53 protein-coding genes (2 of these 53 only partly in view) are annotated in these 57,671 nt (G+C 48.7%); 32 read left to right on the forward strand and 21 right to left on the reverse strand.

The genetic code is table 11. From position 1 onward, the window contains the following. Positions 1 to 369 carry the 5' portion of a penicillin-binding protein 1B gene (gene mrcB, locus AC0VXX_RS14805; protein WP_475514876.1) on the reverse strand. It extends 1,854 nt beyond the left edge of the window, so only the first 369 of its 2,223 coding nucleotides appear in the window; the start codon lies at positions 367 to 369; its stop codon lies beyond the left edge, outside the window. A 1-nt stretch (position 370) separates the two neighbouring features. Between mrcB and AC0VXX_RS14810 the strand changes: the two genes are divergently transcribed. Next, complete coding sequence (locus tag AC0VXX_RS14810) at positions 371 to 529, forward strand: hypothetical protein (RefSeq protein ID WP_475514877.1); 159 nt, start codon at positions 371 to 373, stop codon at positions 527 to 529. Between the two features lie 21 nt (positions 530 to 550). Here the strand turns inward: AC0VXX_RS14810 and hrpB are convergent, their stop codons facing one another. Then, on the reverse strand, positions 551 to 3,055 hold the full coding sequence (hrpB, locus tag AC0VXX_RS14815) for an ATP-dependent helicase HrpB (protein WP_475514878.1): 2,505 nt from the start codon (positions 3,053 to 3,055) through the stop codon (positions 551 to 553). A 76-nt stretch (positions 3,056 to 3,131) separates the two neighbouring features. Further along, positions 3,132 to 5,348, reverse strand: coding sequence for a putative bifunctional diguanylate cyclase/phosphodiesterase (locus AC0VXX_RS14820; RefSeq protein ID WP_475514879.1), 2,217 nt, complete (start codon positions 5,346 to 5,348; stop codon positions 3,132 to 3,134). A 360-nt stretch (positions 5,349 to 5,708) separates the two neighbouring features. Here AC0VXX_RS14820 and thpR point away from each other — a divergent pair, with 360 nt between their 5' ends. Then, positions 5,709 to 6,248, forward strand: coding sequence for an RNA 2',3'-cyclic phosphodiesterase (thpR, locus tag AC0VXX_RS14825; RefSeq protein ID WP_475514880.1), 540 nt, complete (start codon positions 5,709 to 5,711; stop codon positions 6,246 to 6,248). Between the two features lie 60 nt (positions 6,249 to 6,308). On the opposite strand, the gene pepB is transcribed toward thpR, so the two are convergent. Next, positions 6,309 to 7,586, reverse strand: a complete 1,278-nt coding sequence (pepB, locus tag AC0VXX_RS14830; protein ID WP_475514881.1) for an aminopeptidase PepB — start codon at positions 7,584 to 7,586, stop codon at positions 6,309 to 6,311. A 245-nt stretch (positions 7,587 to 7,831) separates the two neighbouring features. Here pepB and sfsA point away from each other — a divergent pair, with 245 nt between their 5' ends. From sfsA to AC0VXX_RS14885, 11 genes are all read left to right on the forward strand, one after another. Beyond that, positions 7,832 to 8,536 (forward strand): DNA/RNA nuclease SfsA, encoded by a 705-nt coding sequence (sfsA, locus tag AC0VXX_RS14835; RefSeq protein WP_475514882.1) that lies wholly within the window; start codon positions 7,832 to 7,834, stop codon positions 8,534 to 8,536. A gap of 161 nt (positions 8,537 to 8,697) precedes the next feature. Beyond that, complete coding sequence (dksA, locus tag AC0VXX_RS14840; protein WP_110455887.1) at positions 8,698 to 9,141, forward strand: RNA polymerase-binding protein DksA; 444 nt, start codon at positions 8,698 to 8,700, stop codon at positions 9,139 to 9,141. A 78-nt stretch (positions 9,142 to 9,219) separates the two neighbouring features. Beyond that, on the forward strand, positions 9,220 to 10,107 hold the full coding sequence (gluQRS, locus tag AC0VXX_RS14845; protein WP_475517047.1) for a tRNA glutamyl-Q(34) synthetase GluQRS: 888 nt from the start codon (positions 9,220 to 9,222) through the stop codon (positions 10,105 to 10,107). A gap of 111 nt (positions 10,108 to 10,218) precedes the next feature. Continuing rightward, positions 10,219 to 11,622 carry a polynucleotide adenylyltransferase PcnB gene (pcnB, locus tag AC0VXX_RS14850; protein WP_475514883.1) on the forward strand — a complete coding sequence of 468 codons (1,404 nt, stop codon included), beginning with the start codon at positions 10,219 to 10,221 and terminating at the stop codon, positions 11,620 to 11,622. Beyond that, the gene (gene folK / locus AC0VXX_RS14855) at positions 11,622 to 12,110 is read left to right on the forward strand and encodes a 2-amino-4-hydroxy-6-hydroxymethyldihydropteridine diphosphokinase (RefSeq protein WP_475514884.1); all 489 of its coding nucleotides are present in this window, start codon (positions 11,622 to 11,624) and stop codon (positions 12,108 to 12,110) included. The genes pcnB and folK overlap by 1 nt, the downstream gene beginning before the upstream one ends. Positions 12,111 to 12,189: 79 nt before the next feature. After that, positions 12,190 to 12,984 (forward strand): 3-methyl-2-oxobutanoate hydroxymethyltransferase, encoded by a 795-nt coding sequence (panB, locus tag AC0VXX_RS14860; RefSeq protein WP_475514885.1) that lies wholly within the window; start codon positions 12,190 to 12,192, stop codon positions 12,982 to 12,984. A gap of 31 nt (positions 12,985 to 13,015) precedes the next feature. After that, positions 13,016 to 13,864, forward strand: coding sequence for a pantoate--beta-alanine ligase (panC, locus tag AC0VXX_RS14865; protein WP_475514886.1), 849 nt, complete (start codon positions 13,016 to 13,018; stop codon positions 13,862 to 13,864). An 801-nt stretch (positions 13,865 to 14,665) separates the two neighbouring features. Continuing rightward, positions 14,666 to 16,309 (forward strand): L-lactate permease, encoded by a 1,644-nt coding sequence (locus tag AC0VXX_RS14870; RefSeq protein ID WP_475514887.1) that lies wholly within the window; start codon positions 14,666 to 14,668, stop codon positions 16,307 to 16,309. 69 nt (positions 16,310 to 16,378) lie between these two features. Further along, positions 16,379 to 19,183 (forward strand): FAD-binding and (Fe-S)-binding domain-containing protein, encoded by a 2,805-nt coding sequence (locus AC0VXX_RS14875; RefSeq protein ID WP_475514888.1) that lies wholly within the window; start codon positions 16,379 to 16,381, stop codon positions 19,181 to 19,183. Positions 19,184 to 19,505: 322 nt separating this feature from the next. After that, a complete protein-coding gene (locus AC0VXX_RS14880; RefSeq protein ID WP_475514889.1) occupies positions 19,506 to 20,051 on the forward strand; it encodes a DUF4124 domain-containing protein in 546 nt (181 codons plus the stop codon). An 83-nt stretch (positions 20,052 to 20,134) separates the two neighbouring features. Beyond that, positions 20,135 to 20,461: a DUF4144 family protein gene (locus AC0VXX_RS14885; RefSeq protein WP_475514890.1), complete on the forward strand. Its 327-nt coding sequence runs from the start codon at positions 20,135 to 20,137 to the stop codon at positions 20,459 to 20,461. Positions 20,462 to 20,499: 38 nt separating this feature from the next. Here AC0VXX_RS14885 and AC0VXX_RS14890 read toward each other — a convergent pair whose 3' ends face one another. From AC0VXX_RS14890 to mpl, 5 genes are all read right to left on the reverse strand, one after another. Then, the gene (locus tag AC0VXX_RS14890) at positions 20,500 to 21,270 is read right to left on the reverse strand and encodes an ABC transporter permease (protein WP_475517048.1); all 771 of its coding nucleotides are present in this window, start codon (positions 21,268 to 21,270) and stop codon (positions 20,500 to 20,502) included. 14 nt (positions 21,271 to 21,284) lie between these two features. Further along, positions 21,285 to 22,223 carry an ABC transporter ATP-binding protein gene (locus tag AC0VXX_RS14895; protein ID WP_475514891.1) on the reverse strand — a complete coding sequence of 313 codons (939 nt, stop codon included), beginning with the start codon at positions 22,221 to 22,223 and terminating at the stop codon, positions 21,285 to 21,287. Between the two features lie 84 nt (positions 22,224 to 22,307). Beyond that, positions 22,308 to 22,838: a hypoxanthine phosphoribosyltransferase gene (hpt, locus tag AC0VXX_RS14900; protein ID WP_475514892.1), complete on the reverse strand. Its 531-nt coding sequence runs from the start codon at positions 22,836 to 22,838 to the stop codon at positions 22,308 to 22,310. An 18-nt stretch (positions 22,839 to 22,856) separates the two neighbouring features. After that, complete coding sequence (locus AC0VXX_RS14905) at positions 22,857 to 23,516, reverse strand: flavin prenyltransferase UbiX (RefSeq protein WP_475514893.1); 660 nt, start codon at positions 23,514 to 23,516, stop codon at positions 22,857 to 22,859. Between the two features lie 141 nt (positions 23,517 to 23,657). Then, positions 23,658 to 25,028 (reverse strand): UDP-N-acetylmuramate:L-alanyl-gamma-D-glutamyl-meso-diaminopimelate ligase, encoded by a 1,371-nt coding sequence (mpl, locus tag AC0VXX_RS14910; protein ID WP_475514894.1) that lies wholly within the window; start codon positions 25,026 to 25,028, stop codon positions 23,658 to 23,660. A 422-nt stretch (positions 25,029 to 25,450) separates the two neighbouring features. Between mpl and katG the strand changes: the two genes are divergently transcribed. The 3 genes from katG to AC0VXX_RS14925 all read left to right on the forward strand — a co-directional run bounded on the left by katG (position 25,451) and on the right by AC0VXX_RS14925 (position 29,958). Then, complete coding sequence (gene katG / locus AC0VXX_RS14915; RefSeq protein ID WP_475514895.1) at positions 25,451 to 27,607, forward strand: catalase/peroxidase HPI; 2,157 nt, start codon at positions 25,451 to 25,453, stop codon at positions 27,605 to 27,607. A gap of 475 nt (positions 27,608 to 28,082) precedes the next feature. Further along, complete coding sequence (locus AC0VXX_RS14920; RefSeq protein WP_475514896.1) at positions 28,083 to 28,556, forward strand: Dps family protein; 474 nt, start codon at positions 28,083 to 28,085, stop codon at positions 28,554 to 28,556. 367 nt (positions 28,557 to 28,923) lie between these two features. Beyond that, a complete protein-coding gene (locus tag AC0VXX_RS14925; protein WP_475514897.1) occupies positions 28,924 to 29,958 on the forward strand; it encodes a diguanylate cyclase domain-containing protein in 1,035 nt (344 codons plus the stop codon). A 10-nt stretch (positions 29,959 to 29,968) separates the two neighbouring features. On the opposite strand, the gene AC0VXX_RS14930 is transcribed toward AC0VXX_RS14925, so the two are convergent. After that, entirely contained in the window at positions 29,969 to 30,946 is a 978-nt protein-coding gene (locus AC0VXX_RS14930) for a LysR substrate-binding domain-containing protein (protein WP_475514898.1), read from the reverse strand. Positions 30,947 to 31,328: 382 nt separating this feature from the next. Between AC0VXX_RS14930 and AC0VXX_RS14935 the strand changes: the two genes are divergently transcribed. From AC0VXX_RS14935 to AC0VXX_RS14960, 6 genes are all read left to right on the forward strand, one after another. Further along, on the forward strand, positions 31,329 to 31,838 hold the full coding sequence (locus tag AC0VXX_RS14935; RefSeq protein ID WP_110455870.1) for a DUF2726 domain-containing protein: 510 nt from the start codon (positions 31,329 to 31,331) through the stop codon (positions 31,836 to 31,838). A 108-nt stretch (positions 31,839 to 31,946) separates the two neighbouring features. Continuing rightward, on the forward strand, positions 31,947 to 32,435 hold the full coding sequence (locus AC0VXX_RS14940) for a nitrite reductase (protein ID WP_475514899.1): 489 nt from the start codon (positions 31,947 to 31,949) through the stop codon (positions 32,433 to 32,435). A 10-nt stretch (positions 32,436 to 32,445) separates the two neighbouring features. Then, a complete protein-coding gene (locus tag AC0VXX_RS14945; protein WP_119977332.1) occupies positions 32,446 to 33,135 on the forward strand; it encodes a 4Fe-4S dicluster domain-containing protein in 690 nt (229 codons plus the stop codon). Continuing rightward, positions 33,132 to 34,073 carry a cytochrome c nitrite reductase subunit NrfD gene (gene nrfD, locus AC0VXX_RS14950; RefSeq protein ID WP_475514900.1) on the forward strand — a complete coding sequence of 314 codons (942 nt, stop codon included), beginning with the start codon at positions 33,132 to 33,134 and terminating at the stop codon, positions 34,071 to 34,073. Before AC0VXX_RS14945 ends, nrfD begins: the two co-directional genes overlap by 4 nt. A 156-nt stretch (positions 34,074 to 34,229) precedes the next feature. Next, positions 34,230 to 35,255: a murein transglycosylase domain-containing protein gene (locus tag AC0VXX_RS14955; protein ID WP_475514901.1), complete on the forward strand. Its 1,026-nt coding sequence runs from the start codon at positions 34,230 to 34,232 to the stop codon at positions 35,253 to 35,255. 332 nt (positions 35,256 to 35,587) lie between these two features. Continuing rightward, entirely contained in the window at positions 35,588 to 36,643 is a 1,056-nt protein-coding gene (locus AC0VXX_RS14960; protein ID WP_475514902.1) for a LysR substrate-binding domain-containing protein, read from the forward strand. A 137-nt stretch (positions 36,644 to 36,780) separates the two neighbouring features. On the opposite strand, the gene AC0VXX_RS14965 is transcribed toward AC0VXX_RS14960, so the two are convergent. Genes AC0VXX_RS14965 through AC0VXX_RS14975 form a run of 3 tightly spaced genes read right to left on the reverse strand, consistent with a single transcriptional unit; the run spans position 36,781 to position 38,921 of the window. After that, positions 36,781 to 37,506, reverse strand: a complete 726-nt coding sequence (locus tag AC0VXX_RS14965) for an amino acid ABC transporter ATP-binding protein (RefSeq protein ID WP_475514903.1) — start codon at positions 37,504 to 37,506, stop codon at positions 36,781 to 36,783. Next, a complete protein-coding gene (locus AC0VXX_RS14970; protein ID WP_475514904.1) occupies positions 37,499 to 38,179 on the reverse strand; it encodes an amino acid ABC transporter permease in 681 nt (226 codons plus the stop codon). Before AC0VXX_RS14970 ends, AC0VXX_RS14965 begins: the two co-directional genes overlap by 8 nt. A gap of 7 nt (positions 38,180 to 38,186) precedes the next feature. Continuing rightward, on the reverse strand, positions 38,187 to 38,921 hold the full coding sequence (locus AC0VXX_RS14975) for a basic amino acid ABC transporter substrate-binding protein (protein WP_475514905.1): 735 nt from the start codon (positions 38,919 to 38,921) through the stop codon (positions 38,187 to 38,189). A gap of 280 nt (positions 38,922 to 39,201) precedes the next feature. Here AC0VXX_RS14975 and rluF point away from each other — a divergent pair, with 280 nt between their 5' ends. From rluF to AC0VXX_RS14990, 3 genes are all read left to right on the forward strand, one after another. Further along, a complete protein-coding gene (gene rluF, locus AC0VXX_RS14980) occupies positions 39,202 to 40,095 on the forward strand; it encodes a 23S rRNA pseudouridine(2604) synthase RluF (RefSeq protein WP_475514906.1) in 894 nt (297 codons plus the stop codon). Positions 40,096 to 40,548: 453 nt separating this feature from the next. Further along, complete coding sequence (locus AC0VXX_RS14985; protein ID WP_475514907.1) at positions 40,549 to 40,794, forward strand: hypothetical protein; 246 nt, start codon at positions 40,549 to 40,551, stop codon at positions 40,792 to 40,794. Between the two features lie 413 nt (positions 40,795 to 41,207). Further along, positions 41,208 to 41,927, forward strand: coding sequence for an oxidative stress defense protein (locus tag AC0VXX_RS14990; protein ID WP_475514908.1), 720 nt, complete (start codon positions 41,208 to 41,210; stop codon positions 41,925 to 41,927). Between the two features lie 79 nt (positions 41,928 to 42,006). Here the strand turns inward: AC0VXX_RS14990 and AC0VXX_RS14995 are convergent, their stop codons facing one another. From AC0VXX_RS14995 to AC0VXX_RS15010, 4 genes are all read right to left on the reverse strand, one after another. Next, on the reverse strand, positions 42,007 to 43,197 hold the full coding sequence (locus AC0VXX_RS14995) for a potassium/proton antiporter (protein ID WP_475514909.1): 1,191 nt from the start codon (positions 43,195 to 43,197) through the stop codon (positions 42,007 to 42,009). Between the two features lie 133 nt (positions 43,198 to 43,330). Continuing rightward, positions 43,331 to 44,110, reverse strand: coding sequence for a prolipoprotein diacylglyceryl transferase (gene lgt / locus AC0VXX_RS15000; protein ID WP_475514910.1), 780 nt, complete (start codon positions 44,108 to 44,110; stop codon positions 43,331 to 43,333). A gap of 319 nt (positions 44,111 to 44,429) precedes the next feature. Further along, on the reverse strand, positions 44,430 to 45,710 hold the full coding sequence (gene gabT / locus AC0VXX_RS15005) for a 4-aminobutyrate--2-oxoglutarate transaminase (protein WP_475514911.1): 1,281 nt from the start codon (positions 45,708 to 45,710) through the stop codon (positions 44,430 to 44,432). Between the two features lie 25 nt (positions 45,711 to 45,735). Continuing rightward, positions 45,736 to 47,193: an NAD-dependent succinate-semialdehyde dehydrogenase gene (locus AC0VXX_RS15010; RefSeq protein WP_110455853.1), complete on the reverse strand. Its 1,458-nt coding sequence runs from the start codon at positions 47,191 to 47,193 to the stop codon at positions 45,736 to 45,738. Positions 47,194 to 47,309: 116 nt separating this feature from the next. On the opposite strand from AC0VXX_RS15010, the gene AC0VXX_RS15015 reads away from it, so the two are divergent. Then, positions 47,310 to 48,245, forward strand: coding sequence for a LysR family transcriptional regulator (locus tag AC0VXX_RS15015; RefSeq protein WP_475514912.1), 936 nt, complete (start codon positions 47,310 to 47,312; stop codon positions 48,243 to 48,245). A 138-nt stretch (positions 48,246 to 48,383) separates the two neighbouring features. Here the strand turns inward: AC0VXX_RS15015 and AC0VXX_RS15020 are convergent, their stop codons facing one another. Then, positions 48,384 to 49,619 carry an OprD family outer membrane porin gene (locus tag AC0VXX_RS15020; protein WP_475514913.1) on the reverse strand — a complete coding sequence of 412 codons (1,236 nt, stop codon included), beginning with the start codon at positions 49,617 to 49,619 and terminating at the stop codon, positions 48,384 to 48,386. Positions 49,620 to 50,258: 639 nt separating this feature from the next. Here AC0VXX_RS15020 and AC0VXX_RS15025 point away from each other — a divergent pair. Beyond that, positions 50,259 to 50,957 (forward strand): FadR/GntR family transcriptional regulator, encoded by a 699-nt coding sequence (locus tag AC0VXX_RS15025; protein ID WP_475514914.1) that lies wholly within the window; start codon positions 50,259 to 50,261, stop codon positions 50,955 to 50,957. A gap of 299 nt (positions 50,958 to 51,256) precedes the next feature. Here the strand turns inward: AC0VXX_RS15025 and AC0VXX_RS15030 are convergent, their stop codons facing one another. Next, positions 51,257 to 51,781 carry a DUF3087 family protein gene (locus tag AC0VXX_RS15030; RefSeq protein WP_475514915.1) on the reverse strand — a complete coding sequence of 175 codons (525 nt, stop codon included), beginning with the start codon at positions 51,779 to 51,781 and terminating at the stop codon, positions 51,257 to 51,259. 359 nt (positions 51,782 to 52,140) lie between these two features. On the opposite strand from AC0VXX_RS15030, the gene AC0VXX_RS15035 reads away from it, so the two are divergent. The 5 genes from AC0VXX_RS15035 to AC0VXX_RS15055 all read left to right on the forward strand — a co-directional run bounded on the left by AC0VXX_RS15035 (position 52,141) and on the right by AC0VXX_RS15055 (position 57,296). Then, positions 52,141 to 53,490, forward strand: a complete 1,350-nt coding sequence (locus AC0VXX_RS15035) for a Na+/H+ antiporter NhaC family protein (protein WP_475514916.1) — start codon at positions 52,141 to 52,143, stop codon at positions 53,488 to 53,490. A 233-nt stretch (positions 53,491 to 53,723) separates the two neighbouring features. Then, positions 53,724 to 54,425, forward strand: a complete 702-nt coding sequence (locus tag AC0VXX_RS15040; protein WP_475514917.1) for a DUF998 domain-containing protein — start codon at positions 53,724 to 53,726, stop codon at positions 54,423 to 54,425. A 111-nt stretch (positions 54,426 to 54,536) separates the two neighbouring features. Beyond that, entirely contained in the window at positions 54,537 to 55,253 is a 717-nt protein-coding gene (locus AC0VXX_RS15045; RefSeq protein ID WP_475514918.1) for an RNA pseudouridine synthase, read from the forward strand. A 354-nt stretch (positions 55,254 to 55,607) separates the two neighbouring features. Next, on the forward strand, positions 55,608 to 56,621 hold the full coding sequence (parM, locus tag AC0VXX_RS15050) for a plasmid segregation protein ParM domain-containing protein (protein WP_475514919.1): 1,014 nt from the start codon (positions 55,608 to 55,610) through the stop codon (positions 56,619 to 56,621). 9 nt (positions 56,622 to 56,630) lie between these two features. After that, positions 56,631 to 57,296 (forward strand): hypothetical protein, encoded by a 666-nt coding sequence (locus tag AC0VXX_RS15055; protein WP_475514920.1) that lies wholly within the window; start codon positions 56,631 to 56,633, stop codon positions 57,294 to 57,296. A 66-nt stretch (positions 57,297 to 57,362) separates the two neighbouring features. Here the strand turns inward: AC0VXX_RS15055 and AC0VXX_RS15060 are convergent, their stop codons facing one another. Beyond that, positions 57,363 to 57,497, reverse strand: coding sequence for a hypothetical protein (locus AC0VXX_RS15060; RefSeq protein ID WP_475517071.1), 135 nt, complete (start codon positions 57,495 to 57,497; stop codon positions 57,363 to 57,365). Between the two features lie 153 nt (positions 57,498 to 57,650). Continuing rightward, positions 57,651 to 57,671, reverse strand: the end of a protein-coding gene (locus tag AC0VXX_RS15065; RefSeq protein ID WP_110457121.1) for a hypothetical protein. Its footprint extends 381 nt past the window's final position; the window shows 21 of its 402 coding nt (coding positions 382-402); its start codon lies beyond the right edge, outside the window — the gene reads right to left on this strand; it ends in the stop codon at positions 57,651 to 57,653.

Consider the following 57,671-nt stretch of genomic DNA (forward strand, 5'->3'; position numbering starts at 1 on the left):
TTGACGATTATCGCTTTGACGCGCGACCGATTCGACCCCTAGGCTATCAAACGTAATCATCACTCGCTGCTCGGCCTGCGAGCCTTGTGGGTGCAGGAAAGGCCGGCGCCACAGATCGACCCGCGTGCTAGAGGCGGAAAACTCCCCCACCTGGCGCGGATTAGCCACCTTGCGGTAACCGAGTAACTTGAGCTCGGCGATCAATTGGCTATGGCTCACCGCCGCCCCTGGGTAGATCGCCATAGAGCGACTAAACACCTGCGCTGGCAGATGCCATTTTTGCCCTTCAAATTTACGCGCGATAATTTGATCTAAATAGATACTGTAAATAATCAACGCCGCCAGCAGTGCCAAGGATAGCTTCCACACGATGGACCAGATTTTTCGTCCCCAACCGGACGTGGTGCGCGGGGCTGACTTTGACGTACTGCGCGCCTTAGTTTTGGGGCTCGCCTTGGTCGAAGATCGAGCAGGCTTGGCGGCGCGCGGCTTCTTGAGTGTCTCTTTGCTTGTCATCTTAATCCCATAAAAAATAGCTAACGGTGGGTCATTAACCGTTACTTAATGTTTTTTTCTTGGTGAATTTGGTCGGCACCGTATTGGCCGGATCGTCAGGCCACAAGTGCTTCGGGTAACGCCCCTTCATCTCTTTTTTCACCTCGAGATAGGGGCCAGCCCAAAAATTGGCTAAATCGGCAGTCAGCGCCAACGGCCGCTGAGCAGGTGATAACAACGCCATGGTCACCACCAATTTACCTTGCGCCAAGGTCGGACTTTGCGCCATGCCTAGCGCCTCTTGTAAGCGTACGCTCAGTAGCGCGCGCCCCGACGGCTCATATTCTATATTGGCACGGGTGCCCGTCGCCATGGGCCAGTGTGTCGGTAAGTGCTGCGCCAAGGTTTGCTGCAGCTCCCAAGGCAGTAAGTTATGCAACAGGCTATAAAAGTCGAGCGCTTGCAGCTGCGTCAAGCGGCGTACATTATCCAGATAAGGCCCTAGCCAAGTGGGTAAGTCGGCTAACAATGCCTCATCATCCATCGCGGGCCAGTCGCCAGCAAGCTGATACTGGCGTGCCAAGGCCACCCGCTGACGCAACTGAGTGACTTTGGCATCCAAGTTAAGCACTGCTAGCCCTTTGGCGCGGATTAAACCATAAATGGCCTGTTTAATCTGCGCCGCGTCCAACTGCGCTATCGGCTGTTGATCTATCACTATCGCTCCAACTCGGCGCTGGCGTAGCGCGTAAAAGCGCGCTTGGTTATCATCCCAGCCACAATCAATATGCTCTGTGACGAGCGACTTTAGGCTGTCGTTAAAGCTGGCAGGATCGAGCCGGCTGGCCAGATATACCCGGCCACTACTTTGGCCTTGTGACTCTTGAAAATCGGCCACCACCAGCCAAGGCGCACCACTGAGGCTGTCATCAGTATTGAGCGTCACCCCAACGCCTGCGGCTAATTGATAGCCGCTAACGCCTCTGGCTTTGGCGATTCGGTCTGGAAACGCCAAGGCCAGCAACACGCTAATATCATCGGGATGAGCCAGGCTGATGGCCTGAGCAAGATCCACTTTCCCCCGCCCTTGCCCATCAATACGTGCCAAATAACTGCGGGCTAACTGCGCACTCTCGCCATGACGCGCATCGCTCAGATAGCCACTGATATCGGCGCCGCGACGAGCGCGGCTGCGTGACTCAATCACGCCCGCCAGCACTGCCGCTAAGGCCAGCAAAGGTGTACCGCTATTGGCCTGCTGCCACTGCTGCGCTGTTAACAACATATGCGCCAAACGCGGATGGCAACCTAACTGATACGCGGCGCGGCCATGAGCGGTGATTTTACGTTTTTCATCCACCAGCTGCAGTTGTGTTAATAGCGACCAAGCGACCGCTTCATTGGCAGACGATGGCGGGCTGAGTAATGGCAATTGCGTTAACGCACTCACTCCCCAATAAGCACCGTCGAGCACCATGGAGGTCAAATCGCCGAGTACGATTTCAGGTTCATCGGCTTGCAGCAAGCGCCCTTGCTCCTCTTGGCCCCATAGCCGAATACAATGACCGGGGCACAAGCGCCCAGCACGACCGGCGCGCTGGGCCGATGACGACTGGCTGATCCGCTTTAATGACAGCCGAGTCACGCCAGTCTTAGGATTAAAACTGGCTTGGCGTTTATAACCGCTATCCACCACCACGGTGATGCCCTCGATAGTTAAACTCGATTCGGCCACATTGGTCGACAGCACCACTTTACGCCGCCCATCCGTAGCCGGAGCGATGGCACTATCTTGCTGCGCTGCAGGCAAACTGCCGTAGAGCGGCGCGATATGATACGCCTTAGAGTCAAGGCGGGTCGCCAGCTGCTGGGCTAAGCGATTAATTTCACCTTGGCCGGGTAAGAATGCCAGCAGCGATCCTTGAGGGTGTTGCTGCAAGGCGGTCACTATCACTTGTGCCATATGCACCAGCCACTCTTGCTGAGCCCCCACCGCGCGGTATTCGATGCTCACAGGGTAGCTGCGCCCTTCACTTTCGAGGGTCACCGCATTGGGCATCAACCCATGCAATGGCAAGCCCGCTAAGGTGGCCGACATTGCCATGATCTTAAGATCGTCACGAAACGAGGATTGTAACTCTAACGCCAAGGCTAAGCCTAAATCTGTGGTGAGGTGCCGCTCATGGATCTCATCAAAAATAATCAGTTCATAGCCACTCAGCTCAGGATCCTGCTGGATCATGCGAGTGAGCACCCCTTCGGTCACCACCTCAAGCCGAGTATTGGCACTCACCTTAGATTCGCCGCGCACCCGAAAGCCGACGGTGTTGCCTATGGTTTCACCGCGCTGCTGGGCAATAAAATGGGCCACATTACGCGCCGCCATCCGTCTTGGCTCTAACATCAATATCTTACCGCTAATTTGCGGCCAATCGAGCAGTGCCAACGGCAAGGCGGTCGACTTACCCGCGCCCGTGGGCGCTTGTAAAATCAGCTGCGATGAGCTGGCCAATGCGCTTTGCAAGGCAGGGAAAAGATGTTGAATGGGTAGTGAGTTCACAAGGGGCTATCTGTCGGCAAAAACTGCGGCAAGTGTACCCGTTATGGGCAAAAAAACAAAATGTACTAGCCCAAGATCAGGCTAGGTCACCATAGTGCAACGCTCGGTGCCAGCCCAGAGCTTCACCTGAGGTCAGCTTCATTAAGGGCGTTGGCTTACCAATGGCATACCCTTGGCCATAATCGACCCCCAGCTTTGCTAAATGCTTGCCAATCTCGATGGACTCGACAAATTCGGCGATCACTTCAAACTGCATGTCGCGCCCCAACTGGCAGATAGCGGCCACAATGGCTTGGTCGGCTTTATCCTGACACAGATTACGGACAAACTGGCCGTCAATTTTAACGTAATCAACATTGAGTAATTTGAGGTAGGCAAAACTAGAGAAACCTGAGCCGAAATCATCCAGTGCCAATTTGCAGCCCATGGGTTTGAGTAGGTTAATTAATTCGGTAGCCAAATCGAGCTGCTTTACCGCGGCGGTTTCGGTAATTTCAAAACAGAGTTTACGGGCTAATTCAGGCTCGGCTAACAAGCGCATCTCTAGCCAATGCATAAACTCGCGATCGCCAATGGAGAGGGCCGACAGGTTAACCGATACCATAGATAATTCATGCCATAAGGCTAGATGGTTCGCCCCCCAACGCAGCACATTGTCGATCACCCAGCGGTCAACTTTGGCGGCGAGGCTAAATCGTTCGGCGGCGGGTAAAAAGATAGCCGGTGACATCAGCTCACCGTTTTCACAGCGCATGCGCAGCAATATTTCAAAATGTAAACCGCTATTGTTTGCCTGTAGCATCTCAATGGGTTGGTAATATAGCTCAAATCTGTCGTTGGCCAGTGCGCCAATAATATCGACCGAGGCGCTCATGTCGGTATTGAGACGTTCCACCATAGGATCATCGCTGGCATACACATACCACCCGTTACGGCCACTCTCTTTCACGACCCGGCACGCCGCATTGGCACTGCGAAGTAAGTCTGAAATGTTCGCTTGAGCATCTTGGCTTTGTGCCAAACCAATACTGACACTGATGCTGTGTTTGCGCCCTTCCCAGCTAAACTCATGTTGGTTTAACGCCTGACAGATCCGCTCGGCCACTTGCTCGGCAATGTTGCGATCGATATTAGGCATAAAGATGCCAAACTCATCTCCACTGAGCCGCGCAACCACATCGCCTTTGCGCACGAGGCGGGTCAGTCTGGACGACACCTCGCACAGCAGTCTGTCGCCAGCCTGGTAGCCACTGACATTATTGACCACTTGAAAACGGTCGAGATTGATGAATGCAACAAAAGTACTGCGCTTGGGCGCACATGGCTCAGACTCGATATAGAGGGTTTCAAAATAGGCGCGATTGGGTAACCCCGTCAGGCCATCAAAATTGAATACTGCCTCCTGTTGCGGGGCTAACGTCTGCGACACGTCAATGGGTTCGACCATCATCAACAAGGTGCCATCCTCTGCCGATAAGGAGAGAAAAGTCACTCGCGCCTTGTCCTGACTTAGATTGTTCTTCATCTGTAGCTCACAACTAGCCTGGGCTAATAAGCCATCGCGCACCAAGGCTAGGGTGGCATAACATTGGCTAACTTCTTGGGGCAATATTAGGCTGGTGATATCTTGCAGCATCTCAACCTTGAGCTCATTGGCGGCGCAACGATTAAAGCGGATCACCCGGTTATCAATACCAACATGCACGCAACAGATCGGCATACGGTACAAGTGCTCAAGGCATTGGAGCTCACTGCTCTTTACCGCTTGGTGTAAGCGGCACGCCTCTTTGGCATAACCCAGCATATTGCCCGCCATAGTGAGCGCATCGAGACTCGATTCACACCAGTGACCATCACTATGGTAGCGATAAGCCACAAAAATATAGTGATTACCCAGCACGGGGATCAGCAACACACTGCGAAGACGTGATGCCACAGACTGTAGGCTATCGCGCTGTTCAATTTCACTGGATACATCTTGGATAATGGTCGGCTGAGAAAGGGATGCACAGGAGTGCAAGCGGCGGCGATTCGCGACTCGGTTTAGCAGTTTTTGCGCATCACGTTGGCTAAATAAGGTGTCATCATCTTGATGCATCGCCTCAATCTGCACGCTCAAACGGGCCGGAGTGAGTCGCAGCAGCAATAAGCCGTTGCAGCCAGTGATATGGGCAAGCTCCAACAGCGCCGCATCTAATTCATCGAGTAGATCATAATCCGACAGGGCTGTAGCAACCAGCTGCAGCAGTCGGTCTGACGATGTGAGACTCAACTGAGATTGACTTTGTAACATAGTAAGGTCGCTTCCTTATGACCGTTTAGTAAGCACACATAGTTTGAACATCAATATACTCCGAGCCATAAACAATAGGCTTACCGTAGCACAAACCGATATGTTACAACTGACTCGACTTCATTGTTTTGCATATCTGCATCACAGAAAATGAAATTAACTATTACAATTTAAATTCATGAGCTTAAAAAAGAACAGCCGCATTTTAAAGAGAATTTAAGACAGCTGAACTTGGAGTATTTCATTGGCATTGACAGGTCGTCAATGGTTAAACCACAGCTCAAACCAGTGCCATGTATTGGCTAGCAGTATTGGGTAAGATGATGAATTAAGATTCTTTGATACATAAGGAGCTAAATCATGCTCAGCAGACTGTTTATCGGCGTAAGCCCGGCCCCTAAGGACATTCAGCGATTAACATCACTGCAGCAACAGCTGCTAACCGATGGGCAAGCTGTGCCTCGCGCCAACCTGCATATGACCTTGGCGTTTCTCGGCCAAGTATCTCCCACGGCCACCACGCAGTTAATCGATAAGCTCAACCAGTTAAGCGCGCAGCAAAAACTTCGCTCATTTAGTGTTTGCCTGAATCAACTCACCTTGTGGCCTAAGGCTAAAGCCCTGTGCTTAGTCGGGCCGCTTGATGATCCTCACCTAATGGCATTGCAACACGATTGCCAACAGGTCGCCGCAAGCCTTGGTCTGCATCACCAACAGCATCCCTTTACACCGCACATCACCTTGTTTCGCAAAGCCAAAAAATTTACCCCGCTGGCCGTCAAGCCCATCACACTTAATGCCAATGCCCTGCATCTGTACCAGTCGGTGAGCGATCACGCCAGCGTGCACTACCCTATAATGCACTCATGGCCGCTAGTGACTCCTAAGCCCCAACGATGACAAACGCGCACAAAAAAACGCGCCCATAGGGCGCGTTGTTATTTCATCAGCAAGGCAAGATTAATCTTCTAATAACGCTGCAATGGTGAGCATGCCGTGGGTCGTCGCGCCCGCCGCCCATAGCTCATTGGCGCTATCGGCAAAGGCCGCAGCCAAATCCACATGCAACCATTTGGCCTCTGGCGATACAAATCGCCACAAGAAACCCGCCGCATTGGATGCACCGCCAGCGCCCCCCCCTTTCATAGGACGGCTGTTAGCAGTATCGGCATAGGCAGATGGACACATCTCTTTATGCCAGGGATCTAACGGTAGCGGCCACACTCGCTCCGCCACTGTCGATGCCTTAGTTTGCGTCTGTGCCAACAGATCACTATTAGGGGAGAAAATCGCATTGTAGTTGCTGCCGACCGCCATGACCGCTGCGCCCGTGAGCGTGGCGGCATCGATAATTAGAGGCGCGCCGGTTTCACTGGCCGCTTGCAAGCCATCAGCCAGCACCAAACGGCCCTCGGCATCGGTATTGACCACTTCCACCGAGACCCCATTTTTATACGTCAAAATATCACCTAGCTTGTAGGCGTGCCCGCTGATCAAATTCTCGGCGCAGCAGAGAAACAATTTCACCCGCTTATTCAGCCCAGATTTAATCGCCAGCCCCAATGCTGCCGTAACCGTGGCCGCGCCGCCCATATCGCACTTCATCCCCAGCATCCCTTCTGAGGCTTTAATACTGTAGCCGCCCGAATCGAAGGTGATCCCTTTACCCACTAATGCTGCCGACACAGGCGCATCGGCATCCAAGGGATTAAAGTCCAGCTCTAGTAAGGCAGGCGGACGCTCACTGCCCCGGCCCACGGCATGAATACCAATCCACTTGTGTTGCAATAGCGCTTCGCCTTCGATGATGCGGTAACTCACCTTATCGCCACCTATCCGCGTTAACCATTTTGCCGCTTCGGTTGCTAACGTCACCGGCGCCAAGTTTTCGGGAGTGTCATTAATCAACTGACGAGCAAAGTTAGCACTATCACGGCGATCATTAAGCGCCGCTTGCATGGCTGCATCGCCACTCCAATGGATCTCTCCCGCCCCTTTGGCGGTGGCAAACCCTTGCGCGAACGCCCACTGACTATTGAGATCCCAGTCGTTACCGCACAACTGCACCGCCGCTAACCCTTGGCCACGTAATTTACGGGCCGCTTGCTGTACTTGGCGCAGCTGATCGCCCGCCTGCAGATGGATATGGGCTTGCCCTTGGGTAAAGGTGACATCGGCACTGCCCCAATGGGCTGCGGGGGCATCGTTAGTCAGGTAGATCTTCATCGTATCGCTCATTATTATTCCTTGTTACGACTGGGTTTATCGACAGCATGTTATGTTCACCGCCGTGATTTCGCCCAGTATAACCACAAATGGCATCGGGTTTCTAATACCGATATCTGCCTTTATTGATTATGCAAGATCTGACGTTTCTGACGTTAATGCCAAGCCACTATTAAAAGTCAAAGTCAAAGCCATAGTCGCCATCGACCTGCTTTGATAGACTTTGCGCCCCGATGCTTAATGGATAAGGTCAGATCATGCTTTTTAGCCCCCCGCTTCAACAGGGCACCTTAATCAAACGTTATAAACGCTTCTTGGCCGACATTGAGCTGTGCGATGGCTCACAGATCACCATCCATTGTCCTAACACGGGCTCGATGCGCAACTGTCTGTTTCCCGGTGAAAAGGTGTGGTTTTCCACCTCAGATAACCCTAAACGTAAATACCCTAATACTTGGGAATTGGCGCAAACCGATGCCGGCCACCTTATTGGCATTAACACCGGCCGTGCCAACGCACTGGCCGCCGAGGCGATAAATGACGGGGTTATCACTGAGCTGCAAGGCTATGGCGAGTTACGCCGTGAAGTCAAATATGGCAGTGAAAACAGCCGCATCGATCTGCTGCTTGAGGACGCCGACTTAGGCCGCTGCTATATAGAAGTCAAAAGTTGTACTTTACTAGAGCAGCAACAAGGTTATTTTCCTGATGCCGTCAGTACTCGTGGCCAAAAACACCTGCGCGAGTTAATCGAGATGGTCCGTTTAGGTCATCGTGCCGTACTGCTATTTGTGGTGCAACACAGCGGCATTGACAGGGTCTGCGCTGCCAAACATATCGACCCCGATTACGCCCAACTGCTGAGTCAGGCTCATCAGGCTGGGGTCGAAATATTGGCCTATTGCACCGAGATGTCCACCGAAGGACTGCACTTGGCTAAATCCTGCCCTGTTAGCGTATAAATCACCGTTAAAAGTTGAATAAAAAGCAAATAGAGGACATAGTCGAAAAATATCGAACTTTACGGCACAAAAAATTTGCGTGGCAAATAGGTTTCTGATATAGATATCGGCCTTTAAATGACAGCCGCCCTACAACGCAAATGATTAACAGGAGATGCGTTATGCCTGAAGGCACTAAAAAACTTGGCGTACTCGCTATCGCAGGAGTCGATCCTTACCAGGAGAAACCCGGTGAGGAGTACATGAATGACGCTCAACTGAATCACTTCAAAAAAATTCTCGATGCGTGGCGTGGCCAACTTCGTGAAGAAGTGGATCGCACCCTGACTCATATGCAAGACGAAGCCGCGAACTTCCCAGATCCTGTCGATCGTGCAGCTCAGGAAGAAGAGTTCAGCTTAGAGCTTCGTGCACGTGATAGAGAGCGCAAGCTGATTAAGAAGATTGAAAAGACGTTACAAAAAATCGAAGAAGATGATTTCGGTTTCTGTGACTCTTGCGGTATCGAAATTGGTATCCGCCGACTCGAAGCGCGTCCAACAGCCGATCAGTGCATCGACTGTAAGACGCTCGCCGAGATCAAAGAAAAGCAGATGGCAGGTTAATCTGACTTAAGATGAGCGGGGATTATCCCCGCTTTTTTGTCTCTTTCTTAAGTTAAATTGACTCAGTGCAAAGGCTGCATAGTGCATCTTAACACCTACACAGGCCGATTCGCGCCCTCCCCCTCTGGTTCACTTCATTTTGGCTCGCTGATTGCCGCACTTGGCAGTTATTTGCGCGCTCGTACTCAGCAGGGTCAATGGTTGGTGCGCATCGAAGATATCGATCCCCCACGAGAAGTGCCCGGCGCGAGCCAACAGATCTTACATACCCTTGAAGCTTACGGCTTACACTGGGATGGCAGCGTGCTGTATCAAAGTTCACGACTGGACGCCTACGAGGCGCAGTTACAGCAACTGCTAAGCCACAACAAGGCGTATTACTGTCAATGTACTCGCAAGCAAATTCAAGCCATGGGTGCAGCCTATGATGGCCGCTGCGCGCGGCGCACACCGCGTCATGACCAAGGCGCTATCCGCATTTGTAATACTCACCCCGTGACGCAGTTTTATGATCAGTTACTTGGCGATATCCATGTCGACGCTGACTTTGCTGGCGAAGACTTTATTATTAAACGTCGCGATGGCCTGATGGCCTATCAGTTAGCCGTAGTGATGGACGATGCCTTACAAGGCATTACCGAGGTGGTTCGCGGCAGCGATCTATTAACCTCTAGTGCGCGCCAAAGTACCCTATACAGCTTATTAGATCACCCCACACCCGACTGGCTGCATCTGCCACTGGCCTGCGCCGAACCGGGGCGAAAACTGTCAAAGCAAAATCATGCCCCCGCCATCGACACCCGCGCGCCTCAGGCCAGTATCAATGCGGCGCTGGTGTTTTTAGGCCAAGCGCAATGTGAAGTGGACGATGTGGATAAGATGCTCGCCCAAGCGGTGAGCCAATTCGATATGACACGGATCCCTAAACAAACTGAGATTTTACTGCCGGGCGCTCAAGGTGGGTAAACCTGACGCGCGACATCACACCGGCAATACGCCGCAAACGCCGCGGGTATACTCTTTAAGCCATAATTAAGTTATGATAGCGGCCTTATTTTAACCCTGATATCCAGATGCATGTTGAGGTGTCCTATTTTTCGCCGTATTAGTCAATTCTGTAAACAGCTTTTTGACGACAATCAAAACACCACAGAAACCACACAAGCGGGACTAAGCTTGGAGATCGTTGCGAGAAAGCACCACGCTATTTCACGCAAGCAGATTAGCGAAAACGCTATAAAGGTACTCTACCGATTGCACAAGGCAGGCTTTAAGGCCTACTTGGTGGGCGGCGGCGTGCGCGACATTTTATTAGGCTTAGAGCCGAAAGACTTTGATGTCGTCACCAATGCCACCCCTGAAGAGATTAAAAAGCTGTTTCGTAACTGCCGCTTAGTCGGCCGCAGATTCCGTCTAGCCCATATCGTGTTTGGCCGCGATGTCATTGAAGTCGCCACCTTACGTGGCCACCATGTCGACAGTACCGAACAGATCTCCAAAACCAATGCTGAAGGTCGTCTGCTGCGTGATAACGTCTATGGCAGCATAGATGAAGATGCCGAGCGCCGTGATTTTACCGTCAACGCCCTCTATTACGATATCAGTGACTTCTCTATTCACAGTTATGGCGGCGGCTTGCAAGACTTGCAATCGCGCACCCTACGCCTGATTGGCGACCCGCAAAAACGCTACCGTGAAGATCCGGTGCGCATGCTGCGTGCCGTGCGTTTTGCCACCAAACTGGGCATGACGATCGACAGCGCCGCTGCCGACCCTATTTATGAGTTGGCCCCGCTACTGAAAGATATTCCCGCGGCGCGCATGTATGAAGAAGTACTGAAACTCTTCTTCCACGGTCACGCCCAAGATAACTATCACATGATGCGCGAATTTGGCTTATTTAAGCCGTTATTCCCCTTAGTTGAACAGATTCTGGTGGAAGATCCACAAGGGCCTGCCACTAAGATGATAGAAGCCATCATGCGAAACACAGATGATAGGGTCAACGCCGACAAGTCGGTGACCCCAGCCTTCTTCTACGCGGCCATGCTCTGGTATCCGCTGAGTCAGCGCGCCGATGATATCGCTTTAGAAAGCGGTCTCACCACCTATGATGCCTTTTATGCCGCCATGGGCGATGTGATGGAGCAGCAATGCCGCACCATTAGTATTCCGCGCCGCTTTAGCACCCCAGCGAAAGACATTTGGCAGCTGCAACTGCGTTTCGATCGTAATCAAGGCACTCGCGCCTTTAAGTTTATCGAACATCCTAAGTTCCGCGCCGCTTATGACTTACTGCTGCTGCGTGCTGAAGCCGAAGGTGGCAGCATCGCTAAATCGGCAGCCTGGTGGAAAAGCTTTGTTGAAGGCAGCGAAGAACAACGTAGTGTGATTGCGCGCAGCACCCATAAAGGTGGCAAGCATCGCAACACTAATCGTCGTCGCCGTAGCCCAAAGAAACCGGTTAAACCAGCAGAATAATGACTCGCGTCTATATCGCCTTGGGGGCCAACTTAGCGTCCCCTAAAGCTCAACTTGACCAAGCTTGCATCGCCCTTAAAGCCCTAGCAAGTGACGGTCAAGTGGCGGTTTCGCCCTATTACGCTAGCGCCGCCATGGGGGATATCCCCCAGCCCGATTACCTTAACGCCGTAGCGTGCTTCAACACCGCTTTGAGCCCTATCGCGCTTCTTGATGCCTTACAGGCTATCGAACAACAGCAGGGGCGAGTCCGTCATATCCGCTGGGGCGCACGCACCTTAGACTTAGATCTGCTGCTCTATGGCGAGCAACAGATTGACCTACCACGACTGACGGTACCCCACTACGGCATGAAACAACGCAGCTTTGTGTTAGTCCCGTTACACGATCTTGCGCCTGAGTTGGTGCTGCCTTGCGGTACCGCCGTGGCCAGCTTAATTGATGACACCCTCTTAGCTGAAGTGCAACAACTCGGCCCAGATCATTGAACTTAAGCCACAGTTAGCATATAAAGCACACTACTGTGGATATTGAATCCTTTTATTCATTAGATTTAAGACCATCATTATGTCCAAGATAACGAGCGCTACCTTGCTGAAATTTAAGCAAGAAGGAAAAAAATTCACCGCATTAACCGCCTACGATGCCAGCTTTGCGGCGGCTTTCGACAGTGAAGGGATCGATGTATTACTGGTCGGCGACTCCATGGGAATGGTGTTGCAAGGTCATGATGATACCCTGCCCGTGAGTGTTGAAGATATTGCCTACCACACACGCTGTGTGCGCCGCGGTATTAAGCGCGCGTTATTGATCGCCGATATGCCTTTTATGAGCTATGCCACTCCAGAACAAGCCATGACTAACGCCACGACGCTGATGCAGGCAGGTGCCAACATGGTCAAGGTTGAGGGTGGCCATTGGCTGCTAGAAACCGTGACTAAGCTGACTGAGCGCGGTATTCCTGTTTGCGCTCACTTAGGCCTTACACCACAGTCGGTGCACGTCTTTGGCGGCTTTAAGGTACAAGGACGCGATGCCAGTAACGCCCAGCGCATCCTTGATGAAGCCAAAGCACTACAAGCTGCTGGTGCCCAGCTACTGGTATTAGAATGCATTCCTGTTGCATTGGCGAAAACGATTACCGAAGCACTGACCATTCCCGTTATTGGTATTGGCGCAGGTGCTGACACCGATGGACAAATATTGGTGATGCACGATGTACTGGGGATCTCCAGCGGCTATATTCCACGCTTTTCGAAGAACTATTTGGCACAAACGGGCGAAATTCGTAGCGCTATTCGCGCCTATATCGACGAAGTGGCTAACGGCACTTTCCCTAGCAGCGAACATACCTTTAGCTAACCCTAAAGGCATTAATACAGGTAGTCGTTAGATGTTTACCACCCAAGATATCGCTCAAGTCAGAGAGCAAGTTCGTCTTTGGAAACGCCAAGGCGAAACCGTGGCCTTTGTGCCTACCATGGGCAATTTGCACTTAGGTCATATGACCTTAGTAAAGGAAGCCGCTCTGCGCGCCGACCATGTCGTGGTCTCTATCTTCGTTAACCCGCTGCAATTTGGCCAAAATGAAGATCTCGATGCGTATCCTCGCACCTTGGCCGCCGATCAGGCTGCCTTAGTAGAGGCTGGCGCCGAACTGCTGTTTACCCCCACACCTGCCATCATCTATCCCAAGGGGATGGAGTTGCAGACCTTTGTCGAAGTCCCCAAGATCTCTGATGAACTGTGTGGTGCCAGTCGTCCCGGCCATTTTCGCGGCGTCGCCACCATAGTGTGCAAGCTGTTTAATATCGTTCAGCCCGATATCGCCGTCTTTGGCAATAAAGACTTTCAACAGTTGATGGTGATAAAAACCATGGTTGAAGATCTGTCACTGCCCATTGAGATCGTCGGTATCGACACCATACGCGAGCCATCGGGATTGGCCATGAGCTCACGCAATGGCTATTTAAGCGCTGAACAAAAACAGCAAGCCGCTGCATTAAAACGGACAATGGACGCCATGGCTGAGGCCATATCCCAAGGACAAGCTGTGGAACAGGCAGCGAATGAGGCGACTCTGCAACTGACTCAAGCTGGCTTTAAGGTCGATTACTTAAGCGTACGTAATGCAACCAATCTACATCCCATTGGCGCTGATGATAAGCAGTTGGTGATCTTAGCCGCGGCGTATATGGGCAGCACTCGCCTTATCGACAACCTCTGTTTCACGCGCAATTAATTCACAGCCTCCTGCGCCGGTAACAAAAGCTTAGGGTGCGGCGATAACGCCTCACCCTAACGTCACCCTGACGTCCAACCGTCTAATAAACCATCAAAACAGAGCGATAGAACATCGCTTTATTACCGATTGATATGATAAAAAATACCATCTCATCATAAATAACCGGATGACACTTGCAGGCTAAGCTGAGAAATTAAATCACCTGATTGCTCACTTTTCATCGCTAACGCCAGTCTTCAGTAGAGCCTGCTTTGATAATGTCATCATCACTAGTTACAGATGATTTATAGGCTAATGTGTTGAATTAAAATAAAATTAAATACAACAATCTAAAAACAATTGACAACAAAAAAACCACAGTATGACCCAGATCACCACACGCCGATGTTGCTTTATTCCTCGAATCATCCAAAAATGAAATTATTGGATCAGATATTTGCATTTATACGACACATTTCGCTTAAAAAACCAGCTCAAACACTATTTACCGCTAATAAAATGCCATTAACCGCTAATTTGTTATAAACAAGCCCCTACTAAATGTGATATTAATCACAGCCTAATTTAGGCGCGTCGGATGTATCTCACAGCCATCTAACCTAGACTAAAGTAATCGACACAATATGATCTAGATCATATTGGCTTTTATTGAATTAGCGTTTAGTACGCACCTAAGATTAATCGAGTGAGCTAAAATCACTGATGATCCACAAGGCAGCGCTGCACCTTTAGAAGTCAGCTCTAATATATCTAATATAAAAGTTAGCAATAACACAGTTACGACAGTAAGAGGCAATCATGACCCTACTTCAGCTACTCGCCAGTTTAACGCCTGTGATCAGCGTTATGCTATTTTTGGTACTTCTACGGATGCCAGCTTCACGCGCCATGCCCATCTCCATGGTCATGACAGGTTTAGCCGCCGTCTTTATTTGGCAAATGGATACCACCATTCTTGGTGCATCAGTCGTCGAAGGCTTGTTATCGGCGCTGACCCCACTGAGTATTATTTTCGGTGCGGTGTTCCTGCTTAACACCTTAAAATATTCCGGCGCGATGGATACCATTCGTGCCGGTTTTACTAATATCAGCGGCGATGCGCGAGTACAGGTGATCATCATCTGCTGGCTATTTGGCTCGTTTATTGAAGGTTCAGCGGGTTTCGGTACACCTGCGGCTATCGGTGCTCCCTTGCTAGTATTACTGGGCGTGCCACCGATTGCTTCGGCGGTAGTTGCGCTAATTGCCGACTCCACCAGTGTGTCGTTTGGTGCTATCGGCTTACCTGTACTGTTTGGTATGGAACAAGGCTTAATGTCAGGCGGCGTCAGTATGGCAGCTGAACAGATTGCCGAACATGGCGGTCACTTCGCAGACTATGCCCAGTTCATCGCCATGCACATGATCACTATCGATTTGATCACTGGTACCCTCATCCCATTAGTGTTGGTTTCGGTACTCACTGGCTTCTTTGGTCGTAACAAGTCATTTAAAGAAGGGCTGCAGATTTGGAAGTTTGCCCTATTTGCTGGCTTCGCGTTTACCATTCCAGCTTGGTTAATTAACTTCTTCGCTGGTCCTGAGTTCCCATCGGTTATCGGTGCGCTTGTCGGTATGGCACTGGTTATTCCGGTGGCGCGTAAAGGCTACTTACTGCCAAAAACGCCATGGAACGACTTTGCTGAAAATGACAGTCAAGACACCAACAAAGTTGAAACTAAGGTGCAGTTCTCACAAGTTGCAGCTTGGACGCCGTACATCATTATGGCGGCTCTGCTGGTTGTATCGCGTACTGTCGCACCAGTTAAAGCTTGGCTGGTCAGCTATAACATCAGCTGGACGGGTCTCATGGGCACCGAGCTTAAAGCTGGCTTCGCCACTTTATATGCCCCTGGCGCGTTTTTTATCTTGGTGTGCCTATTAGGCTTCGTGCTGTTTAAGATGAAGTCCTCTGCCATTAAGCAATCGATCACTGTGTCGTGCAGCTCTATGTTACCGACGATCATTTCACTCGGCGCCTCTGTGCCTATGGTGAAAATCTTCCTTAACTCTGGCGCCAACGACTCAGGTCTAGAATCTATGCCAGTAGCACTGGCCGATATGCTAGCAGGCTCAATGGGTGCGGTATGGGCTTGGATGTCACCTATCGTGGGTATTTTTGGTGCCTTCCTGTCTGGTTCTGCCACCTTCTCTAACATGATGTTCTCTGGCTTGCAGTACAGCGTCGCCGATAACATTGGCATGAACCATGCGATGGTACTGGCCCTACAAGGCATAGGGGCTAACGCAGGCAACATGATGTGTGTGATGAACGTAGTCGCGGCAGCAACCGTTGTTGGTATGGCTGGTAGAGAGTCGGAAATCATTCGTAAAACCATGCCTATCGCACTGGGTTATGCCTTAGTCGCTGGTACGATTGCGACCCTTTGGGGTGGTTTCTAAACATCAATTATCAGGTGGGCGAGCAAGTGATTGCTCGCCTTTTACCCGTTATAAATAAAGAGTAATGTTATGTCGATTAACTATTCAGCTGTTGTCGCAGACTTAAGAGCCAAGCTTGGCCAAGATGCCGTTACCGACGATGCAGTGCGTCGTTTTGCTTGGTCAACAGACGCGAGTTACTTCCGTATTGTGCCTGAAGTGGTTGTTCATGCCGAAACATTAGCAGATGCCAAACTCACTTTAGAAGTTGCTCGCCAGCATCAAGCCCCAGTCACCTTTCGCGCCGCGGGCACCAGCCTATCGGGCCAAGCTATCGGCGAAGGTATTTTATTGATCTTGGGCCACGATGGTTTTCGCAAAATTGAAGTCAGTGCCGACAGTAAACAGGTTTCACTTGGGGTGGCCGTTGTCGGCGCCGATGCCAACTTGGCGCTCAAGCCATTTAGCAAGAAGATTGGCCCAGATCCTGCGACACTGACCTCATGTAAAATTGGCGGTATCGTGGCAAATAATGCCTCTGGTATGTGTTGCGGCACAGCGCAGAACAGTTACCAAACGATTGCATCGGCCAAGCTGCTGTTTGCCGACGGCTCAGAGCTCGATACCGGTTGTGAAAAGTCCAAGGCCGCCTTTAGTGAAAACAATAAAGCGCTGCTTGATGCGCTCGTTGAGCTGGGCACCATGACCCGCAGCAACGAAGTGCTCGCTAATCGTATTCGTAAAAAATTCTCAATTAAAAACACTACCGGTTACAGCATCAATGCCTTAGTCGACTTTAGCGATCCATTCGATCTGATCAATCACTTGATTGTTGGTTCTGAAGGTACGCTCGCGTTCGTTGAAGAGGTCACCTATAACACGGTTGATGAAGCGAAGTTTAAAGCCTCAGCCATGGCGGTCTTCTTCAATATGGAAGATGCAGCCAGTGCTATCCCACCGATCAATGGCGAAAGTGTTGCCGCGGCTGAACTGTTAGACTGGGCATCGATTAAAGCGGTCACCGGAAAAACCGGTATGCCCGAATGGCTCAGCGATCTGCCAGAAAATGCAGCGATTTTGCTTATCGAGTGTCGCTCGAATGATAAACAGACCCTTGAGCACTATACCAAAGATGTGATCGGCAAACTGGCGCACATTGAAACTGAACGCCCAATCACCTTCACCGACGATCCTGCCGTGTTTGGTCAATACTGGGCGATGCGTTCAGGACTGTTCCCCATTATTGGCGGTGAACGTCCTAAAGGCACGTCGGTTATCATCGAAGATATCGCTGTTGAGGTAGAGCACCTCGCGAATGTTGCTAAAGATCTGACCGAGCTGTTTCACAAGCATAATTACCCTGAAGGGGTGATCTATGGTCACGCGCTAGCGGGTAACTTCCACTTCATCATTACGCCTACCTTTGCTTCACAAGAGGATATCAATCGCTTCCACGCCTTTATGCAAGATGTGGCCGAGATGGTTATCGACAAATACGACGGTTCGATGAAAGCCGAGCACGGTACAGGTCGTGCGGTCGCCCCCTTTGTTGAGATGGAATGGGGCGCCGACGCTTACACCTTGATGAAGCGCATCAAGCACATTTTCGATCCACAAGGGCTACTTAACCCAGGTGTGATCCTCAATGATGATGCTAATGTGCACGTTAAAAACATCAAGCCTTGCCCTGTGGTCGATGATTTTGTCGATAAGTGTATCGAGTGTGGTTTCTGTGAAAAAACCTGCCCCACCTCGGCACTTAACTTTACGCCGCGTCAGCGTATCGCCACCTTACGTGAAATTGCTCGCCTTGAACAATCTGGCGATAAGCAAGCGGCCGAGGAGATGCGCGCCGCGGCCAAGTATGACGTAGTTGATACCTGCGCCGCTTGTCAGCTGTGTACCATTGCCTGCCCCGTTGATAACAGTATGGGCAACCTAGTGCGTAAGCTGCGTACGCCTTATATCACCACTACCGAGCAGAAGGTACTGGACTTCCAAGCCAAACATTTTGGCGTGGTTAACCAAGCGATCAGCACCGGCTTCAATGTACTCAACATCATCCACAAAGTGGCGGGTGACAACGTGACCAACGGCCTGATGAAGATGGGTCGTATGGTGTCTAAAGAGGTACCTTACTGGAACCCTGACTTTGCTAAGGGCGCCAATCTGCCTACGCCATCGCCTGCATCGCCAGATAAAGAGACCATTGTCTACTTCCCCGCTTGTGGCGGTCGCACCTTTGGCCCAACGCCGCTTGATCCTGACAATCGCACCCTACCGGATGTCGTCGTCACTCTGCTTGAGCGCGCCGGCTATAACGTGGTCACTCCAGACAATACCCGTCACCTGTGCTGCGGCCAGATGTGGGAGTCAAAAGGTGACTTTAAAAATGCCGATGCCAAACGCGATGAGCTGATCGATGCCCTGAGCGCATTGAGTGATAACGGTAAAGTGCCCGTGGTGGTTGATGCACTCTCTTGTACTTACCGCACCTTAACGGGTAACCCAAAAGTGGAGATCACCGATCTCGTCGAATTTATGCACGACAAGATCGTGCCTAAGCTCACCTTCACCAAGAAGGTTAACATCGCCCTGCACTTTGGCTGTAGCGCACGTAAGATGAAGCTTGAGCCTAAGATGCAAGCCTTGGCCGACGCCTGTAGCATGGGAGTTAAGTTGCCCGAAGGTATCGAGTGTTGTGGTTATGCCGGTGAGAAAGGCTTATACAAGCCAGAGATGAACGCCAGTGCGCTGCGCAACATCAAAAAGCTGATCCCTGTCGATATTAAAGAGGGCTACTACGCCAACCGTATGTGTGAAGTGGGTCTGTCACATCACAGCGGGATCTCTTATCGTCACTTGGCCTATCTGCTAGAAGAGTGTAGCCGTTAATCATAACGACTCAAGACGGTTTAGGTTTTAGATAACCACACCCAAGCAAACTCCGCGATGTAAGTCTTTACATCGCGGTTTTTTATGTCTGCCAAACAAGGGGCACATTGCCCTATCACCATCATTCATAATAAGTCGCGCGAACATCGCCACAATATCAACTTCATAACTTATTAACAGATGAAACACTGGTTTTCGACGCTAACTTACGCCATAGTGTGAGGGTTAAATGCTTGAATTGAGATGTGGCAGCGCTTAGATCATGCATGAGAGGCATGGCAAGCTACATTTGATCGGTGGCAGATAGAGGATATATCGCCAAATGGGAAAATTGTTATTTGTGGCAGCATTACTGGTTCTTGCCCAGCCTGCACACGCCACCAGTATTTATAAATGTATAAAAGACGATAAGATCGTCTTTAGTCAAATCTCCTGCCCAAAAGACTTTAATCAACATAAGCTGACCTATCAGCTAGGTGTCATTACAGAAACCAGCTCAGACACCAGGCATAAAACCCTCGATCCGCTACAGGCGTTACTCAAACAAAACACCATTTCTAAAGATAAGCTATTACAACTTATCGATAGCGAACTCTATCGCCTTAAACAGGAAAACAGCTACTACGATATCTTGCGCGCCAGTGAACGACAAAAAATCGATCGTAAACGCTACTGGCAAAAACAGGCCAAAGACGACCCTGAATTTTTAGCCCAGCTACAAGAGATGAACGCCCATTTTGATGGGTTGATCGACATGAATTTAGCCTCAATCAAGTTACTGACCCAGCACAAAACCAAAATCGAAGCCCAATCGACAGAGCATAAGGCCACGCAAACGGTCACTCATCCCCTGAACGCCAACCCTTAAGTGACAACATTATGCATCGGCTCACAGCAAGTGACGCCATTGAGAGCGCCCTCCCCACTCACCTCAGCCCAAAAAGGTAAACCATGCTCCATTGGCCCATATTGGTTAAACACCCAGACGATAATCAAATTCAACTAATTGAAGATATAGAGCAATGGCACGATGAACAGCCCTTGCTCGATGCGACGTCGGTGGTGATTATCGACAGCCAAGGCCAGAGTTATCGCTGGCAAGCCCAGCCCTTAACGGCTGCGGGGGAATTTCATTTGAGTACGCCCCACAGCTTAGCGAGCATTGTCGACTGGGTGCGCTTGCATGCCAGCCAAAATGGTCACTGCTGCACCGCCAAGCTGGGGGCAAATAATATTAGCCGTGTGTTTGAGATACTGAAGTATTTAGAAGAGCGCTAGTGCCTCGGCAACTCACCAAGGCACTGCTATTTGATGCATTAGCTTCTTAAGCCAATACCACGGCTGATCAGGTAGTAAGCAACGGCCCATAGGGCACTACAGAACCCCACCATAATCGCAATCGACAGGGGAATGCTGATATCGGCATAACCCAAGAAACCATAGCGGAAGACGTTGATCATATAGACTACAGGGTTGAGCTGCGACACCCCCTGCCAAAAGTCAGGAAGCAAGGTCAAAGAGTAGAACACGCCGCCCAGATAGGTCAGCGGAGTCAGCACAAACGTGGGCACTATGCTAATGTCGTCGTAGGTCTTAGCAAAGACCGCGTTTATCAGCCCACCTAGCGCGAACAAGATGGCCGTTAGCAACACTGTCACCGCCACTAGCCCAGCATGGTGCAGGCTAATGTCGACAAAGAACATCGCCACTAAGGTGACAATCGTGCCCACACATAAACCGCGCGCCACGCCACCGCCCACGTAACCGGCAATCATCACATAATGGGGTACGGGCGCCACTATCAACTCTTCGAGGTTACGCTGAAATTTAGCGCTAAAAAACGATGAGGCCACATTAGAATAAGATGCGGTAATGACCGACATCATGATCAACCCTGGCGCGATAAACTCCATATAAGAGACACCGCCCATCTCACCGATGCGCTTACCGACTAAGTTACCAAAAATAAGGAAGTACAGAGTCATAGAGATCGCCGGCGGCACTAAGGTTTGTACCCAGATGCGAGTAAAACGGGTGATCTCTTTAATCAAGATACTCTTAAAGGCGGTAAAGTAGACCTGTTTCATGCTTAATCCTGCACTCATTTTGCCGCTCCTTTACCTTGTTCAACCAACTCCACAAATAACTCCTCTAAGCGATTGGCCTTATTACGCATCGACAACACTTGGATTTGCTGCGCGCTTAATTGCGCAAACACACTATTGATACTGTGCGCCTTCTCCACGTCCACCTCTAGGGTATGCGGGTCGACTAAGCGACAATTGATGCCGTCAAGCTGCGGCAAGGTGTCGAGGTTGTCGCGCAGATCAAACACAAAGGTTTCCATGTTTAAGCGGCTCAGCAAGGACTTCATGCTGGTGCACTCCACCAACACCCCTTTGTCGATAATGCCGATATTGCGGCACAGCATTTCCGCCTCTTCAAGGTAATGCGTGGTTAAAATAATGGTCACGCCTTGCTGATTAAGCTCAGTCAAAAAAGTCCACATCGAGCGACGTAGCTCAATATCAACCCCAGCGGTCGGCTCATCGAGGATCAACAATTTAGGCTCATGCATTAGGGCGCGCGCAATCATCAAGCGGCGCTTCATGCCACCCGACAAGGCGCGGGCTGGGCTGTTGCGCTTTTCCCACAGATCCAACTGACTAAGGTACTTCTTGGCACGCTCAAGCGCCACTTCACGTGACACGCCAAAATAACCGGCCTGATTGATCACAATCTGCTGCACGGTTTCAAACTGGTTAAAGTTAAACTCCTGAGGCACTAAGCCTATCGACATCTTGGCTAATTCAAGCTGAGTATCGATATCATGCTCAAACACCTTTACCTTACCCGAGCTTTTTTGCACTAAAGAACAGATAATGCCGATGGTGGTCGACTTACCCGCCCCGTTGGGGCCCAGTAGCGCAAAAAAGTCCCCCGCCTTTACCTTAAGGCTTATCCCTTTTACTGCTTCGACGCCGCCCTTGTAGGTTTTTCTCAGCGAGTCGATAACTAACGCATATGGCTCATTGCTCATGAGTAACTTCCGTAATGTTGCATTAAACACCAAACAAAAACTCCCGCACAGGGCAGGAGTTTGCAATCGTATCCGTTCGTGCGATTAATCGAGCGGCACCACTTTAGCAATATAAGGCAGATTACGATATTGCTCAGCGTAATCGATACCATAACCGACAATAAACTCATCAGGAATGGTAAAGCCGATAAAGTCGACCGGCACTTCCACTTCGCGGCGCTCTGGCTTATCCAGTAGGGTACAAAGTGCTAGGCTCTTAGGTGCGCGCAGCAGTAACAATTCGCGGACCTTATTTAAGGTATTACCAGAGTCGATAAGATCTTCGACGATCAATACATCGCGACCTTCGATATCCGACTGCACATCTTTAAGGATCTTCACATCCCGTGAACTGGTCATGGCATTGCCATAGCTAGATACCGACATAAAATCGATCTCCACATGACCCTTAATACGGCGACACAGATCCGCCATAAAGACCACAGACCCTTTTAGCAAACCCACCATTAATAGACGCTCACTGTCGGCGTAATGGGCATTAATTTGGTCTGCAAGGATATCCAGTTGTTGCTCAATCTCATCAGCCGAGATCATCACTTCGGTGGTGTGTTTCATACTACTCTCAAAATTGTCTTAATTGTCGCTATTGCTGGCACTGTGCTTATCATAGCCCCAACGCTTAGTTAACGCGTGGTCTACGCCCAGATGGTCTAAGATCCGGGCGACCATGAAGTCTACCAGATCTTGTACCGATTTGGGATCATGATAAAAGCCCGGCGCCGCAGGCATGATGGTCGCCCCCAGCTTAGACAGCGATAACATATGCTCTAAGTGTATGCTGCTAAAAGGAGTTTCCCTTGGCACTAAGAGCAACTGACCACGCTCTTTTATTACCACATCGGCAGCACGCTCGAGCAAACTGTTGCTCATCCCCGTCGCCACGGCCGCTAAAGTGCCCGTACTGCAAGGGCAGATCACCATCTGCTTAGGCGCAGCCGAGCCAGATGCCGGCGGCGAAAACCACTCCTCTTTGCCCAGCACATGCAGTTCACCATGAATATCAACGCCATTTTCCGCAAACAACGCCAGCAACTGCGCCTTGGCTTTATCGCCATTGGCACTGAGCTGCAAGCCATGTTCGGTCGCCAGCACGACCCGCGCTGCGCTGGAGATCATCAAAAACACTTGGTAGTCGGCCACCAGCAAACATTCGAGTAACTTAAGCCCATAGGGCGCACCCGAGGCGCCTGTCCACGCTAAACTGATCGCCTTGGCCTTTCTTGGATAATTCATAACACTCTCTATTAACAGCGGTAACTCGGATAGTGGTAAGTTGTAACGCCCTGAGCAATAAGTGATAAGTGAACTTTAAACTCAAAACTTGCCACTCAATAATTGCTACTTAACAATTGCGACTTAATACTCTGCCCTTAGTTAACTTAATCTGTCGAGCAACTTGCCATGCAGGCCGCCGAAGCCGCCGTTGCTCATCACAATAATGGTGTCACCAGGTTTGGCTTCACTCGCCACCGCCTCGACCACATCCTCTATTTGATACAGTACGGCCACAGGCAATGCCGCCTTAGCCATCGCCGCCTCAACATCCCAATCGATATTATCAGCCTGATACAAAAATGCCGCATCGGCCAGCGCCATCGACGTCGCCAAGGTGTCTTTATGCACGCCGCGTTTCATGGTGTTCGAGCGCGGCTCTAACACCACTAAGATACGTCCCTCGCCCACTTTCGCCCGGCAACCTTGCAAGGTGGTGGCAATCGCCGTTGGATGATGGGCAAAATCATCAAATATGTCTATGTCATTAACAGTGCCAATCAGCTCCATACGGCGCTTAGGCGGAGCAAACTTCGCAAGCGCCTCGATAGCCGCTTGAGGTTTTACGCCTACATGGCGCGCTGCCGCAATCGCCATGGTGGCGTTTTCAACATTATGCTGCCCAATCAATTGCCAATCTAAGATGCCTTGCGACTCTCCCTCGAAAAACAGCTCGAATCGGTGACCATCATCACGTTGCAGCTCGGTATGCCAACCAGTATCAACCGAATTAACACTATAGGTTTCCTGCTCACTCCAGCAGCCCATATCGATAACTTCGCGCACCGCAGCGCTGTCGCTTGGCCAAATGATTTTGCCTTGACCCGGCACGGTACGTATTACGTGATTAAACTGACGCTGGATCGCTTGTAAGTCATCAAAAATATCGGCGTGATCAAATTCAAGGTTGTTGATCACTAAGGTGCGCGGTTGGTAATGGACAAACTTAGAGCGCTTATCGAAAAAGGCGCTGTCATATTCATCGGCTTCGACCACAAAAAAGGGCGAACCACCCAAGCGCGCCGATACACCAAAGTTTTGCGGCACGCCGCCAATTAAGAAGCCCGGCTCGTAGCCACACTCTTGTAAGATCCACGCCAGCATACTAGCGGTCGAGGTTTTACCATGGGTGCCCGATACCGCCAATACCCAACGCCCCGGCAAAATATGTTCGGCTAAAAACTGCGGCCCCGAGGTGTATTTCAAACCGCGATTAAGCACCGCCTCCACACACGGATTGCCCCGGCTCATGGCATTGCCAATCACCACGATATCGGGTGCATCATCTTCACTGTGCCCAAGCTGACTAGGATCAAAACCTTGGATAAGTTCAATGCCCTGCTCTTCGAGCTGAGTGCTCATAGGCGGATAGACGTTGGCATCGCTGCCGGTAACCTTATGGCCATTGGCTCTGGCAAGGAGTGCGAGGCCACCCATAAAGGTGCCGCAAATGCCTAAGATGTGTACATGCATGGGGTTGGCTCTGATGAGGAATAATCAGCTGGTATTCTAACGATTTGGGATACCATTGTCAGTTAACAATGGTTTAAATAACTATTTGAGTCGTGGCTGGAGCCACTAGGAATGTTTTTCAAACTCCGTTTGAATGGCTAGCGCCGAGAGTGCGGCCTTACGGCCGAAGGGGATGTTCCAAACGAAGTTTGGAAAAGCTTTTCTTAGTCGCAACACTGCACAAATCCCGCCCAAAAAACTCAGTCGAAAGACTGCAATCTTCTAGGTAAATCGCGCTTAAGAAAACCTATCGCCACAATCGCCGTAACCGGTTTTACATCTAGTTTGAAATGATTAATAGTGTGGTGTGTACATTATTATGTTGTGTAGATAGCAACTTCTTTTTACATGTTCTTTTTTACAAGAGAATAGGAGATTGACCAATGTCTAATAACAAATGTCCAGTGATGCATGGCGGCGCCACTGAGAGCAGTATGTCCAATACCTCGTGGTGGCCGAAATCATTAAACCTCGATATTTTACATCAACATGATAGCAAGACTAACCCCATGGGTGCGGACTTCAACTATCGAGAAACCCTCAAGAGTCTTGATGTTGCTCAGCTCAAAAAAGATATGCATGCATTGATGACCGACAGCCAAGACTGGTGGCCCGCCGATTGGGGGCATTATGGCGGCCTGATGATCCGCATGTCTTGGCATTCAGCCGGTACCTATCGTATCGCCGACGGTCGAGGTGGCGCCGCTACCGGTAATCAGCGTTTCGCGCCCATTAACTCTTGGCCGGATAACGTTAACTTAGACAAGGCACGACGCCTACTTTGGCCAATCAAAAAGAAATATGGCAACCAGCTTAGTTGGGCCGATTTAATTGCCTATGCAGGCACCATAGCTTATGAGTCCATGGGCTTGAAAACCTATGGTTTCGCCTTTGGACGAGAAGATATCTGGCATCCCGAAAAAGACACCTATTGGGGAGCAGAAAAAGAGTGGCTGGCGCCTAGCGGCAGTGAAGGCAGCCGTTACTCGGGTGAACGTGATTTAGAAAATCCTTTGGCAGCCGTCATGATGGGGCTTATCTATGTTAATCCTGAAGGGGTCGACGGTAAGCCAGATCCGTTGAAAACGGCTCATGATGTGCGCGTCACCTTTGAACGCATGGCCATGAACGATGAAGAAACCGTGGCCCTTACCGCCGGGGGGCATACTGTAGGCAAGTGCCATGGTAATGGCGATGTAGAGCTGCTTGAGGCTGAGCCAGAAGGGGCTGAAGTCGAAGACCAAGGCCTTGGCTGGTTAAATAAAACTAAGCGTGGCATTGGCCGTGACACAGTATCGAGCGGTATTGAAGGCGCATGGACAACTCATCCTACACAGTGGGACAACGGCTATTTCAAGCTGTTACTTAACTATGAGTGGGAGCTTAAAAAGAGCCCCGCGGGTGCTTGGCAGTGGGAGCCCATTAACATTAAGGAGGAAGATAAGCCCCTTGACGTTGAAGGCTCATCTAAGCGTTACAACCCCATAATGACCGATGCTGACATGGCCATGAAAATGGACCCTGAGTATCTCAAAATCGCTGAGAAATTCCATAAAGATCAAGACTACTTCTCCAAAGTATTTGCTCGCGCCTGGTTTAAACTGACTCACCGTGACTTAGGGCCAAAAGCACGCTATTTCGGCCCCGACGTACCGAAAGAAGAGCTGATTTGGCAAGACCCTATTCCTGCTGGTAAGACCGACTATGATGTTAACGCCGTTAAAGACCAGATCGCAGCAAGTGGTTTAACCGTCAGTGAAATGGTGACGACCGCATGGGACAGTGCCCGAACTTTCCGCGGCTCAGACAAGCGTGGGGGTGCCAATGGTGCACGGATCCGATTAGCGCCGCAAAAAGATTGGCAAGGTAATGAACCGACACGTTTAGCCAAAGTGCTTGGTGTACTCGAAGGTATTGCAAGCAGTAGCGGAGCGAGTGTCGCCGATGTCATAGTGTTAGCGGGTAACTTAGGCATTGAACAGGCAGCCAAAGCGGCAAATGTTGAAATTAGCGTGCCGTTCGCTCCTGGGCGTGGTGATGCTAGTGCTGCAATGACAGACGTTGACTCTTTCGATGTATTAGAACCCATTCATGATGGTTTCCGTAACTGGCTTAAACGAGATTATAGCGTCAGCGCAGAAGAGTTACTGCTTGACCGTACCCAATTGATGGGGTTAACGGCGCCAGAAATGACCGTACTACTTGGTGGGATGCGGGTTATTGGCACTAACTATAACGGCACCAAACATGGGGTATTTACCGATCGTGAAGGTGCGCTAACCAATGACTTCTTCGTCAATCTGACGGATATGAATTATTCATGGAAGCCTGCCGGTGAAAACCTATATGAGATCCGCGATCGGGCCACCGATAAGCTAAAGTGGACCGCAACGAGAGTGGATCTGGTATTTGGCTCTAATTCGATTCTTCGTTCATACGCAGAAGTGTACGCGCAAGATGACAACCAAGAGAAGTTTGTCAAAGACTTTGTTGCCGCATGGACTAAGGTGATGAATGCCGATCGCTTTGATTTAGCCTAGCGTGAAGCCGATATTGCCGCACCGCGGAGCGTCTCGATGTGGCAATACTCACTTCACCAGATTGATGCTAAACACATTTGCAATGAGCTATGCCCAAGCATAACTCATTGCCTAATAGCGTAAAAAGCTAAAGTAAGATTTCACGGCTCTTGAAGCTCGTACATTGTAACTGTCTATTATTTAACACTATATCTGGGCCGGTTGCTCTTTCGAGCTTAGTTTTTGTTTACATGCAATGATGTTAATCCAAGGCTTGCGCGATGATGTTTAAGCTAGACGCATAGCGCGCCCTTGTACTAACAGGCTAGAAGCATTGGTATGCCCCCCAAGGGGCCGAGCTGCTTGGCTATTTTGACCCTGTGTTAAGCGAGGAGTTGAACATGACCCACAGCTTATGCACCTTTGCAAAATAACCAATAAGCGATGGCAAAAATAACCGTGAACCATTAACAGGCCCTAAAGTGGAGAAAATACAATGACAGATATCGATATTGGTATAAACAAAGAAAATAGAACGGCAATCTCAGAAGGCTTAAAACGACTGTTGGCCGATTCTTACACCCTATATTTACAGACGCATAATTTTCACTGGAATGTTACCGGCTTACAGTTTCGCGAATTGCATTTAATGTTTGAGGAACATTATACCGAGCTGGCAATTGCCGTTGATGATATTGCTGAGCGTATCCGCACCCTTGATGTGCCAGCACCTGGAACCTATAAAGAGTTTGCAAAACTGAGCTCAATAAAAGAAGTTGACGGTGTACCAAGCTCATTAGAGATGGTCGAGATACTGACCCGAGGTCACGAACAGGTCATTAAGACTTCACGTAACGTATTGAAAATTGCGCAAGCTGCCGACGATGAATCTACGGCTTCGCTGGTCTCCGATCGTATGCGTATACATGAAAAAACAGCGTGGATGCTTAGAGCGACTAAAAAATCATAGGCTGTCTCAATAACAATCCAAACTATCATCTTAAGTGATAGTGCTTATGGGCGCGTGGGAAGCACTTTCTCCCGCGTCCATTTTATATCCAACCTACGGCATCCAACCTACTGACTGTTAGATATCGAATTGCTCCTTGTCGTAATATCCTTACACTTGGGTGACTCTTACCCAAATGACCCAAATGCGCTTAAGCAACTCACGAGATGTCAGTCTTAAGACTGAAAAGAACAGACTCTCCCTCGACAATATGTGCTCCCCTACGGCATAAACTCACAACTATCAATAAGGGTTGCTGACCTTAATCACAATCCACAGTATATTATTGTTAACAATCTTGCTGTCGACTTATGGAACTCAATCCTCAATGGATGCTGAACTACAACGGGTGCAAGCCGAGCTCGCGGCGCTTAAACAGCGTAACGCCGCGCTCGAGCGAGAAAATGCTAAGCTCACCCTGCTTAATGCTCGCGCCGAAGAGAAACTGTGCGCCGCCCTCGATGGCACCCGTTTATGCCTTTGGGAGCAGCATATTCCCAGTGGTAATTTAACCATCTTCAATCGGCCTTGGGGCGAGTTGTTGGGTTTTAGCCGCGAAGAGCTGGCAGCACATATCAGTAGCTGGAAACAAAACTTACATCCAGATGATAAAGAGTGGGTGATTAAGGCATTTGAAGATCACGTCAATGGCCTAACCGATGAGTATCAAGCGGTGCACCGTATGATCCACAAAGATGGCTCAGTCTCTTGGGTGTCCGATCGCGGCCGTGTCATTGAATACAGCCCTGATGGAACAGCACTGCGAATAATGGGGACTCATATCGATATCACTCAAGAAAAGCGTTACGAACTTGAGTTAGCCCAACTGGCCTTAAGCGATCCGCTCACCCACCTCAGTAACCGCAAAGCCATTACCCAAGCCTTCGAAGAACATCAAGCACAGACCAGCAGTGGCGGGGCCTTATTTTTTATCGATCTTGATGATTTTAAAGGGATCAACGATGGCTTAGGCCATAAATTGGGCGATCTACTTTTAATCCATGTGGCAAATACCTTAACCAATCTAAGTCATAGCGGCCTAAATGGTCAGTCGGCGCATTGCGCTCGGCTTGGCGGCGATGAGTTTGTTGTCCTGATCCCAGCCATAGATGAAGCGTTATTACACCAGTTCGCTCAGACGATACTCAATGTTTACCGACAACCGCTAGAACTCGAGGGGCAGTTGGTCTCTCTGGGGTTAAGTATCGGCATTTACCGCTTTAATCACACTGACACCTTCATCACCTGCTGTGAGCATGCAGATACTGCCATGTACCAAGTCAAAAAGCAGGGCAAGCACGCCTACCGTTTTTGGCGCAGTAAACCTACAGCCACCGCCCCCAGCGAACAACTGACCAATTGATCCCGCTCACTTAGTGCACCTCTTGCTTAATCAGGGCTACCACAGTTTGCTTAAGCCAATCGAAATGCGCACTAGGATGGCGTTTGGCACTGACAAGATAGAGCCGTGGCAGGGGTTGATCCGCATACAGTAGTGCAGTGTCTATGGTCGATAAACAGCACACATGCAAACCGGGTAGTAGATAACTTTGTTCATATACCTTGCTGTAAGGCACTATGCTGAGAGTGTGATTGTCGGCCAAATAACGGTAAAGATCATGAAACCCAAGGCAGGTTTGCATATTGTCGCGTGGAGCAAGATGACAAGCGCGTTTTTGCTGGCGGCAATAGGCCTCAAAAGGATCCAGTGCAGCCTTATCAAGTTGATTAAATGCACTTAAATAGGGATAGTTCGCAATATTGGCTAAGCTTATCTCCTGCTGCAATATCGGGTGTTCTAGGCCGCACAACAGATAGAGGTGTGATAACGTTTTCAATGGCATGACACTAAGGCGTTGATCTTGTTGCAGCGCGCTCGGATTAGACTCACTCACTACCGCCATATCGATAAGGCCATTGGCGATGTCATCTAATACCGCTTGTGAGCCGCTGCGCAGCTCAAAACTTATCGGCAGGTGCGCCTCGTTTATGGCCGCGCTCAATTGCTGGGGAAAATGGGCGATCAAGAGATCGCTGACATAGATCACCATCGCCGCGTGCGGTTCGGCAGCATTAATATGATTTAATTGATAAAGATGCTCAGAACACTGTACCAACTCCTTCACAATTGGGTATAACTGGCGGGTAAATTCGTTGGGTTCCAGACCATGTTTTTTTCTAATAAAGAGCGGATCATTAAAAATCATCCGCGCATGCTGTAAACAACGGCTGACCTTAGGAGCAGGTATATTCATATCGATGGCCACTGACGAGGCAGAATGCTTTTCATACAAATTAACTAATATATTAGCGCTGAGCATATCTAAACTATCTAGAGTTATATTTTTCATTTTAAAAATACCTCTACCGATTTAAAATACACCAGATTAGAGTATAGTTAATATCATCTATTCGACAATAACATTATTGGTAATTCCCATATTAATCAAATCAGACCCAGATCATACTTTTAAATTTCATAGGTTTACAAACAAACCGTAAGCATTTAATTTTAAAAGCCTAAACACTAACCCACCGATAAATAATAGATATGCATAAAATAAGATTGGCATATCCACCCCACGATAATCTGCAATTCGAAATAATAAAAACTAACTATTAGATCATGCGCTAACTTTTAATAATTTGATTTCAATAATTATTGTAAATATCACGCATAAGGTAATAATCAAATGGAGAGTTAAAAAAGCTAAACACCCTTGGAGGTTTATCATGAACGCCACCGCTACCGTTATTTTAAGTTATGCTTTTATGTACTTTGTTTTATTTATTATTGTGCCTCTCGTTATCGTGACCTTCGTAATGACGTGCATTAAATTCTTTAGATCAACTGATGTACAGATGGTTGATGCGGCCGTTAGCATCAAGCCTCATCTGCTTGATCAAGAGTCAATGCAGTTTCTAAAAAGCTTAAAGTCGATCGCGAGCAATCGCTACGATGTGCTGTACGGGGCGTCTCTGGTTAACGTGGTTGATATTGATGATTCAATTAAAAACCACGAAGAGGTACAAGACTTTATGGAACATTGCCACCTAGATTATGTGGTCGTCGACAATGAGTCTTCGGCAGTTAAACTGGTGGTAAGCGACACTGATCGCAGCTCACCTGAGCAGGTTAAGTTTATCGAAAAATGTTTAGATTACATTGGGGTGCAATTTATCAAGTTAGATAAACATAAGCAGTGTGATGAAATGCTGCTACGCAATGCACTCGCCGCCTAATGATTAACATTAATCTCGCTGTCATTGCCCAACCGAGCGTCAACCCAATACCTTGGCGCTCTCACCTCCGCCCGAGGTCATGCTCACCCTAAGGTGTAAGGATACGGTATGTGCCACATCAGCCGTTACATCTCAATACTGCTCACGTTTAGTGCCGCCGCATTAATTTACTGTACCCAACCTGTCATTAGTGTTGCCGCCGAAGTCACGGCAATAACCAATACAAGCGCCAGCAGCGATACCTGTCTTAAATGCCACAAACGTAATGGTCAGATGCTCGGCTTACATGGCAACCCAGGCTTAGCCATCGTCTGCCAAGACTGCCACGGCGAAAAGGGCAACCACCCCAAAAAAGGGGCTTCCATCAACCAATTTGGCATCGACAGCCCACAATCAGCCCAGCAACAAGCGACGATGTGTCTTACCTGTCATGATAATGAAACCTTGGCGGCTGCCGACTGGACTCACAACGTCCATGCTATGCGCGTCAGCTGTGCTCAATGCCACCAGCTTCATCCAGAATCCGACCCTATGTTGTCGTTAAGCCGTCAGCAACATAGCCAGTTATGTGTTACCTGCCATAAGGTCAATCCATAGGAGGCCTGTTATGCTACATTCAAAACGCCAGTTTCTTAAAGGATGTGGGGCGCTGCTGGCCGGAGCCTCTGTATATGGCATCACCCAGTCTCCGTTAGCAGAGCACAGTGACACGAGCTCAGAGGCTGACATTAAGTACGCCATGGTACACGACGAAAATGCCTGCATCGGTTGTAACGCCTGCGTTGAAGCCTGCCGCGAGGTCAATCAGGTGCCCGAGGGGGTAACTCGGGTCAAGATTGAGCGCCGTGGTCCCTTTGGCGAGTATCCCAACCAGAGCTACCGCTTTAGCCGAGTCTCTTGCCAACATTGCGAGGCCGCGCCTTGCGTTAGGGTTTGCCCCACAGGCGCCGCTTATATTGACAAAGACACAGGTATAGTCGCAGTACACGAAGAGCGCTGCGTCGGTTGCCAATACTGCATTGCTGCTTGCCCTTATCAAGTACGCTTTATTAACCCAGAGACTCGCACCGCCGACAAGTGTGATTTTTGCCAGCAAACTCAGTTAAAGCAAGGGTTACAGCCAGCCTGCGTGCTCGCGTGTCCAACCAAGGCATTGACCTTTGGCAACCTTAAAGATGCCGATTCTGCCTTAGTCCACCTGCTTAAAAGTAAGCCCACCTACCGTGCCAAAGTGGACTTAGGTACGCGGCCTAAGCTGTTCCATATCCAAACCATCGATGGGGAGATAATGCTATGAGTGCTTTTCATTTTGAAGGACTGGTATGGCATTGGCCTATTGCCATCTATCTGTTTTTAGCGGGCTTGTCTGCTGGTGCAGTGTTTTTTGCCATCATGCTCAAACATTTTAAGTTAGCAGGCGAAGCCTACCATTCACCCTTTGTGCAAGCTGCGGCGATCATCGCTCCCTTAGCCGTATTTGGCGGCCTAGGGATCTTGGTTATCGATTTAACCAAGCCACTGGATTTTTGGAAGATTTTGGTGTTTTACAATATCACCTCTGTGATGTCGATGGGGGTGCTAGTTCTCATGGCTTATCAGGTGGCGTTATTTGCTTGGATTGCCTGCATCTTTAACAAAGGGATCTTGCAGTTACTAGGCGACAAGTTGATGTGGCTGCAGCGCGGACTTCGATGGCTCGTGGCCAAAGAAGCCGCCATCACAGGTATCTTAGTAATATTATCGATTTCCTTGGGCGCCTATACCGGCTTTTTGTTGTCGGCGCTGATTGGGTTCCCACTCCTGAATAATCCGGTATTACCCTTACTGTTTTTAATCTCGGGGCTCTCCTCTGGTGCAGCGGCAACCTTACTGGGCGGTGTGTTACTGCGCGGTAACCCTAATGGGGTTGAGGTGCGCTTTATTCATGGTATTGAGATCCCGATGATCTTGGTGGAAATTGGCCTGTTATTTACCTTCTTTGTCGGGTTGATTTTATCGGGTGGACAAAGCCAAGTGGCGGCGCTGAACGCTATCGGCTACGGGTTCTGGGGCTGGGTATTTTGGGGCGGCGTTATCGGTATCGGTTTAACCTTGCCACTGGCCTTTAATTTATGGATGAAGGTATCGGCCGACCGTAAATTTACCTATGTAGCGGTCACGGCTAGCTTTAGCCTGATCGGGGTATTTTTACTGCGTAACTTTATTCTCTATACCGGGCAGATGACCATCGCCTAGGTGATACCATCAGCACTTGGCATAAGCCTTATCTCGCCAGTACGCACCATGAGCAGATGCGTACTGGCGCTCATCTTTACCAAACAAGCATTGAACCCCAGTGCGCCGAACACGTATACTGCTAACGAATATCACCTATGCTTAATGCGTTGATAAATGAACAAATATCATACTATTGCTGGCTTTTTTTTGCTGTATTGCTGCAATGCATTGAGCCTAGATCTGAGCCAATATGAGGACGATGTAGCTGCGTTACTGCGCGAGTATCAACATAACACTCCCAGCTTAGCGCCCTCGGTATTAGTGCTTAATCAGGCCGAACAAGAGCACACCTACGTCGATTTCGAACGCGGGCTGGTTGTGGTTGAAAGTGTTAATAAAGCCTCGCTCAAACAAGCGGTGATCCAAGTGCTGCTGACTCAGATCGATCCCGAAGTGATCGATGCCAAAACCGCCCACGATTTTGGCCTCATCAATGGTAAGCAGAAGCCCTTTTTTTGGGAGCAGGTACACGATCAAGATGGCCAACCCATCGAGTTTCATTGGCGGGCGGCGCGCTTTGCCGACTACCTGATAAATCAAAATATTAATCAGCAAAGTGCGGCCCCAGCGACCCGTTTTCGGGTGGCAATTCGCATGGTCAACAATCACACCCAAATTGCTGGCAACAAGTATATTGAGTTTGTGCGCCACTCGGCGCGTACCTATGGGGTTAAACCTGATTTGATCATGGCGATCATGGAGACCGAAAGCGCCTTTAATCCCTTAGCCAAATCACGCTCTAATGCACTAGGGTTAATGCAAATCAAGGCCAACACCGCTGGACGGGATTATTTTAATTTAATTAAAGGCTATGCCCATACGCCGTCAGCGACCTATTTATACCATCCACAAAAAAATATTGAGGTGGCGACCGGTTATTTACACCTGCTCTCTAGCCGTTATCTTAAAGGCATTGACGATCCACAAAAGCGCGAATACGCAGTGATATCCAGTTATAACGGTGGCACAGGTAATTTATGGAAAAGCCTTAATCCCCGCGGCGATCGTCGCCAAGCCTTGGCCCGCATCAATAACATGACTCGCAGCGAATTTTATTGGTTTTTAACTCAGCGCCATATTCGACAAGAAAGCCGTAACTACCTAAAAAAAGTCACCAGCAAACGCCATAAATACCTTTAGAAGACATAAGCAGTCATATCCTTGGCTAACAGGCTAGTTGCAGCGCTTAAAATGTGACCACCCATGCAGTTTTATTCTATTAGTGGTGCTATAACCACACAACAAAGGATGGTGCCCAGCCTTACCCATTGATAAACACCACCACGGCTATACGCCCAACTGACTATGTCACAGTGTCAGGGCGAATAATCGATGAGTACGACAAACTAACACAGGCTAACGCCCTGTGAGTGTATCGGTCATATACGTCTATTGCCCATCCTAAGCGAACAGTGAACCTTATCGTTGGCCCATCACCATCCCCAGCCACTGACAACGCAAGGAGCCAGGCTATGTACAAAAAAGTCAGCCGCTTAGATTACTTTACCTTACAGGTATTTGTCGGCTTGGTTGAACTTAAAAATGGCATCGCGGTTGCTGAAAAACTACTGACTACTCAATCTAAGGTCAGCCGCTCATTGATGTGCCTGCGTGAGGTATTAGAAAATGAGCTATTTATCCGCCAGCAATATGGCTTTGAGCCCAATCATATTGCGCTACGCCTCTACCCCATGGTGCAGACCATTCTTGAGCAATACGACAAAATTATCGCCATCACCATAGGCAAAACCTTAGAGCCATTTCAGTTGACGATTGCCACATACGAACAGTGGTCATTAATGGTGATGAATAACCTAAAACACACCTGCCACTGTATTGAAGGCGGGGTCAATATCAATGTGATGCCATGGTCAGAAAACATCAGCCAGCGCTTGTGTCAGGGTAAAGTTGATTGCACCATCTCCACCGAACCTATCCACCATCCCATGGTGAATAACATTAAATTGGGTGATATTGATCATTTCTTTATGGTGGCTAGAAGCGGCCATCCGATCTTGAGCTCGACACAACCTCTGGTCGATCTATTTAACTACAACATCACCTTAGTCAACACCAACCTACATGAGCAGCAATTACACGGCATAGAGCAGTATGCTCAGGCCCATAATATCGATCTTAATATTGTGCTGCGAAGCCCTAGTTTGCGTATGTTGGTCGACCATACCAGTAGAAGCGATGATATTTGCCTGCTGTCATCTGTGATGTCACTGCCCTACTTTGAGCACCGCAGCGATGTGGGGTTTATCGATGTCTCCGAGCAGTGGCTTGCCACCAGCGGTCTGCCCTGTGACAGTTATTATCTGCATTGTCATCAGGGGGTGATTGAACCTCTGGCTAACTGTTTAAAAACCATGCTGACCGACAAGTTGCACGACATGCAAGCACGCTATCATGGCAAAACACCATCGCTTAACTACACCAAGCTTAAACCTGTGTGCGGCGAAGGTTGTGGTTGTAATGGCGACTCTAGTGATGCGACTGGCGGCTCAAACGGCAAATCGCTTTAAACTTAAGGCGCTGGGCGCCGCGTAAAATGCAACCAATAATAAGGCAAGCCCGAAAGCTTGCCTTATTAATATGCTCAAGAATAGAGCCTTTTTATCGATAGATAATTAGGGGCATAATATCAATATAGACTAACCGACTAGCGTAACACCTTACTTAAAAATGCCTGAGTACGCGCCTCTTTAGGGGCGCTAAATAGCGCCTGCGGTGAGCTATCTTCAACCACATAGCCCCCATCCATAAAAATCACTCTGTCGGACACATCTCGCGCAAAGCCCATTTCATGGGTGACAATCACCATGGTCATGCCCGCTAACGCCAACGACTTCATCACATCGAGTACGTCGCCGACCATTTCAGGGTCGAGCGCCGAGGTAGGCTCATCAAATAGCATTAATTCAGGCTGCATCGCCAAGGCGCGAGCAATGGCCACCCGCTGCTTTTGGCCACCCGATAAGCTGGCAGGATAAGCATTGGCCTTATCTTGCAAGCCCACTTGTGCCAGCAACTCCACCGCCTGACGGTCGGCCTCAACTTGGCTCATCAAGCCGAGCTTTACTGGGGCTAAGGTAATATTTTGCATCACGGTTTTATGAGGAAACAGATTAAAATTTTGAAACACCATCCCCACTTTTTGACGCAGCTTATCGATGCAGGCGCCTTTAGCCGTGATCGACTGACCATCGATAGCAATATCACCTTCGGTCGGCTGCTCTAGCAAGTTGATACAGCGTAAAAAAGTACTCTTACCACTACCACTTGGGCCAATTACGCTCACCACTTCGCCGCGGGCGATATGCTGACTAATCCCCTTAAGCACCTGATTATCACCAAAGCTCTTATGTAAATTGGTTATCTTAATCACTTTGCTTTAGCCTCTTTTCCAGTTTTGACAGCATAAAGGTGAAGCTGTACGTCAGTAGCAGGTAGATTATTGCACAGGTAAATAGCGGCACACTGTCCTCAAAGGTACGGCTACGAATGATTTCGCCAGCACGCATCAAATCGACGCCACCAATAAAACCTATGACCGCGGTCTCTTTTAGTAGCACGATAAACTCGTTGCCAAGGGCGGGTAAAATCTTCTTTACCGCCTGCGGCATGATCACCTCTTTCATGGTCATCCCTGGAGACAAGCCTAAGGAGCGCGCCGCCTCGGTTTGCCCTTTATCCACCGCTTCGATACCGGCGCGGATAATTTCAGAGATATAGGCGCCGCTGTTAAGGCCAAAGGCAATAATGGCCGCGGTTACCTTGTCGACATCTAAAAAGGACAATACGATAAAGTAAAGGATCACTAACTGCACAACCACTGGTGTGCCTCGGATCACACCTACATACAAATCGGCAGGCCAACGTAGATACCACTTAGATGACATCTTCATCATGGTGGTGGTAATGCCTAATATCGCCCCTAAGATCATGGCGAAAAAGGTGACCATCAGAGTGACCTTGAGACCATTTAAAATCAGCAAGATACCTATTAAGCCGTCGTCACCAATCGGGGTGAACAGCGAAGTGTTAATTGCATCTATCATGGATTGCTCACTTCATATGTTGGGCGATCAGTGCATCATACTGGCCACTGGCTTTCATATTGGCCAAGGTAGTATTGATACTCTGAAGTAGCTCAGGCTGGCTCTTGCTCACAGCAAACCCATAAAACTCAGGCTCGAAGTCGAGGCTGATAAGTTTCAACTCTGGGTTTTTAGCTAGGTAGCTAGCCGCAGGCTCACTGTCAAATAGCACCAAATCCACCTTGCCATTTTTCAGCTCCATAATAGCTTCAAAACCGGTATTAAAGGCGGTTACCTCTTGGGTATATTGCTTTGCCATGATGTCGGCCGTTGACCCTAACTGCACCGCAAAATGCTTGCCTTTAAGGTCATCAAGGCTGTTAATACTCTCTTCATTTTTATTCACTAATACTACTTGGGTTGCTTCGTAGTATGGCGCCGAAAAATCAACGCTTTTTTGGCGTTCAGTGGTGATGGTCATTCCCGAGGCGATAAAATCAATTTTGCCTGAGTTTAACGCCACTATTAGCGAGTCAAACTTCATATTTTCGACCTTTAAGGTCTTACCGGCGTCTTTAGCTATCTGACGCGCTAAATCTATATCGAAGCCTTTGATTTCATCGCCACTAATACCACCGACATATTCAAAAGGCGGGAAGGCTGCATTGGTACCAACCACGAGTACATCATCACTTTTACCACATCCAGTTAACAACAAGGCTACAACCAAGCTAAAACTGCCTAATAACACGGATTTGTTCATTGTAAACTCTCTTTTTCTATAAATACCTCAACTGCCACAGACTATAAGCACCCGCCCTTTTCGTGTCAATAAATATGCTATTTATTCGACTATTAATTCACTTTCAAGTTATAGATGTAACCCTCTTCCTTTCAGATGACAGATAGATAGCACGAGCAAATACCATTTTTTGTGCCACCCAATGACGGTGAATGTGATAGCATTTACACCTACTGCGCCCTGCAATTGGCGCCCATTACTCGGAACGCGAAAAGCGCTCCTCTTTTCAAAGGAAGCCATTGTGAGCGAAGCTGGGATCCGTCTTAACAAGTACATCAGTGAAAGTGGTATTTGTTCTCGCCGAGAAGCCGATCGTTTTATCGAGCAAGGTAATGTTTTTATTAATGGTAAACGCGCTCAAATAGGCGACCAAGTCTCATTTGGCGATAAGGTGAAAGTTAATGGTCGTGATATTGAGCCAAGAGACGCCGACGACTTGGTATTTATCGCCTTAAATAAGCCTGTCGGCATCGTCAGCACCACCGAAAACGCCGAGCGCGATAACATCGTCGACTTCGTCAATCATAGTGAGCGCGTATTTCCCATTGGCCGCTTAGATAAAGACTCTCAAGGGCTAATTTTTCTGACCAATAATGGCGATCTGGTCAATAAAATTTTGCGTGCTGGCAATAATCACGACAAAGAGTATGTGGTAACAGTAAACAAGCCGATCACTGAGGCGTTTTTAACAGGTATGCGCGCTGGCGTGCCCATGCTTGGGGTTATTACCAAGAAGTGTAAGGTAGAGCAGCTCTCTACTTTCGTGTTTAAAATCGTACTGGTACAAGGCCTTAACCGCCAAATCCGCAGAATGTGTGAGCATTTCAATTTTGAAGTGACCAAGCTTGAACGCCAAAGCATAATGAATGTCTCCTTAAAAGGATTACCTTTAGGAGAGTGGCGTGACTTAGATGAGGAGGAACTTTCAACCCTGTTTAAGCTTATCGAACACTCTTCATCTGAAGATAAGAAAAGCCCCAAAAAAGCGGTAAAAAAACCTGCCAAGAAACCCAATAAATCGCTACGGGATAAGATTGAAGGCCCTGAGCACTTTATGCAAAATCATGGTAAAAAGAAAAAACCTGCTGGCGCTAATAAAGGTAAGCCATCGCACTCTAGACGCCCTAAGCGCTAGCATCAAAGATAATGCAACTCGCCTAGCGGCGAGTTGCATTATCAATTATCTAGTCCACTAATAATTATTCATTGAATATCGGTAGCAACCGCTGTAACGCACCAAGCTTATGCAAGCCTGCTCTATTTTGGTGAGCACTTTCATCAAAATAACAACCTCACACCGACACCTGTAAATATAAACCCATTAAAATCAATAGATTATCGATTAACCAAAAGTTGGCACAATACTTACATACCCATATAGAGGTAATAGCAACTATTGCCAAAGATAAGTTGTTAGCTCAGGAGTCAATCATGAAAAATCTAACTCAATTTAGGTCACTAATACAGCAACAATGGCAGTTCTTCCATCATCTTGGCGTAAGCCAGTGGGACCTTGAATAACGAGTAAATAACTCAGTCGGTTCGAATCATCGCACCGCAAGATACCTATTTTTATGAGGAGTGCTAAATGAGTCACTTAGGTAAAAATATCACGCCAAAAATGGCACAGCGAATTGTAGAACACGCGACCACGAGCCCTTGTCAGTTATCCGAGGTCGCTCAAAAATTTGGGGTATCTCAAACAATCGTTTATCAACTCGTTAAGCAGAGCAAACTGCAAGCTGGCCGCGTCAATAGTTTACGAGCTCAGATCGCTAGAGTGGCTCAACCACTTAATCGACTAAAGTACGAATTAAAATGGCTACAACATTAAAGTATTCATGATCAGATAAACGGATAAACGGATAAACGGATAAACGGATAAATACAATAATAAAAACAATAGGTCGTCAGCAGCAAGCGTGTATCAGAAAGTGAAAGGGCAGCCAATATAATAGCCCATGCCAAAAGGCACAGTTTCTAATACGACAACCACTTTCATCGAGGTATCTTACAGGTGGTATCTCGAGGCGCACCCCCAAAGGCGCTTTTCGCCTAGTGAACGACAGGATACTCGTTCACTAGGCTTTTCTTTTCCATCGCCCTGCATCGCTAAATAACCTAAATTCAGGTTAAATAAAAAATTCATAGCAATTAACCCTTTTCCCAAACCCGGCCGTTTATACCTACAAGATTGACAATCTCATAGGTCAATCAATGACTAACAACCTTATTTCGGAGTAAGCAATGAAAAAATCGACATTAGCCGCCATATTATCAGCGAGTCTGCTGAGCACTACATTAGCTATCACAGCTACTAAGGTACAAGCCAGTGAACTTGAGTTTCCCCATATTGAGACCGTCGGTACAAGCCAGGTGATGGTTAAAGCCGATATGGCGGAAATTAATGTCGAAGTGGTCACCGAAGCTAAAATGCCAGCCGACGCCAAAGCCAGTTCTGATAAGGCTGTCGCTGACTTTTTAGCCCGTTTAGCCGAAGCAGGCGTCGAGCGCGACCAGATCCACAGCGCCAACCTTTCACTGCAAGCCAAACAGCAATACGACAGCGAAACCCGCACCACGACCGAGGTGGGTTATCGTGCCAGTCGTCAAGTGACCGTCACAGTAGTCGAACTGACACAACTGAATAAAATATTAGATACGGCGCTTGAACAGGGCATTAATCGAATTAACCATATTGTTTTTACGTCGAGTAAAACCGACGAGTTAATCGCGCAAGCGCGCCAACAGGCGATAGCCGATGCCCAGCAAAAAGCCAAGGCCTTAGCCGCCGGATTCGGTGCAGAGTTAGATAGGGTATGGCAGATCCGTTATATCGAGCAGCGCTCAGTGCAGCCGGTGATGTATCGCATGGACGCTGCGCCTAAAGGTAATATTGCCGAGAGTTATCAGCAGGCACAAACTAGCGTTAGCGACCGAGTCGAAGTGATCTACCGCTTGAAATAAGTACGGTTGACTAGGGCGGCAAGCTAGATCTCATTGGCAAACTCAGCAATATCGACTTTTAATAAACTATTTCAACAACTTAGTCATCTTTATTCAGTTGGAGTTTTTTCGCTAACGGCTCGATAGCCGCTCCCTGCAACACAATAGAAAATAGCACCATAAAGAACACGATATGCACTAATTCGATGGCGCCATCGACTCCTGCAGCCGCCGGAATTAACGCAAATACAATTGGAGTAGCACCCTTTAAGCCTATTGATGAGATAAACAGTCGCTTTTGCCAACTGGCCTGCCTAAAGGGCAAGTAACACAGCTGCACCGCCAACGGCCGCGCCACAAACATCAGCAATACTGCCGGCAGCAGAGACAGGGTAAACACCGACATCAAGGTTTGGGGAAACATCTGCAGCCCCAAGACAATAAACATCAATGACTGAGCTAACCACGACATGCTATTAAAGAAGTGGCGTGTCACTTCGCCGCCACGCTTTATACCATTGCCTAACACGACCCCAGCAACGTAAGAAGCAATCAAAATATTGCCGCCCGCTAGTTCACTGCCATACGCGGCAAGCACAAAGCAAGCTAATACAAACACAGGGATCAGACCATACTCTTGCAACTGGATATGGTTAAGCGCCCATACGCCCAGCTTAGCCACCACGAAAGCAATTAAGATACCAAACAGAATTTGCAGCCCTAAGGTTTGGCTTATCTCCCACACAGATATCGCCTCATTGGGCGCAAGGGCGATACCAGTTAAAATCATCACCATCACCATAGCGACGGGGTCGTTGGTGGCCGATTCAAACTCCAATATGCGATCGGTCTGCTGCTTTAGTTTGAGCTTTTTCGCCTCAAGGATTGAAAATACCGCTGCCGCATCGGTAGATGACACCACCGCCGCAAACAACAGACAGATAACTGGGCTCCAGCTGGTAAGCGGATAGAGTAATAACGCCAACAACAACGTAGTCAGCACCACGCCGATGGTAGCCAACACACCGCCCTCTTTATAGGCCAATTTAATGCTCTCGGTAGAGGTATTAATGCCGCCCACAAACACGATCACATTAAGGGCAACTCCACCCACCATCGAAGTGACGGCCAAATTATCATACACAAAATTAAATTCGCCATTGCCCAGCGCTAAGCCTACTCCCATAAAAATCAGTAAGCTGGGCAGCCCAAAGGTTTTAGACGGATGATGTAATAAAATGCCTACGGCAACCAATGCCGCAATTCCCAGTAAGATAATTTCGTAAGACATCGACATCCTTTTTTAGACGGCTAAAGAACTCAGCCTAAGAGGGCGCATGGGCGCCAACAATTCTATAGCGGTATATGGCTGATGGCCCAACTTCCACCAGCCAAACACGTAATGCACACTTAATAAGTTAAGCCTAACGCCGTGTTAAATACGGCCGCGCTAACAAGACAACCCCCAAGAGTAAGAAAGGCACACTCAACATCTGCCCTGCACTAATGGCCCAATCTTGGGCATAGGCCGCCTGCTTTACCTTGATCTCTTCGATGATAAACCGCGCGCTGAACACCAACACTAAAAATAAACCGAAAATCGCACCTTGTTTTTGCTTCATCTGCGTGGTGCGATAGATGAACCACAAGCTGATAAAGATAGTTAAATAAGCAAATGCTTCATACAACTGAGCCGGATGGCGTGGCAGGCGATCGATACGCTCGAAAATGATCCCCCAAGGCTTATCAGTCACCACACCTAAGATCTCTGAATTGGCAAAATTGGCCATGCGCACAAAGAAACCAAAGATGGCGGTGGCGATCGCCAAGCGATCGAGTAAAAACAGAAACGGCATTTTAGTCTTTGTATGGTAATAATACAGGGCTAGAATGGCCCCTAAACCGCCGCCGTGACTGGCAAGTCCGCCTTCCCAAATCGCTAAAATTTTCAGCGGATGGGCAAAATAATAGCCCGGATCGTAAAACAACACATGGGCTAGACGAGCACCGATAATGATCCCCACTACACAGTAAATCAGTAGGTTATCTAACGACTCTACATCTAAACCTTCACGAACATAAATACGCTTCATCACCTGAAAACCGCTGGCGATCGCCACGGCAAACAGTACGCCATACCAATGTATTTTGAGTCCCATGAACGAGATCATCACAGGATCGATATTCCAAACTATGTGCTCCAAACGCTTTACTCCATAAGGTGCAGGCCAAGTGACCCGCTTAAATAATCTGCCAGTAGGCATTTTCACGCGCTTGGCGCGCTTATTCAAGCTCATACTATGGATTAATCACGATAAATTAGCTAGATACCCTGAGTCTTACCAGCATAAAAAAGGGCTTAGTCACGAGTGCGACTAAGCCCTTGATACCATGCGTTGCTGTGCTTGCAATCGCATTCGTTATCGGCTCACGCTTGAAGGGGAAAATACCGGCTAGTTATGGTTCGCCAGCTCCACTTATACCTCAAACAAGCCCATTTTAATCATGGTTTTTTGACTGGTATTATTTTGCCACAGCAGCAAACAGCTGATTAAATTTCTCCAGCCCTTCCTGTACCGTCTCATCACTAATGGTTAATGCAGGCAAGAAACGGATCACGTTACCGTAAAAACCACAGGCCAGTAGCACTAAGCCATGTTCGGCGGCATTGGCGATAATGGCTTGGGTAAGTGCTGTATTGGGTTGGTCTTTGTCACCATCGACAAACAGCTCCATGGCGATCATCGCGCCTTGATTGCGCACCTCGCCAATAAGCTGCGGATAACGCTGTTGCAGCGCGGTCAAATGCTCGTTAAATGTCGCGCCAATCTGCGCCGCACGCTCAACTAAGTTTTCTTCGGCAATGACCTCTAGTACAGCCAGCGCCGCCACGCAGCCCACGGGCGAGCCACCATAAGTACCACCAAGACCACCGGGAAGCGGCGCATCCATAATGTCGCTCTTGCCCACCACGGCCGCCAGTGGGAAACCGCCGGCAATGCCTTTCGCCATGGTGATAAGATCCGGCTCCACCTGGGCATGTTCGAAGCTAAACATCTTACCGGTGCGGCCAAAACCACTTTGAATTTCATCGGCAATTAATACAATGCCATGTTTATCACACAGCGCGCGCAATGCCTGTAAAAATTCAGGTGGCGCAATATAAAAGCCGCCTTCGCCCTGCACTGGCTCAACAATAATCGCTGCCACATCGCAAGGGGCGATATCGACCTTAAACAGGTTTTCAATCGCTTTAAGTGAATCTTTCACGCTCACATCATGCAGCGCCATTGGATAAGGCGCGTGGAAGATATCACCGGCAAAGGGGCCAAACTGATGCTTATACGGGCTGATTTTACCCGTTAGCGCCATGGTTAAATTGGTACGGCCATGAAAACCACCATTAAAGGCGATTACGCCGCGACGCCCCGTGTGCGCACGGGCTATTTTGACGCAGTTTTCCACGGCTTCGGCGCCAGTGGTCACAAAAATCGCTTTCTTATCACTCGGCCCCGGGGCGATAGCAGTCAGCTTTTCGGCCAGTTCAACCGCCGATTCATAAGGATTAACCATCACGCAGGTGTGGCTAAATTTATCCAGCTGCGCCTTAACGGCTTCGACTATTTTTGGATGGCTGTGGCCGGTATTACATACCGCGATGCCTGTGCCAAAATCGATATAACGTTTGCCTTCCACATCCCACAGCTCAGCATTGCTGGCACGTTCAACATAGGCGGCATAGGCGTTGCCCTGACCTCGGGCGATGGCGTTCACTTTACGTGCTTGTAAATCTGCGTTGCTCATTTTGAAATCCTTTAATCTTATTGAGTTACTTATCCAGTCCGCCAAGGCACAGGTACTTAATTTCTAAATAATCATCGAGTCCATATTTTGACCCTTCACGGCCATTACCCGATTGTTTTACGCCGCCAAAAGGCGCAGCCGCATTAGAGATAATGCCTTCGTTGACGCCAACCATGCCATATTCAAGTCCCTCAGCAACACGGAAAATACGGCCAATATCGCGGGCATAGAAATAAGCGGCTAAACCATATTCGGTATCGTTAGCCAGCGCCAAGGCTTGTGCTTCATCGTCGAAACTAATGATAGGTGTGACAGGGCCAAAAATTTCATTACGTGCCAGCGCCATATCATTGGTGACGCCAGTCACTATCATAGGCGCAAGAAAGCTTTCGCCTAACTCACTGCGCCCACCGCCAGCAATCACTGTCGCGCCACTGGCCACAGTGTCGTCCACCAGCTTTAGCACATCGTCGACCGCGGTTTTAGAGATCATCGGGCCAACGGTGACCCCCTCGCTCAAGCCATCTCCAACCTGCAAACCCGCCACGGCGGCGCTGAATTTCTCGGTAAACTCGGCGGCCACCTTGCTTTGCACTAAGATGCGGTTGGTACACACACAGGTTTGACCCGCGTTGCGGTATTTCGACACCAAAGCGCCCTGCACGGCGGCGTCGATATCGGCATCATCGAATACAATAAAGGGCGCATTGCCACCCAGCTCCATCGACACTTTTTTCACACTGGTGGCGCACTGGGCCAGTAAAATTTTGCCCACCGCAGTGGAGCCGGTAAAGGTAAACTTAGCCACGTCTGGATGCTGGGTAAGCACCTTGCCCATACCCGCAGCGTCTTCACCCACCACAATATTAAACACCCCGGCTGGGATCCCGGCGCGCTCGGCCAGCTCAGCCATGGCGAGTGCCGACAAGGGAGTAGACGGTGAAGGGCGCGCCACAAAAGTACAGCCTGCCGCTAAGGCCGCTGCGGCCTTACGAGCGATCATCGCGTTGGGGAAGTTCCATGGGGTAATCGAGGCCACCACACCAACTGGCTGCTTGATCACAATAATACGCTTGTCACTGGCTGGCGCCGGAATGGTGTCGCCATAGACACGCTTGCCCTCTTCGGCAAACCAATCGATAAAGGCCGCGCCATAGGCAATTTCACCCTTGGCTTCTGCCAGCGGCTTGCCCTGCTCTAGGGTTAATATGCGGCCCAAATCATCTTGATGTTGCATCATCAAGTTAAACCATTTACGCATCAGTGCGGCGCGCTCATTGGCGCTCTTTTTTGACCACGCTGGCAGGGCTTTTTTAGCGGCCACTATCGCCGCTTGGGTTTCATCACAGCCAGCGTTGGCCACCTCGGCCACCACCTGTTGATTGGCGGGATTGACCACCGCAAAACGGTCGGCGCTATCGACCCAGTTACCGTCGATATATGAGGCGAGCTTGATTAACTGGCTATCTTTAATTCCCTGCATAAATACTCCAAATCAAAAGGGCTGAGCTTTTAGTCACTAATTTGTCTATTGAATAGCAAAAGCAACTCAGGTTAAATACAAAATAATCAACACAATGTTTTATGACGGTAAAACTTATGAGCAAGCAATCGATCATCCCTAAGGCTGTCACCGAATATGACCTACGCTTGCTGCGCATTTTTCGCACCGTAGTGGAGAATGGCGGCTTTGCCGCAGCCGAAGCCGAACTGGGTGTCACCCGCTCGACCATTAGCGTGCATATGTCCAACCTTGAAAGCCGCATGAAACTGAAATTGTGCAGCCGAGGTCGTGGCGGATTTGCCCTGACCGAGGCGGGACAAGCCGTGTATCACGCCTGCATAGAACTGTTTAACTCACTCAATGATTTCTCTATGTTTGTGAATAACCTAGGCGAGGAGCTGATCGGCGAGTTGGTGATCTTATGTGCCGATCAGTTAGATCACACCATGCAACAGAAACTGGCACAGGTGGTGGCCTACATCCATGCGCGCCAACCCCAGCTACACCTGATTTTAGACGGTGAAGCGCTGCACCATATCGAGAAATCGTTACTGCAAGACAAGGCCCATGTGGGCTTACTGCCAAGCTATCAACAGATTGAAGGATTGCACTACCGCACACTGTTTAGCGAGCCCATCTATCTGTGTTGCAGCGCTCAGCATCCCTACTTTGAGCTCAGTGATGCCCAGATCAGCGCCGAAATGCTGTCAAAAACCGCCTCTATCCACCCTGGCGTCGATATCGATCCCGATGGGCGCGAGCAATTAAAACGCTTAAATTTGTCGGCAAAAGCGTATCAGTTTGATACTCGTAAAACCTTAATTTTATCGGGCTGCTATATTGGATACCTGCCGCTAAGCTATATCCAGCAAGAGCTAGAGGCGGGTCAGATGAAGATAATCCACGGCGATGCCGCCAGTTATCCGTTTAATTTGTCGATGGTGTATAAACATTCGGCGCGAGAAACGGCCAAAGTCGAGCTGTTAATGGCGGCGTTTAATGAAGTGTTTAGCCTAGATATGCCCAGTTAGGGCGTATCAAGCAAACAACTCAGCGACGAGCCGGAGGCGATCGCCACTGGGTTGCTCTTAATCGGTCTCTTAATCGGTATGATGCATCCCCATCACATTAAACAGGCTCTTTAATGAGACGGGGAGTATAGGTGCAGATTAACTATTGCCCAGTACAAAGCTGTACTTAAGATAGAGGCGTAAATCATTGAGATCTTCGCCATTATCCATATCAACTAAGGCATAGCGCGCGCGGCAACTTAAGCCAGGTAACCACTTATCCAGACCATAGCTCACCGAAAAGTCGGTCTGGCTAAAGTCACTGCCGGCGTCTTCTGGCACATCATACTCACCATAATGAACATAAGCCGATAAGCCATTAACTACCTTAGAAAAATCGTAAGCCACCTTAAGGGCATACACCTCTTCATTGGCTCGACCCGCCTGATACACCTGTTGGATCACCGCCTTTTCATCACCCCAAGGGGCTAGCAAGGCATCATCACCGGTTTTGGCGTACATCAAGGTGACATTAAGGCCAGCATATTTTGCCCCAGCGTGCAGACCATATTGATAGGTATCTAGCGCACCTGCGGTTTCATCGCCCGATGACGCTTGGGTTAAATAGGTTGGTTTAAGGTACAGCTGCCCCTCACCCACAGACGTTGACAGGTGTAACCTAGCATAGGTCTGATTAAATACATCCTGCATGTTGTAATGCCACACATCGGCTACCGCATTAACCTGCTCAAACGGTAGCTGATATTTAGCACCTATGATGTACATAGGATTATCGGCCACCTCTAAGGTAGTGCCTGCACCTGCCCGTTTGGCCTTCACCACATCATCGAGCGAGACAAAACTATTATCAGACCAGTCCATTGAATCGGTAATATAAAAAGCCGATAAAGTCAGATTATCAACGCTGTTATTAATGGCAGAAAAACCACGGTAGGTGCGCGGGATAGCGCGAATATCATGGCGATTCATCCATGGAGTATTGAGCTCTTGCGCGCCTAGTTTAAAGCGGGTATTCCACCACTCGCCTTGCACAAAGTATTCCTGTAGACGATTGACCGCCTCATGGTCGCCATTGGCATCGCGAGCCACCAAGCCATACACATTATTGTTATCGTTGATCCAAATCGGATTAGCCGAGGCGAAACTGGTGCCAAAACTAATGCCATTAACGGCAGCGGTTTGGTAATAAAACAGTCCACCAATAGAAGTGTCATGCTTGGTGGTAGTAGCGTCATCAAAATCACGCGTAAAATCAAATAGCCGTAACTCGGCTTTCATTTGACCTTGGCTAAACATCTGCTCGATGCTGCTATCGGCAACAGCCGGAACCGACATGGCGGCAAGTACTAAGAGTGATAGGTAGGATTTTTTCATTGTTATATTTCCCATGATCCGCGGCGAGTGAGCGTGGCAGCAGCGAGTACCACGACAAGTTGGGTGACAGTTGATCTTTTCATAATGACCTCTGGCTAAATTGCTCAAAATTGACGATGTCACAACATCGAAGTGACGCTATTTCCCACTGGCCGCGACTTCACGGTCATAAGGCTGAAATAGCCGACCTTTTCGGACTTGTTGTTGCCATCCCCACAGTGAGATCACAAGCAAGATGGTTAAGTTGAATGGCTCAACCTAGGTTTGAGAAAATGTGCTTTGATAAAAAAGCGCCACAAACTCATGGCGCTAAGGCACAACTCACATGAAACCACTTAACCATGCTATCGATTGGGGCTTCCCCCCCCCCCTCACAACAACAAGCATACGTTAAATGTATGACATATGATTTTAGCTGTACATTTGCGTTAACCACATTTGTATAAAAGGTCACACAATTGTGTTTACTGCAGTCAGGCTCACGCTTTTGCACAATAAATCCGCATCTTTTCCGATGGGCTATTGCCTCGCATAACAGGATCAATTAGGGAGATTAACGCCAAATATTAATGAGTTGGCTAAGATACTAAAGAGTTGCTATGGTATGATTTTGGGACTCGTCCGCACACGGAATTTATCTTGAACACTTTCAAACCAATCAAACAGATAAAGGCATCTAACGAAGTTTTTCAACAACTCAGAGACGCTATTTTTGATGGCCAATATCTGGCGGGCGCAAAATTACCCTCGGAGCGAGAGTTAATTGAAACCTTTCAGGTCAGTCGAACTGTGGTTCGAGAGGCACTCAAAGGCTTAGAAGCGCGCGGACTCGTCGATATAAAACAGGGCGCCACCGGCGGTGCATTTGTCAAAAAGCAGACCTATGAACGCCTAAGTAATGACTGTAAAGATCTGTTTTTATTGGGGCAGATGTCTTATGCCGAGATCTGCCAAGCCCGCTTAGCCATTGCCCCCATAGTGGCAGGGTTAGCGGCGCAACATGGCACTGATGAAGCGCGCCAGCAACTGCAACAACTATCTCAACATGGCGAAATAAGTAACCAAGCCTGTCAGGTGTACCATCAACTGGCGCTAATGTGTAATAACCGCTTTTTAACCGCAATTGATCAAGCGCTTATCCAGCTGATCGCCGATGTTCCAGCGGGGGGCGTAGCTTTAAAAAGCGATAGCACTGATCACCTCAACAATGCAGTGGCCGATGAAATACACACCTTAGTCGATGCGGTGCTAGGCCTTGATGCGCCTGGTGCCGAACAAGCGATGCGCGCCCATCTCAGCAAACAATTCTCAGATGCCAAAGCTGACACAGATAGCTAACCACAAACACTCACTTGAACCACGCACGACAGCAGACTTATCGCAGATAAACTGACATCTATTGCTCTGGTTCATCACCTAGTTAATAGTGCGGCCTAATCGCTCACGATTAATAAGCTTAACTAGGTCAATTGAGGTAAATAAAGCCCAAGATAAAGGCTTTGAGGAACAGATAAACGCCCAAAAAGAACAGGGAAAGCGGCTTGATTTAGCCGCCCCTTTAGATTAGCAATTGTTTTTAAGTTATCTGTTTATCTGCGTCATACATGTTATCGCTTGGATGGTGTAACTGCTTCACCCTAAAAGCGAGCTAGTAACTCGGCGCTAAAATCTTGCGCGCCCACCGTTAGCCCTAAACGCTCAATCTGTTGATTAATCCGGTTTAGCTCAGCGTCCACCTCACTTAGGGTCAAGGTGTTGTCATCTAACAGGTAGACAAATTTTAAGCTGGTGTAATAGAAGCTCAAAATAATCAGCGCATTGACATCGTCGCTCTGTGCCGCGAGTTTAATGGCTTTTAGTTTTCGATAGATACGATTATGCAGCGCTTTTAAACGCGACACATAATAGATCTCTTTAAAGTAGGCATGATGCCGCTGTCGATATAAAACCCCACCACAGAGAGCAAAAGCTAACAGTACGCCTAAAAAATTAAGATGGAAATTACCCGTCGATTCGCCTGTCGCTACTTCAACTTGGCCCCATAAACTGATCAACAGCTGACCCATTAGTAACGACAATAAAGCAAGGCAAGCAATAAACACTATGATCACGCGGTTTAAATGTTCACGGTAGGTGATCTTGTCTATTTCGATTAACTTCATCTGACGTCTCTGTAAATAACCCTAAGAATAAGGCGTAAGATTACCATGGCTTACCCATAAAATGGCATTACGCCACTATATTTAAACAGCGTGCAATAACGCTCATTGACTTGTCGAGTCGAACTGAATGCGATGCCGTGATAACAGATTTAACAGAAACAAAACAAATAGCGGTAAAAACATCTAGACGTCTAAATTGACAGACGTCTTTCAATCTCATATCCTCTTGCTTAATTGAGATGGCCACTATCGCATCGAGGCGATAGGTTCCTGCAAGGAGGGCATGGGAACCCTAGGTCAACATCTTGTTTTAACGACACGTACTCGCCGAGCGAGGCTAAGCAGTGAGAGAGAACACATTGACAACACCGACACATGAGCAACACGCCCCCGCTTCTAGTGAGCCACAGGCTTCTTTTATTGCCTTAATACCTCTACTGGTATTTTTAGCCTTATTTATTGGCGCTGGCGTCTATTTTCAAAACCAAGGCGTAGACTTTGCCTTTTATCAACTTCCTAGTGTGATAGCCATTTTACCCGCCATCATTTTGGCCCTACTGATCTCTAAGCAGAAGCTCAACCAAGGGATAGAAACCTTTATCGCCGGTATTGGCCACTCCAATATTATTGCCATGTGCTTAATCTATTTACTGGCGGGCGCATTTGCCTCGGTCGCTAAGGCCACTGGCGGCGTCGATGCGACTGTCGCCTTAGGACTGTCGTTAGTCCCCTCGAACCTGTTGCTTCCTGGATTTTTTGTCATTGCAGCCTTTATTGCCACCGCCATGGGCACCTCAATGGGCACTATCGCCGCTGTAGCACCTATTGCGCTCGGCGTGGCTAACGAAGCCCAAATCGAGCTAGCGGTGATGGCGGGGGCGGTGATTTCCGGCGCGTTATTTGGTGATAACTTGTCGATCATTTCTGACACCACTATTGCAGCGACTCGCACCCAAGGCTGCCACATGAAAGACAAATTCAGAGAAAACCTGATTTTTGCCATTCCGGCCGCCATCATTACCATGATCTTATTTACCCTAGCTGGCCAAGGGCAAGCGGATGTTGTGCCACAAGAAATTGATTTTATTAATGTCATCCCCTATTTAACCATTTTAGTCTTGGCAGTCTCAGGACTTAACGTGTTTGTGGTACTGACTGTGGGCATATTGCTTGCTGGTGCGACTGGGTTATTCACCAGCGACTATGACTTCATCATCTTTGGTAAAGATATCTACGCTGGTTTCACCAACATGCAGGAGATCTTTATTCTGTCGATGTTAGTCGGTGGACTCGCGGCCTTAATGCAGCAACAAGGCGGCTTAGCTTTTGTTAATAAACAGATTGAAAAATTGATCGCCCGTTTTTCTAAGCATAAAGGTGAAGCATCGACGCGAGCCTCTGAGCTGGGTATTGCGGGCATGGTTGCTCTGACCAACACCTGTGTGGCAAATAACACGGTATCGATTGTGGTAACGGGTAATATCGCCAAAGACTTAGCCGAGAAACATCAAGTTACGCCTAAACGTGCTGCCAGTATCTTAGATATCTTTTCGTGCATAGTGCAGGGGCTGCTCCCATATGGCGCGCAGGCATTGCTGATCGCCTCTATCTTTGCCATCAGCCCCATTGAAGCGGTGAGCCACGCTTGGTACTGCATGGTATTAGCACTGGTTGCTATCGCAATTGTGATTTTACGTAAACGCCATTAATGCAGGGTAGATACAGATTGAAACAACTGTTAAAAAATCAATTACAGTTGTGTATTAAGCGTTAATTATGGTTTAAACTACCGCCTTAGGAATATAAGGCGGCTACTAGCCCTATCGTTAGATAAATCGGTCAAATAAACGATATGAGCCAGTGATGACTGATCGCCGAATGAATCAAGGGAGTGCAACTATTGCGCTCCTTTTTATTTATCGCAATCCTAACTGGCGATGTTATGACAAGATACAACCCCATCAATTACGATTTCCACCGCATGGTGATTTTTACTATTTTAGCTGGCACAGTCGTCGCCATTGTAGGGATATCCATTACCTTACTCGCCCAATACCAACTGATGGGCAACTTGATTTTTAGCCAACTCCCTAGCAATCTAGGCAACTATATTCGCTCGCCACTGGCATACATTTTTAATATGGGGCTGATCCTCACTGGCATTTGTATGTTACTGGCCATGTATGGTTTACAGCAGTTGCAGTTAAACCAATTTAGCCACACCATTGCACTGGCGGGCTCCGCGGTAGGTATTAGCATCATACTAATGGGGATCTACCCTATTAATTACCTGTTTGAGCACAGATTATTTTCAACCATTTTTTTAATCAGCACCCTAAGCCTCTATTGTATTAGCTTGCTGGGCCATATTAATCATAAAAATATCTGTCCAACGCCACTGGTGATCGTCAGTCTGCTTGGCGTATGCTGCGCCTCGGTGCTAGCGTTCATGCTCAACTGGGATAGTTTAAGTTTTGATCCCTGCCCCCATGGCGAACAAGCCCCCTGTTTACTGACCTATTTGCTGTGGTGTCAAATCCATTTAGTGACCATTTGGTGCATCATACTGGCGCTCAGTATCAAGAAGCTGGCGAGAAAAAGCTATTACGACTCGATATCGGCCAAGCTGGCTGTCACCTGGTAAACACCCACGACCGATTAAGTTACTAGATAAATAATTTAAACAGTTAATCGATTGAAGTATCTGACTATAATAAGCTTTCCTATCCCTATTGTAGATTAATCAGAGTCCGTCATGCGTTTAGCTCAATATATCGCCCTTACCGGTTTATGCTCTCGCCGCGGCGCGACCCGGCTTATCCGTGATGGCCAAATCAGCATCGACGGCCGCCTAGCTAACCATATCGACAGCGTTACCTTTATCGACTCCCCACAAGGCCAAACTGCGCAGCAACAAATTTGTTATCAAGGCAAGCCTTTGCCAGCTGTGGAGCACAAGCAATATTGGATGCTCAACAAACAGGTCGGTACCGACTGCCGCCTGCTGCCCCACGACCCATCTAGCCTATGGCATTTACTGCCCAAGCAGCCGCGCCTTTATCCTGTGGGACGGTTAGATAAAGACTCACGCGGCTTATTACTCCTGACCAATGATGGTGAGTTAACGCAGCGTTTAATGCACCCAGATTATCAGCATCATAAACGTTATCGAGTGCGACTCAATAAAGTGTTCGATGCTCTCTTTCTCACCCAAATGGCCGCTGGGGTCAGCTATAAAAACCTCACCACCTTGCCCTGCCAAGTGCGGCGTTTAGATGACAGTCAGTTTGAGATAGTGCTCACCCAAGGGTTAAACCGCCAAATACGCCGTATGAGTCAAGCATTGGGTTATCGGGTAGTCGACCTTGAGCGTGTGGCCATTGAGTCTTTATCTCTTGGCGCCTTGCCACCAGGGCAATTGCGACCACTAACCAATGATGAGTTAACCGCCTTGCAGGCCAGTGTTGCATAAGGGGTTGCCTTGGAATCAAGAGTTGGCATTTTTGAGTTTTGTTTGAGTAGTGATTGACGTAGTCGGTGTTGGGGTGAGTGGTTGAAGGTCGTTCCGTCACATCCATGTGAATCACGACATTCGTATATCCATATAGATCACCGCCGCAGGCTATTAACGACAACGAAGTTTCGACTTCAAACACGCTAACCACCCCCATTAAGCCGAAGAAAAAGTGCTGACACCTTCATTCGAAGCCTAACGCTACTGAGTAACCAACAGCGCCACCTTAAAATAAATCAGCAAAAAGATTTCAGTTATGCGCCAATCGGGTCGTATTAACATGCAAAAATGGGTTTATTTTAAGGAACGGTAATGCATTCAAGCATGACAAAATTTGCTATCGATGATGGCTCTACTAATGTAAAAATCAGCTGGATTGAAGACGGCTTAGTGCGCAGCGTGACTTCCCCCAACTCTTTTCGTAAAGACTGGAAAAGTGCCGCTTTGCTGAATGACCGTAAGGTCTTTAACTATCAAATCGCCTCGACCAAATACACCTATGACGCCACATCAGATAAGGCATTGTCGACCACTCACGTTGCCTTTCAATATGACGACTTAAACCTGCTGTCGGTTCACCATGCATTGCTGCAAACTGGCGTGAAACCGGGTCCTGTGAGCATTCTGGTCACACTGCCCATCACTGAGTACTACAAGGCCGATGACTGCCAGAAAAACGAAGAGAATATCGCCCGCAAGAAAGCTAACTTGATGCGAGAAATCAGCCTCAATAAAGGCGAGTTATTCACTATTGTCGATGTTGAAGTGCTGCCAGAAAGCCTACCTGCCGTGCTAACCACCCTGATGGACTCAGGTGTCAATGAGTTTGCAAAATCCTTGGTAATTGATTGCGGTGGCACCACCTTAGATATGGGCGTCATTGTTGGCGAGTTCGACGATGTATCGGCCGTGTATGGCAATGCCGAGATTGGTGTCTCTATGGTGACCAACGCGGCAAGAAAGGCTCTGTCGGCTGCAGACAGCGATGCCAGCTACTTGGTTGCTAATGAATTGATTAAGCGTCGCCATAACCGTGATTTTGTGGAAGAGGTGATTAACGACATCAGTAAAGTCGATTGGGTATTAGAGCGCATCGAGGACAAAATCGCTGAGCTCGGCGCCGCGGTAGCCTATGAGGCAAAAACCTTTACTCGTAACCCAAACCGGATCTATTTAGTCGGTGGCGGCGCTATGCTGATTGAAAGCGCGATCCGCAATGCCTATCCTTCGCTGGGCGATAAAATCGTGATGGTAAAAGATCCTCAGGAAGCATTATCAAGAGAGATCTGTTGCTATCACGCCGCTACACCAGCTGAATCGGTGTAAAGGACCATTATGCGGATTCGATTCAGTGTCGGGCTAGAACCAGAGGTTCACGACTCCCACGGCTATGCCATTAAAGCCTTAAGGCTTTGGCAACAGCAGGAAAAAGCGCGTAATGATGAACCTGATATCGTGCAGCAGCGCCGTACCCAGTTTCATCGAGACCTGTACCTATCTGGGTTATTCCTGCATGAATTGGCGCCACAGCTGCCATCAATGCTGAGCCAAACTTTGCTACAAGACAAGGTAAACTGCCAAACCTTAGCCTGCCAACTTCGCTCTGCTGGCCTCACTTTAGCCGACGAAGATAAGGGGCTATCTGAGCAGCAATGGCAAAAATTAACTGCGATGCTTGAGGGCGCAAGCGTGCCACAACAAACAAGCAAGGTGGATTTTAGCGCTATTGAGCAGCAACTTGAGCAGTTACAACAGGGGCAGGCGCAGTTAAGTGACCAGCTGAGTCAATTGCCCGCAGCAGAAACCGCGCAGCCACAAGCCGACTTGGCCACTCAGTTCAGTCAGCTTAAGCAAGGGCAAGATCAGTTAATGGCACAGATAAAGGCGCTGCGCAGTCAATTTGCACAAGCGCCAGCCACAGCCACGACTCCCGATGACACACCAAGCCTAACAACTCAGCTTGAACGTGCCAGCCGGGTGAAATCAAAAGGTCTGTGGTAGACTCCATTACCTAATAACAATGAACCAATAGGTGCGCCTTACGGACGTTTAGCGCACCTATTAAGGTTACTTATTATCGGAGCGAAGTACCAACTCGACACGGCGATTAAGCTGCTTGCCTGCATCCTTGCTATTGTTTGCAACGGGGGCATATTCGCCAATCCCCTTGGCGGTGAGTTGTTGCTTGTTTATACCAATCAATCTAACCTTGACTGAGACCTATCAATTAAGATTATTCACCAAGCTGATTCATCAGACCTATGCCATAAAGGATGGGCTATAAAAATGGGGCACGAGTTATCAATTCAGGGAGGAAGCCCCCCTGATTAATTGCCAAACCTAAATTTAAAAATATTAGAAATATAAGTTATCGAC

It is taken from the genome of Shewanella sp. QJM3NY_23, assembly GCF_056173105.1.

Excerpts from the sequence above, each read along its gene's own strand:
- AC0VXX_RS14810 (WP_475514877.1), top strand. The coding sequence starts at position 371 with ATGGACCAGATTTTTCGTCCCCAACCGGACGTGGTGCGCGGGGCTGAC.
- AC0VXX_RS14820 (WP_475514879.1), bottom strand. The coding sequence starts at position 5,348 with ATGTTACAAAGTCAATCTCAGTTGAGTCTCACATCGTCAGACCGACTG.
- thpR (WP_475514880.1), top strand. The coding sequence starts at position 5,709 with ATGCTCAGCAGACTGTTTATCGGCGTAAGCCCGGCCCCTAAGGACATT.
- pepB (WP_475514881.1), bottom strand. The coding sequence starts at position 7,586 with ATGAGCGATACGATGAAGATCTACCTGACTAACGATGCCCCCGCAGCC.
- sfsA (WP_475514882.1), top strand. The coding sequence starts at position 7,832 with ATGCTTTTTAGCCCCCCGCTTCAACAGGGCACCTTAATCAAACGTTAT.
- dksA (WP_110455887.1), top strand. The coding sequence starts at position 8,698 with ATGCCTGAAGGCACTAAAAAACTTGGCGTACTCGCTATCGCAGGAGTC.
- pcnB (WP_475514883.1), top strand. The coding sequence starts at position 10,219 with ATGTTGAGGTGTCCTATTTTTCGCCGTATTAGTCAATTCTGTAAACAG.
- folK (WP_475514884.1), top strand. The coding sequence starts at position 11,622 with ATGACTCGCGTCTATATCGCCTTGGGGGCCAACTTAGCGTCCCCTAAA.
- panB (WP_475514885.1), top strand. The coding sequence starts at position 12,190 with ATGTCCAAGATAACGAGCGCTACCTTGCTGAAATTTAAGCAAGAAGGA.
- panC (WP_475514886.1), top strand. The coding sequence starts at position 13,016 with ATGTTTACCACCCAAGATATCGCTCAAGTCAGAGAGCAAGTTCGTCTT.
- AC0VXX_RS14870 (WP_475514887.1), top strand. The coding sequence starts at position 14,666 with ATGACCCTACTTCAGCTACTCGCCAGTTTAACGCCTGTGATCAGCGTT.
- AC0VXX_RS14875 (WP_475514888.1), top strand. The coding sequence starts at position 16,379 with ATGTCGATTAACTATTCAGCTGTTGTCGCAGACTTAAGAGCCAAGCTT.
- AC0VXX_RS14880 (WP_475514889.1), top strand. The coding sequence starts at position 19,506 with ATGGGAAAATTGTTATTTGTGGCAGCATTACTGGTTCTTGCCCAGCCT.
- AC0VXX_RS14885 (WP_475514890.1), top strand. The coding sequence starts at position 20,135 with ATGCTCCATTGGCCCATATTGGTTAAACACCCAGACGATAATCAAATT.
- AC0VXX_RS14890 (WP_475517048.1), bottom strand. The coding sequence starts at position 21,270 with ATGAAACAGGTCTACTTTACCGCCTTTAAGAGTATCTTGATTAAAGAG.
- AC0VXX_RS14895 (WP_475514891.1), bottom strand. The coding sequence starts at position 22,223 with ATGAGCAATGAGCCATATGCGTTAGTTATCGACTCGCTGAGAAAAACC.
- hpt (WP_475514892.1), bottom strand. The coding sequence starts at position 22,838 with ATGAAACACACCACCGAAGTGATGATCTCGGCTGATGAGATTGAGCAA.
- AC0VXX_RS14905 (WP_475514893.1), bottom strand. The coding sequence starts at position 23,516 with ATGAATTATCCAAGAAAGGCCAAGGCGATCAGTTTAGCGTGGACAGGC.
- mpl (WP_475514894.1), bottom strand. The coding sequence starts at position 25,028 with ATGCATGTACACATCTTAGGCATTTGCGGCACCTTTATGGGTGGCCTC.
- katG (WP_475514895.1), top strand. The coding sequence starts at position 25,451 with ATGTCTAATAACAAATGTCCAGTGATGCATGGCGGCGCCACTGAGAGC.
- AC0VXX_RS14920 (WP_475514896.1), top strand. The coding sequence starts at position 28,083 with ATGACAGATATCGATATTGGTATAAACAAAGAAAATAGAACGGCAATC.
- AC0VXX_RS14925 (WP_475514897.1), top strand. The coding sequence starts at position 28,924 with ATGGATGCTGAACTACAACGGGTGCAAGCCGAGCTCGCGGCGCTTAAA.
- AC0VXX_RS14930 (WP_475514898.1), bottom strand. The coding sequence starts at position 30,946 with ATGAAAAATATAACTCTAGATAGTTTAGATATGCTCAGCGCTAATATA.
- AC0VXX_RS14935 (WP_110455870.1), top strand. The coding sequence starts at position 31,329 with ATGAACGCCACCGCTACCGTTATTTTAAGTTATGCTTTTATGTACTTT.
- AC0VXX_RS14940 (WP_475514899.1), top strand. The coding sequence starts at position 31,947 with ATGTGCCACATCAGCCGTTACATCTCAATACTGCTCACGTTTAGTGCC.
- AC0VXX_RS14945 (WP_119977332.1), top strand. The coding sequence starts at position 32,446 with ATGCTACATTCAAAACGCCAGTTTCTTAAAGGATGTGGGGCGCTGCTG.
- nrfD (WP_475514900.1), top strand. The coding sequence starts at position 33,132 with ATGAGTGCTTTTCATTTTGAAGGACTGGTATGGCATTGGCCTATTGCC.
- AC0VXX_RS14955 (WP_475514901.1), top strand. The coding sequence starts at position 34,230 with ATGAACAAATATCATACTATTGCTGGCTTTTTTTTGCTGTATTGCTGC.
- AC0VXX_RS14960 (WP_475514902.1), top strand. The coding sequence starts at position 35,588 with ATGTACAAAAAAGTCAGCCGCTTAGATTACTTTACCTTACAGGTATTT.
- AC0VXX_RS14970 (WP_475514904.1), bottom strand. The coding sequence starts at position 38,179 with ATGATAGATGCAATTAACACTTCGCTGTTCACCCCGATTGGTGACGAC.
- AC0VXX_RS14975 (WP_475514905.1), bottom strand. The coding sequence starts at position 38,921 with ATGAACAAATCCGTGTTATTAGGCAGTTTTAGCTTGGTTGTAGCCTTG.
- AC0VXX_RS14985 (WP_475514907.1), top strand. The coding sequence starts at position 40,549 with ATGAGTCACTTAGGTAAAAATATCACGCCAAAAATGGCACAGCGAATT.
- AC0VXX_RS14990 (WP_475514908.1), top strand. The coding sequence starts at position 41,208 with ATGAAAAAATCGACATTAGCCGCCATATTATCAGCGAGTCTGCTGAGC.
- AC0VXX_RS14995 (WP_475514909.1), bottom strand. The coding sequence starts at position 43,197 with ATGTCTTACGAAATTATCTTACTGGGAATTGCGGCATTGGTTGCCGTA.
- gabT (WP_475514911.1), bottom strand. The coding sequence starts at position 45,710 with ATGAGCAACGCAGATTTACAAGCACGTAAAGTGAACGCCATCGCCCGA.
- AC0VXX_RS15010 (WP_110455853.1), bottom strand. The coding sequence starts at position 47,193 with ATGCAGGGAATTAAAGATAGCCAGTTAATCAAGCTCGCCTCATATATC.
- AC0VXX_RS15015 (WP_475514912.1), top strand. The coding sequence starts at position 47,310 with ATGAGCAAGCAATCGATCATCCCTAAGGCTGTCACCGAATATGACCTA.
- AC0VXX_RS15020 (WP_475514913.1), bottom strand. The coding sequence starts at position 49,619 with ATGAAAAAATCCTACCTATCACTCTTAGTACTTGCCGCCATGTCGGTT.
- AC0VXX_RS15030 (WP_475514915.1), bottom strand. The coding sequence starts at position 51,781 with ATGAAGTTAATCGAAATAGACAAGATCACCTACCGTGAACATTTAAAC.
- AC0VXX_RS15040 (WP_475514917.1), top strand. The coding sequence starts at position 53,724 with ATGACAAGATACAACCCCATCAATTACGATTTCCACCGCATGGTGATT.
- AC0VXX_RS15045 (WP_475514918.1), top strand. The coding sequence starts at position 54,537 with ATGCGTTTAGCTCAATATATCGCCCTTACCGGTTTATGCTCTCGCCGC.
- parM (WP_475514919.1), top strand. The coding sequence starts at position 55,608 with ATGCATTCAAGCATGACAAAATTTGCTATCGATGATGGCTCTACTAAT.
- AC0VXX_RS15055 (WP_475514920.1), top strand. The coding sequence starts at position 56,631 with ATGCGGATTCGATTCAGTGTCGGGCTAGAACCAGAGGTTCACGACTCC.